Source organism: Streptomyces daghestanicus (assembly GCF_020521275.1).
GTDB lineage: Bacteria > Actinomycetota > Actinomycetes > Streptomycetales > Streptomycetaceae > Streptomyces > Streptomyces griseoviridis.
The window spans coordinates 111,851-169,521 of record NZ_BNDX01000013.1; the positions used below are offsets into that span (position 1 = coordinate 111,851).

Genomic DNA, 57,671 nt, shown 5'->3' on the forward strand with positions numbered 1-57,671 from the left:
GTCATGAGTGTCGTCCCCGCGCCCGCAGGGGTAGCTCCGGCTTCAGCAGGTAGTACCCCGACTTCCACGTGTCGTCCCCGCGCCCGCAGGGGTAGCTCCGGGGAGCGGTTGGCCGTCTCCCCCGGCACTTCGTCGTCCCCGCGCCCGCAGGGGTAGCTCGTCGTGGGACCTCGCGCGCCGGGTCGGGGTCGGGTCGTCCCCGCGCCCGCAGGGGTAGCTCGATCGTCGGCGGCCAGCCAGACGATGAGGTCGTCCCCGCGCCCGCAGGGGTAGCTCGCCTGCCGCCCGGGACGACCGGGGGATGTTCTGGTCGTCCCCGCGCCCGCAGGGGTAGCTCGCGCGGGCGGCGTCTTCGGCGGCCTGGGCCAGGGTCGTCCCCGCGCCCGCAGGGGTAGCTCGATGGCGGCGGCGGCCGAGGAGGGCGAGCCGTCGTCCCCGCGCCCGCAGGGGTAGCTCGTCGGCGGCGGGGGCCGGGTACTGGAGGCTGTAGTCGTCCCCGCGCCCGCAGGGGTAGCTCCATGGCGGTGCACGTGCTGGAGTCCGAGTCGAAGTCGCCCGCGCCCGCAGGGGTTGTTCGCTCGAGCTCGCCGGGAACGGCGCGATCGCGACATCGTCCCCGTCTCCGGAGGGGGGCAGTTCCGGTGCGCGTACAATGAGCAGCGTGAACGGCAGGTCATCCTCGCGCCCGCGGGGGTAGTTCGGAACTGTCCGACTCCGGCGTGATGTAGCTCGGTCGTCCCCGCGCCTGCGGGGGTAATTCCGGAGCGGCGACGGCGATGACGCCGAGCAGGGTGTCGGCTCCGCGCCTGCGGAGGTCGCTCCTATGTCTGGAGCGCGGAGGTTGTCGTCCCGAAGTCGCCTCCGCGCCCTCGGGGGTAGCTCCCGAGCGTGGTCGATTTCCGCGCCGCCTTCGACGTCGACCCCGCACACGCCAGGGGTAGCTCGTCCCTCTTCAGATCGACCGCCGGCTCCGGCCAGTCGTCCCTGAGCCCGCAAGGGTTGCTCGGTAAATGTGCGCTTAGCGCATGCGCGTGTGCCGTAAGCGAGTACGTAATTGCACAGGTCAGATGGCCTTCGGCAGATCGGGTGAACGAACTTTCCGATAGAAGACCATAGTTGGGGTTGATCCTCTATAGGCTGACCTTCGTGTGGAACCTCCGGTCCCTTCACGTCCCGCGGGCGTGGAGGACGACCGCTCCTCCCGCCCGGAGGAAAGGGAATGCCGGAGAACGAACCGCCGGACTACGGCCGGTGGGCCTTCTACGTCGCTTGCATGGATCTGGCCATCCAGCTCGCAAACTGGCTCACCTGGTAGCCCGGCGCTCGTCACAGGGCCGTTTCCGACGGGGAACGGCCCTCCACGTCAGGCGCTGCTTATGGAAGATGCACCGTCCTGGGGCGACCCCCGCGCTGGTGCGTCCCGAGATGCAATACCTGACGCTGCCAACATACCCATTTGTTCACGGCGCCGCCCAGTGAACCGTCGGGGCAATCCGCGTGGAGAGAAGAGTTCATATGCGCCATTCGTGAAGTCTGTCCGGGTATCGCGGCGCACCTACCGGCATTCGCGGAGCCGCTGGTCGGCGTAGTGCCGACTTCCCGGGCCCTGCTGGGATGGGTCCGCCAGTCACGCGGGGCTGGGCATCCTCGAGAGCCTGCGTCTCGGCCTCATCCAGCAGAAGGTACTGAACAGCCGCCCGAACGCGGAGCGTGATGAACTGCGCCCGCCGCTTGGGGACTCGGGACAGCGGGCCTGTATCGCCCAGCCGGCGTGGTCGCCGAGCTCCAAGCCTTCCAGCCTTCTTCAGGGTCCGGGTAAAGCAGGTAGGCGGCGAGCGGGATGAGGCAGGCATCCAGGACGGCGTGTGACAGTTCCTGCGGAACAGGCGGGGCCGACGCGGCGCCAGTAGTGCGGGTGCAGCGATCTGGCCCCAGTCCCGACCAACCCGTTCCGCCGTGTGCTGGGGGAGACGGGGTAAGAGCGCGATCGCCACCTCAACCTGGTGGGGGTGCTGTGCAAAGCGGAGATCAGCCTGGGCCAGACGCGGCGAAGCCGCAGGATGGCGGCCAGCGTCTTGTCGTCGGCGTGCACCAGGAGCTGGCCGCGCAGCCGCTTGACGGAGGTCCGGGTTAGCAGCGTGGGCATCGCTTCCTTGAGGGCTCTCTCCCGCCACCGGTCGGCCTGGGGGGGGGGAAGCCTCCGTCGTCATCGCCGGCGCGCACAAGGCCTCGATCACCGTCTTCAGGGCATCCTTGGGGAGATCCTTGCTCATCGCGAGGTCCCGCCACAGCGGGTACGTACGGGCGTTGACCATCCTCGGTCCCTCTCCCAAATCTGACCTGGTGTCACTGCCTGGCCGCCATCCGTGGAACGACCGTAGGCGCACCCGAGCCTGCGCGGGACGCGATCCCCGAAGTCGCCCCACCGCGCATCCGGGCCACGGCTCCTTTCGCCGCCCCGGAGCGAAGGACAGCCCTTGCGCTTTGCGCACACCGCGTGTCACGCTCAGGGTGTGCACAAAGCGCACACCACTTCTGGTGAGGGAGACAGGCCCATGTCCGTGACCGTGACCAAGACCGGCGGCCGCACCGTGACGATCACGTGGGAGCCCGGCGACGACCCCCGCGGCTACCTCGCCGCGGCTGTCGAGGGCGACCAGCTCGCCTACGCGCTGGAGTCGCTCGGGGAGAGTGGAGCCGGCCACGCCGGGCCGGCCGTGTCCGAGGGGCAGGCGCTGCTGGCCACCCGTCACACCAGTGACCTCGCCCGGCTCCTGGAGCGCCGGGCCGCCGTCCAGGTCGTGATGCTCAAGGATCGCTACGGGCTGTCCTGGCGGCGGATCGCCTCCGCGCTCTTCGACGACCCCGAGAAGCAGTCCTCCGTGCGGCGGATGTACGACTCCGGCCGCCGTCACCTCGGCGTCTGACGGGTGCCCGCTCCTGCCCGCACGGCTCGCCGGCCGGGCGGGGGCGGGGACCCGGGACAGACCCGGTCCGCACGAGACGAGGAGAACACCATGGCGAAGGACAGCGACTCCCGCGAGGCCTGGGTCCAGGCGCAGGCCGACGCGCTGTACGCCGACCTCAAGGCCAGGGAGGCGGCCGAGGAGGCCAGGGCCGCAGAGAGCACGACGGTCGTGGAGGGCAACCACTACGGCGTCACCGGCGGCGTGCACCACGGCGGCCGGACCTGGACCTTCTGACCGTGCCCGGGGCGGCCGACTCACTGCCAGGCGACCGGCCGCCCCGGCCCCCGGACCCCTGTCACAGAACCGGGAGAGGGCCATGGTCGCATCCCTCTCCTCTGCTGACGCAAACGAAGACCCGCATGTCCAGCACCTGCCAGACCACCACCGCCCCGCCCGTTTGAACACAGAGGAGGAACCATGTCCGAGGAGACGCCGCCCGAGGTCGCGGAAGCGCTGCGTCAGGCGCTCATCGCCCAGGAGGAAGCCGAGCGGCGACTGACCGAGGAGCTGGCCCGGCTCGCCGAGGAGAACAGGTAACCGCCGGATGGCGCTGAGGAGGGGGCGGGGCCGACAGACCCCGCCCCCTCCTCAGTCATCCCGCCGCCGAGACGAAAGGCAGCGGAGAACGCGGCCGCCCCGGACCAAGCGGGGCGGCTGTGTCAGTCGCCGGTCGCCGGCGGATAGCCGTCGTCCAGGACAATGCGGATGGTCTGGTCCTGCCCGGACGGCAACAAGGCCCGAGACCCGGAGCTCGCGATCGTCCTCGCCCGGTTCGACGACCTCCTCGCTGCGGCCGCGCCCGAACTCGTCGGGCGCGTCATGGCCGTGGGCTTCGACGCGGACACCGGCCGCCTGGACGTCGCCCCCGACGCGCCCGCGTACGGCACGCAGCTGCGCTGGAAAGCACCGAAGCTGATCGCGGCGGCCAACGAGAAGGTGTCCGGCGCGAACGTCCGTACCGTTCACGTCCTGGCGCCCGCGCCCGCGCAGGCAGGCCCCGCCACAGTGGTCGCCGCCCCGCCCCCGCAGCCGGCCGTGCCCGCCGTGCCGCCGGAGGGCTACCGCCGTGCGATCGAGGCGCACCGGCAGGCCGCCCGGCCGTCCTTGGCTGACCCGGCCATCGCGGAGGCGGAGCGGCTGCATCCCGAACCGCTCGACGGACCATGCGCGGACAACTACGGTGTGAACCTTTGTTCTATTCGATGAATTGTTCAGGATCGGTTACGAACACCGGCAGTCCCGGTCATCGCTTCCCGCAACGCGGCGGCGGAGGGCATCGTTGGGCAGCACACAGCAGGAGGGGACCAGTGAGCGACCGTAGTGCGATCGAGTGGACCGAGGCGACGTGGAACCCGACCACGGGGTGCGACCGTGTGTCGGAGGGCTGCGACAACTGCTACGCGCTGACGCTAGCCAAGCGCCTGAAGGCGATGGGCTCGCCGAAGTACCAGACGGACGGTGACCCGCGGACCTCCGGCCCCGGGTTCGGCCTGACGCTCCATCCGGACGCCCTGCGGGTGCCCTACGGGTGGAAGAGCCCGCGCACGGTGTTCGTGAACTCCATGAGCGACCTCTTCCACGCCCGGGTACCGCTCGACTACGTGCGCCGGGTCTTCGAGGTGATGGCCGACACCCCGCAGCACACCTACCAGGTCCTCACCAAGCGGGCGCGGCGCCTTCGCCAGGTCGCCGGCCGTTTGGAGTGGCCGGACAACCTGTGGATGGGCGTGTCGGTGGAGAGCGCGAAGGAACTGCCGCGCGTGGACGACCTGCGGCAGGTGCCGACGGCGGTGCGGTTCCTGTCGTGCGAGCCGCTGCTGGGGCCGCTGGACGGGCTTGAGCTGTCCGGGATCGACTGGGTGATCGCGGGCGGCGAGTCCGGGCGCGGGCACCGGCCGCTGGACGAGGCCTGGGTCGCGCAGATCCGGGACGTCTGCCAGCGGGCCGGTGTCGCCTTTTTTTTCAAGCAGTGGGGCGGGCGAACCCCGAAGGCCGGCGGCCGCGAGCTGGATGGCCGGACCTGGGACGAGATGCCGCAGCCCGCGGCGGTGTAGCGCGGCGGGCTGCCTGGCCGGGCGTTCACGGTCGAGCGGGTTGCACGACCAGTGCGCGGGTCTTGTCGCCGCCGACGCCCGTGGTGGGCGTCTTGCCCTGGCTGTGCAGGTACTTGACGGCCTTGCGGGCAGTCGGATCGGTGACCTGTCCGAAGTAGTCACCGAAGACGGCCAGGGTGTGGTCGACCAGCCGGACCGGGCGCCCGGCGCTCAGCAGCCTCTCCAGGTTGGCGGCCATCGCCGGAACGGCTTCCTTCTCCACGGTCGCGGGGTCGGGCCGCAGCACGGAGGCAGCGGAGAACAGGGCGTCCGGATCGTCCCGGGTCTCCTGCAGTTCCAGCGTCTTCCACCATTCCGCGCGGGCCCGGGCCACGGTGTCGCCGAACACCCACAGCCCGTACTGGCTGCGGGTGGCGAACACCAGCCGGTACACGGCGCGCTTGTGCGGTGCGTGCGAGACCGGCACCGACTGCACGAACATGCCGGTACGGCGGGCCAGGCGGCGGGCGTACTCGGCCGCCACCGCCTCGATGGCGTCCTCCGCGGCACCGGCCTGCGCGCCGGGGGCCGCCGCCTCGGCGAAGTACCCGCGCCACCAGGCGCCCCCGCAGACCTCGTCGAAGCGCCGCAGCGAGGTCTCGTTGCCCTTCGGCGAACGGACGTGCCCGCCCAGCCGCCACACCGCCATCATGCTGAAGTTCATCAACAGCTCGGTCGCCGGCTTCTTGTCCGGCCGCTGCCTGGCCAGCACGTCCACGAGCCGGTCCTGGGGCAGCACCAGCCCGCACGGGTCCAGGAAGAGGAACAGTGGCCTGCCCGCAGCCCGCTGGATGACGCTGTCCAGGACGCCGTCGACCTCACCCCGATGAGCGTGCGCGACGACTCCCTGGCGGCGGTAGCCCTCCACGACCTGCTGCAGCCGCTGGAACGACTTGGCCTGGGCCTCGGTGAAGAAGCCCTCCACCGTCACCCCGTGCCGGGAGCGGAAGTAGGAGGCGACCCGGAGCGCGAGCTCCGCGGAGGCCGGCTCGCCGGTCTCGTAACGGCCCTCGCCCGCATACCCGTCCAGGTAGACCACCCGCTTGTCGTGCGACTGGCCGCTCAGCATGCCACCGAACTGCGCCAGATAGCGCTTCAGCAGGTCATGCTTGAAGACGCTGGGCAGTGCTCTGTCTTTCCAGTAATCCCCGCTCGTTCCCGTCGACATGGCCCCCACCTCGTCACGGTCCGGACAACCGTCTGCTACGCATCGTCAGCCACATACCTGAGTCCGACAAGAGGCCCGCTGCTTCACCCCCGCAGTTCCGGCCCGGCTGCGCTGCTTGAGAGCGCACCGCGCCCGGGCGCGGTTGCAGGGGGTAACCCGTTCGAGTGAGAACTCCGCCGTGAAACGCTCAAGGCTCACCGAACCGGCCACGGTTTCGCAGGGAGCCGCGCTGCGCCGGACCCCGAGGTGCTCGTTCGGTGGGCTGCTGCTCCCCAAGGCCTGCTGGTTTCAGTCGCGAGGCCCTTGCTGGCGATCTCCCTGTCGGCGGGAACTGCTGCGCGCCGTCCCTCCACCCCGCAAGCCGACAGCCCTGTCCTGACACCGCCCAAAGCCGGGCTGCCAGCGACACCTGGCGTCCGCACCGTGACCGGCGCGTTGGTGATCTGGAGTGCACGCGCGCACCGTTGGCCCGGATCGATGGACGCCCACTGCCTTCTCCACGCAGGAGCCTCAGGGCGACATCGGGTTTGACGGGCAAGGACCTCATCGGCGGGGATCGACGCCTTACAGGCCGAAACTGATCGGGGGGCAGCTGACAGGGTGGCTGGCCTGGCTGGGACTGCCCCGTCTCTGGCGCTGTCGCGGTACCGCCGAACCCGTCCTCCTCGGACTCGCCGCGGCGCGACAGATCGGAGCCGCGCGTCGGCAAGGGAGAAGGCCGTCCCGAGCAGCACCAGCCGCGCGCCGAGGACTGCCCGAGCGAACCCGTCATCTTCGATTCGGCGCGCTGAGTCCCGGCGCCCCGGTCGCGGGTGCGCGGTCGGGGCTCAGACGGCTTTGCCGGCGTGGCGCCTCCCCCGGAAACTCCGGATGTTCCGGCCCAGCCGGCTGCTGCCCTTGGGCACTGTTCGCCAGCAGTACGGGGGCGGCTCCCTGACGTCTGCCCTGACGGGGCGTACGGCGGGCTCTTCGCCGTCCCGCGAAGATCCGCTCGATCAGGTGGCGTTCGCGCTGTGCCCGGGCGCGTTGCGGGCCGCCCACCGGACGGTGGGTCACGACCGCTGATCAACGGAAGGACCCGCGTGCTCCGCCACCTCGCCGCTGCCCTGGCTGCCCTCACGATCCTCGCACCCGCCGCTCAGGCAGCACCCGCTGCGGAGCCCGTCACCCTGCCGCTCGCCGAGGCGGTCGATCAGCTCCCAGAGAGCGCCGAGGATCGGACGGGCTACGACCGGGACCTGTTCAAGCACTGGAACGCGGGGCTGAAGCGGGACGGCTGCGACACCCGCAAGGAGATCCTCATCTCCGAGGCGGTCGAGGCGCCGACGGTGGGAGCCCGATGCAAGATCACGGGCGGTTCGTGGTGGTCGTACTACGACGAGCGGACACAGACGGACGTCGCGGACCTGGACATCGACCACATGGTGCCGCTCGCGGAGGCGTGGGACTCCGGGGCGTCGGGCTGGACGGCCGCCCGGCGGGAGGCGTACGCCAACGACCAGGGCGCGGAGGAGTCATTGATCGCGGTCACGGACCGGGTGAACCAGGCGAAGGGCGACCAGGACCCGGCGGAGTGGCTGCCGCCGGCGGAAGGCGCGCTGTGCCGGTACCTGTCCGAGTGGGTGGGGACGAAGCTCCGCTGGGAGCTGACGGCGGATGATGCGGAAACGGATACGCTGCGGGACCTGGTCGGTGAGTGCGCGAGGCAGACGGTGACGTACGAAGTCGCGGAGTAGCGGGCCGGGCCGGCCCCCGTTGCCTTCGGGCGGTGGTGGCCGTTTCGTCACACCCGGAGTGCGTCGAGCACCTGTGCAGTGTCAGCGAGCCCGTCCAGCACCAGCTCCGCGCCTGCGGCCTCCAGTTCGGCCGCTGGCGTCTTCCCGGTGGCGACCGCGACGACGCGGACACCCGCCTCGTGTCCGCCCGCGACGTCTGCAGGCGTGTCCCCCAGGAACACAGCCTCGGCCGCCTGTACGCCCGCGCGGTGCAGGGCGAGGCGAAGCAGCTCGGGGCGGCCCTCGCCGTCCTCCCCGCAGGCCCCGTCGTCCAGGCGCAGGTAGGCATCGAGGCCGAAGGTCGCCAGCTTCACCTCGGCGGCCGTGCGGACGTTGCCGGTGACCACCGACTGCCGCACGCCCCGCTCCTCCAGAGCAGCGAGAGCGGCGGCGGCCCCGGGCAGGGCGTGCCCGCGCTCGCGCAGCTCGGCCGTCCGCCGGATGTGCTCGGCACCGAGCGCGTCGGTGAACCGGGCGAACAGCTCGTCGTCGTACGTCACGCCGTGCAGGCGTGCGGTCTCCCGCAGGATCACTCGCTCCGTGGACCCCGTCACCGACGCCTGCTCCCGCAGACCGACCCCTGTCACCTGTTCGAAGGCGGCGGCCCACAACTCACGGCCGAGGCCGCGCGTCGCCATCAGCGTATGGTCGATGTCCCACAGCACCAGTTCCGGCACCGGCGTCTCCTTCCTCCACGGACACGGGGTCCCCACGCATCGGGCACCCTACGCTCAAAACCAGGAGCAAGGAGTGGCCATGGTTGCAGCAGACCTGCCCATCGGGGACCGCATCAAGCACTACCGCGGCGGACGCCGGCAGGACGCCGTCGCCGGCCTGGTCGGCATCTCGCCGGACTACCTGTCGCAGATCGAGCGCGGGATCAAGGTGCCGAGTCTGCCGATCCTGTACGCCCTGGCGCAGGAGTTGGGGTCCCCGCCGCCGCGCTGCTGTCCGAGCAGCCGCCCGCGGAGCGGGACCCCACGGACACGGCCGAGGCCGCTGTGGGCCGGGCGCTCCTCGGCTACGGCCCGGCCCGCAGCGCCCCCGCTGTCACTGCGGCCGTGCTCAGGGAGCGGGTCGAAGCCGCGTGGAGCAGTTGGCAGACGAGCGGCAATCGCTTCACCGAGGCCGCCGAGACGCTGCCCGGTCTTGTCGCCGACGTCGAGCACGCGGTGCGCGCCGCCCGCGGGGGCAACGATCCGGCCGAGCGGCGGGCCGTCCTGCGGGCGGCGGCCGACCTGTACTGCCTGCTCCGCTCGTACCTGCGGCGCACCGGACGCGTCGACCTCGCCACCCTCGCCGCCGGCCGGGCGATGCGCGCGGCCGAGGACGCGGACGACCCGCTGCGGATCGCGGCGGCCCAGTGGAACTTCGGTCACGTCCTACTCGCGGCCGGGCAGCCCGCAGAGGCCGAGGAGCTGGCGCTCCGCGCGGCCGAGCGGGTTGAAGCGGCGACGATGCCGCAGGTCAAGCGCGCGGCGATGGGCGGCGGCTTTCAGACGGCGCTGATCGGCGTCGGGTTCTCGGGGAGCTGCCAGCTGCCGCCGCGGTCCTCCTTCGAAAAGCGCGCGGCGAGATCGGGAACGTGCAGGAAGCAGGCCAGTGCGGTGGCGGCCTGGAAGACGTTGATCGCACGCTGGGTCATCGGCATGCCCAGGCGCAGGAGGCGCGGATTCACTTCGCCTTGGATCTTGTCGACGAAGGGACGCAGCACTCTGTCGTAGTTCGCCAGTGCGGTCGGCAGGTCGCCCGGGTGCCGGTTGATCTCGCCGGCCAGGACGTAGGCGCCCACCAGGCCGCCGGAGATGCCCATGCCGCTGTAAGGGGAAGCGCAGTGGGCGGCGTCGCCGACAAGGACCACGCGGCCCCTGGACCAGGTGTCGGTTCGGACCTGGACGATCTCCTGGGAGTAGAAGAAAGGGCTCGTCTGCATGCCGTTGATGAAGCGCGCGGTTTGCCAGCCGGCGTCGCGGAACCTGCTCGCCCAAAACTCGCGCTGGCGCTCGACGGGTTCCCGGTGGATCGCCGAGGCCTCCTCGGACTCCTCCCGCATGACGAAGTACACCTGGGTCTCGGTCGGGTTGTGGCTGCGGCGCATGATCTGACGGCCGCCCGGGACCATGTAGGTGTCCCGGACGTTGGTGTCGGACGCGATGCGCGGGATGAACCAGTAGGCCATGTGGATGCCGACCCGCCAGTACGGATCGAAGCCCGCCGGGAGGATCGCCTGCCGGATGCGCGATCCCTGCCCGTCCGCGCCGACCAGGAGGTCGAACTCGCCGGAAGACCCGTCGGAGAAGTGCGCGACGACCCTCCGTCCGTCCTGCTCGAAGCCGTCCATGCTCACGCCGAAGAGGTACTCGGTGTCGTCCTTCGACGCGTCGTGCAGGATGCGTACCAGGTCACCGCGCATGATCTCGTACTCGGACGTGAGGGTCTGCCGGCCCTGGCCGGAGGTGTTGGCCATGATCGTCGCCTTGGCCCTGCCGTGCGCGTCGACGAAGGCGACTCCCGCTTCGTCCACCAGCTTGCCGCGCACGGCGTCAAGAAGCCCCATCCGCTCGACGGCCTCGATGCCCTGCCCCCGGAGGTCGACCTGCGCCCCGGTGGCCCGCAGCGCCGGAAAGCGTTCGGCGACCGTCACCCTGTGTCCGCCGCGCGTGAGCCAGAAAGCCAGCGCCTGGCCTGTTATCCCGCCGCCGGCAACAAGGACCCGCAAGGGGCGCGCTCCCGATCCGTTGACCATGCCCATCACTCCAAAAATCTATCAGTGAATGATTCTTTTTCAGATTCATCTATCGGTGATAGATTTGTCAACGTGACCAAGGTGAACCGCGAGACCGTCGTCTCTGAAGCGCTCGACCTGCTCGATGAGGTCGGGCTGGACATGGTCAGTACGCGGCGGCTGGCGAAGCGGCTGGGTGTCGAACAGCCCTCGCTCTACTGGTACTTCCGCACCAAGAAGGACCTTCTCGCCGCCATGGCGGAGGCGGCCATGGCACCGCATGCGGCCACCCCGCTGCCGACACCGGACGACGACTGGCGCGACTGGTTCCTGGACAACACGCGAAGCTTCCGGCGCACCCTGCTGATGCGCCGGGACGGCGCACGCCTCCACGCAGGCAGCACCCCAACCAGCGACCTTGACCGGATCCGTCACAAGATGGATTTCCTGGTCGCCTCCGGAGTGCCTGAGCGGGATGCACAGATGGCGATGCTGGCCGCTGGCCGCTTCACGGTGGGCAGTGTCCTGGAAGAACAGGCGGACGCCGGCCCCGGCGACGGCTCAGATCCACCGGCGGACATGCCTGCGATCGACCACGAGTCGGCATTCGAGGCTGGCCTGACCCTGATCCTGGACGGCCTGGTGCACCGCACCGCGGCGCGGACCGCCTCCCTGTCGGCAAACGGTGGCACCCTCAAGTGATCAACACACCACCACAGATGATCGTGTGATCGTGGAGGCACAGGTGCGTGACTACGGGTTTTCGCCGGCTCAGCGGGACGAGATGTGAAGACGCTGGCGCGAGGGGCAGTCGTTCAGCTTGATCGGGCGGGCGCTCGGGGCGCCGATGCAGAGCGCCCGCCGTTTCCTGTACCAGAGCGGCGGCGTCCGCCTCACCCCGCAGATGCGGTCAGAGCGGCATCTGAGCGGCAGCGAGCGTGAGGAGATATCCCGCGGTATCGCCGTCGGGGAATCGGCCCGCCAGCTGGCCGAGCGGCTGGGCCGATCGCCTTCGACCGTTTCCCGCGAGATCGCCCGAAACGGCGGCCGGGACCGCTACCGAGCTGCCTCGGCCGATGCCGCCGCCTACCAGCGCGGACGCCGCCCCGCCGTGGCGGCCGACAAGACCGCTGTCGTCCGCACCGTGTACCTGGAAAGCCGGTCCATCGCCGCCCTCGCGCGCGACCACCACGTCAGCCGCGGCGCTATCCGCACGGCTCCCGCCGACCTTCTGCCCGAGCACACCGCCATCGAGGAAGACGCCCCCGCCCCGGAGCTGCCGGTCACCCTCGACACGCCGGGCAAGGTCGCCGACATCCCATTGAGCTGGAGCCCGCCGAGCGGGTCGCGCTCGACCAGGCTGTGACCCTACGGCGCGGACAGGGCTACACCCTGCGCGTCACCGCCGTCACCGCCGTGCCCCGCAGGCTTCTCGCCCGCTGCCCGCCGCTCGACGGCGGCCCAGACGTCCCGGCGGTCCCGGCCCAGCGCAAGGCCCGCCGCGAGTACGAGAACCGCGTCAACGCTCCTGTAGCCACAGCCGGATCACGACCTGGGTCAGCGGCTACCGCTGATTTCCGTTCGGATACTCCCCGAGTGTCCCTTGCTGCTGCACCACGCCACCGCCGGCCAGGAACTGGACTGGTGGGTCACTTTCTCCTCCGCCGTCTCACTGCTCGGCAACCCGGGACAGGGCGCCTACGCCGCCGCCAACGCCTGGTTCGACGAGTTCACCTCCTGGCGCCGAGCCCAGAACCTGTCGGCCACCTGCGTCAACTGGGGCCCGTGGGCGGAGCCGCCTGCACGCCCCTGGACCTGGCCCGCTGGCTGGATTCCTAACCCGGCGACCGGCCGCACCGCCTTCTTCGCCGAACTGGCCGCCCCGACGGCCGGCGCGGACCCGGCGGGCGGACGCAGCGCCCTGATCTCGGGGTAGATGCAGACGTAGCCGTCCGGGCAGGCGATCCCCGCCTCGGTGTGGGCTCGGTGGAGGCGGAGGCCGGGACGGTCAGCAGCGCGAGGGCGAGGGCGGCGACGGCCGCGGCCCGCGTCAGAGTCTTCAGCACGTCCTACAGATACTGTGAACCGGCCGCCCGGGCGGACCGGTTCGGGCGGGTTCACCCCGTCGAAGAGGCGGCTCCGGCGTAGCGGGGGCGAGTACGGGACCGTCCGCCGTAGCTCTGGCCGCCACCGCTTGCGGGCATTGTGAGGGGGCCGTGATTGCCGTGCTCGCATCGCATTTTGCCGTCGCACTCGCCGTTGCCGCTCAGCCTCAGGACGATCACGAAGGCTCCCGCTCCAGGGCACTTGCGAGGGCCTGCTCCTCTTTTCGTGCGTTGCCGGGCGGTCAGCAGGTCGTGCGGTAGGGGACGTCGGGGATGTGCTCCTGCCACTGCTCCTCGGTCAGGCCGCCGTCCGAGATGGCGCACAGTTCGTGGATGAGACGGGACCGGGCGACGGGGTGGGTACGGAATCCCTGGCCGTCCAGGGTGACGAGGGCGGAGCTGTCCGCGGTGAAGGTCATCAGCGTGAAGTTCCCCGTGGAACTTCCCAGGGCAGGGCCTACCTGTCGGCGGGCCAGCAGGTCCCAGATCTTGATCTCTTCGGTCCCGGGTGTCGCGTTCTGTTGGGCGACGGCGATCAGCCGGCCGTCCGGGGAGTGGGCCACGGGGGCGTCGGCCGAGACGGGAGCGCCGAGGTCGAGGGGCTGTCCCCGGGGGCGCAGGGTCTGCGGGTCGAGGAAGGTCAGGGTGCTGTGCACGTTGTCCGGGTCGGTGTAGGCGGTGGTGCCGTCGGGGCCGTATCCGTCGAGGCGTAGTCCCGTGGTGCCGGGGACGAGGACCTGGCCGGACGGGACGGCGACGGTGCCCAGCAGGGGGCTGACCGTCAGGGCTTTCCCGTCCGGCCGGAACGTCACCGTCGTGCCGAAGTCGAGGAGCGCTGTCTGCAGGGTGAAGGTCTTCTTCCGGATCAGCTTCATGGTCTTCAGGTCGTAGAACCGCAGCGCGTGCCGGTACCCCTTCGAGCCCGCGTTCCCCGCCCCGTCGTAGGTGGCGTACGTCGTGCCGTCCGGTGAGAACGCGACGGTGGTCGTGAAGCCGCCCAGGAAGCCGGGCAGGGTACCGAGCCTGGCGCGTTTCTCCGTGTCCCAGATCTGCACCTTGTCCAGCCCCTGCGGGATGGCCAGCAGTCCGCCGTCCGGGCTGAGCAGGATGCGGCCCGCCTGCGGGACGGGGATACGCGTCCGCTTCGCCAGCGGCGCGGTGGACCAGATCTGGATGCCGCTGTCGCCGGCCGTCTGGACCGCGACGGTCGAGCCGTCCTGGCTCGCGACCGACGCCGCCCCTGCCGCTCCCGTGACCGGCGCCTCGGTGCCGTGCGAGGTGAGGCGGGAGATGTCGAGGGAGCGGAATGTCCCGTCCTCGCCGACGCAGCGCAGCTCGGTGTCGTCGGGGGAGAACCGGAATGTGCCGGGGTCGCAGAAGCTGACGGGCGTGGGGTAGGTGAAGACGGGTTCGGCGCCCTTGGCGTAGGTGGCGTCCCAGAGGGTGAAGCCGACGGAGACGAGCGTGCCGTCGTGGCTGAAGCGCACGTCGTCGCCGTAAAGGTCCTGATCGGAGTTCTGCTCCGGGACGTGCTCGAACGTGCTGGTTCCGACTTCACCGTCGTCGTACAGGTCGGACACGCGCAGGCCGTTCTCGGTCAGCACGGCGGTCTGGTCGAGGTCGGGGCTGAACGCCAGGGGGCCGGGGAAGTCGGTGGGCTTGATGCCGAGATCCGGGACTGGCAGGTTCTTGCCGGTGGTGAGGTCGGCCCAGATGACGGTCGGTCCGGTCTCCTGGGAGCTCGTCAGCGACAGTCGCCGCTCGCCGGCGAAGAAGGAGGGGTTGAACGGCGACTCGCCGGTGCGCAGGAGGCGGACCTTCCCGGTGCGAGTGTGCCACACCGTGGCCGCGTAGCCGCCGCCTTTGCGTCCGACGACGGTGGCCAGGTACGTGCCCTTCGGGCTGAGGGAGAAGACGGCGGGTCCGGTCGGGTAGGGGCGCCCGCGCGGGCGCAGCCCGCGGGCCTCGAGGACGACGGTGGTCTCGTCGTCGGTGCTCACGGCCACGGTCTTGCCGTCGCCGGACAGACGCACGTTGCGTACCCGCTGAGCGGTCCGGTGGGAGCCGAGCTGTTCGCCGGTGTCGACATTCCAGGTGCCGACGTGTGTGCCGCCGCCGGCGACCAGGATGCGGCCGTCGTCGTCGAGGGACGATGTCGTCACGTCGAAGTCGGGCAGTCTGACCGCCCGCTTCTCCACCTGGTTGCGCACCGCCAGGAGGCCCGCCCATGCCTCGGGGGTGTCGCCGAGGCGGGCGGCTGCCACCGCCAGCCGACGGGCGAGTCCCGGGTCGGTGGCGCCGAGGGACTGGGCCAGGCCGGCGACCTGCGCGGAGGTGGCCCGGTCGCGCTGGTGGACGACGGTCTGCCGCTGGTCGACCGCGATCCCGGCGGCGATGCTGACGGCCAGCAGGAGGACCCCGAAGAGGGCGTACAGCATGCGGCGCCGCCGTGTGAGATACCGGCGGTGCGCGTGCCCCAGCTTGAGGTACTCCCGCTGCGCTGCGCCCAGTTCACCGCTGCGGGCGGGAAGCCACCGCCCGGCGGTGTCCAGGGCGACGGCGGTCGGCAGGAGTTCCTTGAGCCGTCCGGCCCTCTCCCAGCGGTCCATGTCGAACTGCAGGTTCTCGCGCCAGTCCAGGAAGACGCGGTCCTCCTTGACGCGCGCGCTGAGCCTGTCCCAGCTGGAGATGAGCGCCTCGTGGGCCAGCTCGATGGTCTCCTGGGCAGCCGGCGGCCGGCCAGCCCGGCCGGGTCCCGCCGCTGCGGTGTTCTCCCGGCTCCGTGCCCGGCTGATGACCAGCAGCCGGGCACCGGCCAGGCGCTGGGCGACCCTCCACTCCCCCTCGCTCAGCTCCGCCCGGGTGACAAGGCGCCTGAGGGGAGTGTCCGTCCCGACGGGGGTGCGGACGAGCCGGGTCAGCAGCCTCTCCGCGTCCTCGACCTGCCGGCGCCGCTCGACTGCGCGGTCCCCGTCCTCCTCCCCTTCGCCGTCCGCGTTCACCTCGTCGACATACTGCTCCCAGACCGTGTTGGCGTGGCTGCCCAGGGCACCTCGCACGCCCCCGAGCGTGTCGTAGGCGTCGTGTGTGAGCTGTCCGCCGCGCTGCTCCTCCCACAGCCGGGCGAGGGTGAAGCTGAGCAGGGGCAGGATGCCCGGCGCGTCACCGACGTCGGCCAGGATGCGGTGGACGAGCGCGTCCTCGTAGGAGACGGCCGGCAGGTCGGCGACGGGCTTGCTGATGACGTCCCGCAGCTGCTCCTGCCGCATCGGCTCCAGGGCCTCGATCCGTGCCTTGGCGAGCAGACCGAGGCGGGGATGGGCCAGGACGGGCCCGAGGAAGTCCGCGCGCAGGACGGCCAGCACACCGACCGTCGGGGGTGCCTTCGGGCCGAGGGCTTCGGCCAGGGCGTCGATGTCACCGGGGTCGAAGGACTCCTCGTCGAGGAGTTCCTCGAACTGGTCGATGATGATCAGCAGCCGGGTGGCGCGCTGGACCCGAAGGACGCGTGCGGCGATCTGACGCAGGCCGTTGACATCGATCTCGTCCGTCACCGCGGCGATCCGTGCGAACCGCTCCGCCTCCGGGCAGCCGGGCTCCAGCAGTTCCAGCAGGACGGCGGCCAGGCCTCCAAGGGCGGTGGAGTGGTGGGCGGGGCGGAGGATGGCCACGGTGTCCTGCAGGCCACGACGCCGTGGCGCCACTCCCGCCATCGCGAGGGAGGACTTGCCGCAGCCAGACGGTCCCACCAGCGTGGTCCACCGCTGCCGGCCCACGATCCGCGCAAGGTGGTCGCTGTCGGCGTCCCGGCCGAAGAACGCGGCGGCGTGCGCCTCCTCGAACGGTTCGAGGCTGCGAAACGGCGAGGCCGGGCGGGCCAGGGCGGCCAGCGGCGGCCAGGAAGCGATCAGCTGGCCGACCGGGATCATGAACCCGGCCGCCGGTTCGCCGCGTTCGGCCCTGACGGTCATTCCGACCACGGCGCCGAGGTCCCGGGACCACACCGGGCTGCCGCTGAAACCCGGGGTCACGCGGTAGCCGGCACCGACCCGGTCGAGCTGGACCTGGCCGTCGGCCTGCGGCCCGCGCAGCACGCCCTCGTGCCAGACACCCTGCCGTCGCCCGGCCGGGAACCCGATGACCTCGGCGGAGCACCCGCGTAGCTTCTCCGGTTCGATGTCGACGCACCGAGCCGGCCCGGCCCCGGGTACCTGCCGCTCCAGCCGCAGCACCGCGATGTCCGGGCCGCCGCCGTCAGAAGCCTGCGACGGACCCCATTGCACGATGCCGGCTGTGACGGTCTCGGCGCCCCCGCGCGGGCCCGTGGCCGGATCACCCACCGCGGAGCGCAGCGGCAGGTCCACGGACAGACGCGCGTCGCCGGGCGGTTCCCGGCCGTCCAGGCCGAGTGCTGAGGCGACGACGTGGGCGCATGTGATCGCGTGACGGTCGTCGACCAGGAAGCCCACGCCGAGCGCACCAATTTCAGCGCTGGGTTCCGGCGAGGACTTGAAGATCCGCACGACGGCGGGGTTGGGGAAAGCGGTCCCGTCGGCCGCGCCCGCCGGGCTCATGGGTGCCCGCCGCACGTCCCGGCGGCGGGAGAGGCCGGCGCGGCCGCCGCCTCAAAGAGCTCCGTCCGCCGCTGCCCGTCCCCGGCGCCGGGCCGTGGCTTCGCCGCGCGCTTCATCCGTCCCCCTGGCTGTCCCGCGTATCAGTCCGGTGCCCGCCGGGCCCGTCCGACCGGAATTCTCCGGATCGGTGGCCCCCGGAGTCCGCGCCTGCACAACGACTTCACACAGGAGGGGGGCGAAGTGTCCGGATTTCATCGGCCGGCGGCTCAATCCGAGCCGCTCGTGCGACGCGGCACCGGTGCGACCGCCGTCCCCAACCGGCGTCAGAGTGCGCCGTCGGAGGCCGCGCCGTCTTCGTCACGCGCGCCGGTGTCCGCCCCCGCTGGCTGGCCGGTTCGGTGCCAGGTCAGGGAAACGGAGAAGTTGGCGGCTGCGGACGTACTGGTGATGATGGCGTCGGCCTCGGCGTTCAGGCTGATGCCGAAGGAGACGTTGATTTCGTCCGGGGCTTGCGCAAGACGGGAGAAGCTGTCGACGAAGGAGTCGGCCACGGGCCGGACCGTGCGCAGCATCTCCTGGAGCGAGCGGGCGCCCCGTGCCACCACCTGTCCGGGCCGGGCGACGTCGACGAGCCCCTCGCCCGCCTCACGGACCTCGATCAGCAGTCGGTCGTCCGCCCCGCCGACCGGTACTTCCACCACGTACATGTGACCCCCCCGTGTTATCCGTGCACGTGCCCGTCACGCCAGGCCCACTATGAGGCACCGGGCCCGCGCGGCGCCCGTCTTTCGGACGCCCGTGTCACCCCGGATCGTCCCGAACGCACCGCCCGGCACCCCCCACTTCGGTGCGGCACGCCCGTAGGGCCGGCCGTACGGAACGGCGGCGGGAGCGGCAGGTCCCGCCACGGTCGCCTGTGGCCTTAGGGACGACGCGCTCGCCACCGCCGCTCTTCGCAGTCGGATGCGGGCGTCTACGAGGCGGGGCGGAGCAGCGGGCCGACGTCGCACAGCATCTGCTGCACCGGCGGCGCTGAGGGTGGCTGCTGGGGTCCGGGGTGGTCACGTGCGGGCGTGGTGGAGGAACTCGTCGACGCCTTCGGCGTGGTGGTAGGGCTGGAAGCGGAGGAGGAGGGCGGTGATGAGGTGGGTGCAGCGGGGTGCGCCGGTAGCGCGGGCGAGGAGCAGGGCCTGGGTGGCGGCGACCGCGGCGGGTTCGGGTTCGCCGGCGTCGAGGTGGCTGGTGGCGCGGTAGGCGAGGAAGATGCTGCGGGTCTTGTCCCGGGCGGCGGGCAGGAGGCGTTCGCCGTCGGTGATGAGCTTTCGGGCGCGGGCGGTGTCGCCGAGGTCGAGGAGGGCCTGGCCGGAGTCGACGGCGAGGTCGGCGTCGGAGAGCCACGCACACCAGGCGGGCCGGTCGCCACCGGCGCGGCCCAGGTGGTGTTCGGCGGCAGTCAGGGCGTGCAGGGCGGGCCGGTGTTCGTGGAGTGCGGCGTGGGTGCGGGCGAGGCGCAGGTGGAGGAGGCTGCGTGCGGCGGGGTGGCCGGCGCGAGTGAGGGCGTGGGTGAGCAGCTGGCGGGCGAGGAGGTGGTCGCCTTGCCAGGTGGCCTGGTAGGCGAGGTCGCTGAGCAGGCCGGCGCCGCGGTCGGTGGCGCCGGTGGCGCGGGTGTTGTGGAGGGCGGCGATCCAGTACTGGGCGGCGTGGGCGTGGTCGCCCTGGTCGAAGCGGCGCCAGGCCAGAGTGTGGGCGAAGTCCGCGGCCAGGGCGTGCAGGCGGTGCGTCACCGAGGCGGTGGCGTGGCCGTGTTGGAGGAGGTCGGTGACGGTCGCCAGGTGCTCGCGCAGCAGGCGGGTGGTGTGGGGGTGGTGGTCGGGGCCGGCGGCGGTGAGGTGCCGGACGGAGGCTTCCAGAACGTCGGCCAGGTCGCCGCCCGTGGAGGCCGGAGGGCTGGGAGCCGGCTTGATGGTGTCCGTGGACCAGTCGGAGGCGAGGGTGGTCAGGGCGGTGGAGGAGACGGTGAGGAAGGTGCGGCGGTCCACGGTTCGCAGGGCCTCTCTCAGGGCGGGCACGATGGCGTGGGGGCCGAGGGGGACGACGCCGGCGTCGGTCACGGGCAGCCAGCCGGGCCAGGGCCCGTCGATGATGTCGGCGGGCAGGCCGAGGGCTTCGGCGGGATCTGGGAGTCCTCGTCCGGGCGGACTCCGCGTTCCCATTTGCGGATCCGGGAGGCGCCGGTGTCCGAGCACAGCCTGCGGTGCCGAGTCTCATCTCGGCGATGTCCGGTCTGGTGCGTTGCGCTGCGGACCGAGCGTCCGGCTTCACCCGCCGGTGACGGCTGATGACAGGGTCTCGAACCGGTGGACCATGCGCTGGGAGCTGATGGTGCCGATGAGTCCTTCGGCCTGGCCGAGCAGTTCCCGTGCCTGGTCGCCGTCGCCGCACTGGTGGACGGTGTCGGTCAGGTCGAGCACGGCGTGGAGGTGGTCGCGCGGGTAGTCGGGGGTGGTCGCCTTGACGCGGCTGTGCAGGAAGGGGACGGCTCGTGCCGGCTGGTCGCAGGCGAGCCAGGCCCGGCCGGTGGTGGCGTCCACGGAGTCCTTCGTGAGCCAGGTCGCCCACCAGGGGGTGCGTTCGTCCGGGGAGCTGAGGTGGAGGAGTGCTTCGTCGCGGGACCGGAGGACCGCGTCAGGGTCGTGCCGTCGTCCTGCGGCGTAGATGCGCCGGTCGGCGATGACCGCGGCCGCTGCGGGCGGAAGGTCCGGTGTGCGGGCAGCGATGTCCAGGAGCGCGGCGGCGTCGTTGTGGGCCTTGACCCCTGATGTTGGACACACGAGACACTGGATCCTGAGGATCTGAGGACGGACATCTCGTGGTCATGAAGAACTATCCGCCGGAGTTCAAGGCGGACGCGGTCGCGCTGTACGAGTCGCGGCCGGAGGCGACGATCAGGTCGGTCGCCGCTGATCTGGGGATCAACCCGGAGACGCTGCGGAACTGGGTCCGGGCAGCCGGGGTGAGCCGTCCCCGGGGACGCAGGACGCCGGAACCGGCCCAGCCGCCGACCCCGCTGGAGGCGGAGAACGCGGCTCTGCGGAAGAAGGTCCGTGAGCTCGAGGAGGAACGCGAGATCCTGCGGAAGGCGGCGAAGTATTTCGCCGGGGAGACGCGCTGGTGAACCGCTTCCAGTGTGTCGCCGACCTCCAGCGCCGCCACGGCGTGAAGCGGCTCTGCAGCATCCTCGGCGTCGCCCGCTCCAGCTTCTACTACTGGCGCCGCACGGCTGCGGACCGGGCCGCCCGGCAGGCGGCCGACGCGAAGCTGGCCGTCCGGATACGGGCGGTCCATCAGGAAGCGGACGGCACCTACGGAGCCCCGAGGATCACCGCCGAGCTCCGCGAGGAGCACGGTGAGACGGTCAACCACAAACGCGTCGCAAGGATCATGCGGGCGTCCGGAATCAAAGGGATCCGGTTGCGCCGCCGTCACCGCACCACCGTCCCCGACCCGGCAGCGGCCAAGGCCCCGGACCTGATCGGCCGCGACTTCACCGCCCAGGCTCCGAACACGAAGTACGTCGGCGACATCACCTACCTGCCCATCGAGGGCGGGAAGTTCTGCTACCTGGCGACCGTCATCGACCTCGCATCGCGACGGCTGGCCGGCTGGGCATTCGCCGACCACATGCGCACGGATCTCGTCACCGATGCCCTGGCCGCGGCCGTCCGCACCCGCGGCAGCCTCGCCGGATCGATCATGCACACCGACCACGGAGCCCAGTACACCAGCAGGATTTTCGCCGAAGCCTGCAGATCAGCAGGGGTCCGACAAAGCATGAGCGCGGTCGGGTCCAGCGCGGACAACGCACTCGCGGAGTCCTTCAACGCGACCTTCAAACGCGAGACCCTGCAAGGGCGAAAGAGCTGGCCGACCGAGCGCGAGGCCCGACTCGACGCCTTCCGATGGCTCCACCGCTACAACACCCGACGCCGACACTCCCGCCTCGGACAACAATCACCGATCGCCTTTGAGAACACTCTCCAGCTCACACCAACTACGCTGACACCAGCCGCATAACCCGTGTCCAGGATTCGGGGTCAAGGCCCGAGCGCACCGCAGCCCTGGCAGACTTCCTGCACACCTACAACCACCACCGCTGCCACACCGCACTCGGCGGACACCCGCCCATCAGCCGCGTCAACAATGCTGCGGGTCAATACAGCTAGGGCGTGGACACCGCCGAGCCGGACGGCCGGGGAGTCGGAGCCGAGTTTGTCGACGGCCTGGGAGAAGCGCTCGGTGTGCAGCCGGGTGGCCTCCCGGTGGGCGCCAGCCTCGTCGACGCGCTGGCGGCGGTAGGCGACGACCAGGGCGACGAGCGCACCGGCCCCGGCGACCACCCCGAAGGAGAGCTTCACCAAGTCGAAGAGGGTTTTGGCGTCGAGTTTCTTGGCGGTGTCGATCTCCTGGAAGTCCAGCAGGTACACCAGGCCGTAGAAGACGCCGCCGGCCACCAGGACCGCGGCGGCGAAGGTGACGGACAGAGCCCGACCGACCTTCCAGAGCCGCAGCTCCCGGTCATCCGAGGTCGGTCGCGGCCGTCGGTTCACTGTCATGGGGAGGAAGACAAGGCACTGAGACCGCGTTTGAGATCTGGCGTGGGACGATCGGTCGGTGACTCGACTCGTGAACCGTGACCGCTCCCTGCAGGAGCTTGAGCGCGAACGTTGGTCGGCGCCATCAGGCGACGAAACCCGGCTGATGGCGACCGTGCGCGAGCTTCGGCGCATGCCGGGCTGCTTCGGCCGTCCCGGTTGACCAGCTCAGCCGGTCCCTCTGGTGACAACTCCTGAGCTTCGGCTCAAATCCGGCGGGCCGTCGCACAGCGCTCTGGCGGCGGCCCGCTGTCGAATCCGCACCACGAATACGAGGCCGATGATGACCACGCCCTGGCCGCCCCGGCGCACTGCGCGCCGTCCGCTCGCCCCGCGCGTCGCCGCGCCCCGGGAGCCGGTCGACCCCGCCCGCATCGGCCGCCGCGTCGTACGGCGACGGGCGAAGGGGATGGACGCCGGCGCCGTCGCGGCGGCCCTCGAGGACGCCCGCTTCGACGCACGGCAGGACTCCAGGCACGAGGACCTGGCGGACGACGTCCGTGGCCCGGCGGAGCTCGCGGAGTGGGAGCGCATCGCGCAGCTGCTCGCCGACGCGGCGCCGGGCACGGTGTACGACCCGGACACCGACGACGTCGTCCAGGCCGAGCTCGCCACCGAAGCCGCGGCCGCCGCCGCCCGGGAAGCCGAGCTGCGCGAAGCCGCCCGGGTCGCGGCCCGCGCCGACGAGCTCCAGTCGCTGCGCGAGCTCGGCACGCTGGAGCAGACCGAGCCCCGCGACGGAGACGAAGCCGTCCGCGACGAACTCACCCGGCGAGCCGGCGGGTACATCCAGGCCGACGTCGACGCCTGGCTCGCCCACGCCCTCGCCACGCACCTCGGGCACTACCGCGACCCGGCCGCACGCGAGGAAGCCGCCAGCCTGCTGACGCCACCGGTCCTCGCCCACGCCGCGCTGCTCGCCGAACTCGCCCGCCTGGTCCCCGGCGCGGACATGGGCCAGCTGGCGTTCGCGGGCCGCCTCGCCACTTCCGAGCCCGAAGCCGCCGGCGCTCTCGCCGCGTTCCTCGCCCGGCGTACGGCCTGGCAGAAGCAGGCCGACCCCACCACCGGCCGCCCTCCCGCAAGCCCAGATTCGGTGTCACGCTGACGGAGCGTGAGCGTGACACGAGCGTCACGCTGCCCCCGAAAACTGTCACGCCACCCCCGAATCACGCCCGTTGTGTCCGTTTCGCGGGGTCCGGAGGCTGCTGAGACCCCTCCAGGGCCCGAAAATCCGGGGTGGAGCGTGACAGTGCTGATCATGCTGCCGGGCGGGTGTGATCCGTACGGAACGTAACCGTCGGGATCGGTCCCGGGCGGGCCGGCGGGTGCGGATGCGGTGTCCGATCACCAACGGCCAGGCCCTGCCAGGCATCCCGGCCTGAACAGTCCACCCGACCTGTGTCATCTGTGTCATCAACCCCCCGTTTCCCCAGGTGGACAGGCTCATCTGTGTCACTGTTCAGCTGATCTGTGTCATCGGACAGCGGGCAGGGACCAGGACCCAGCAGCGCCCCCAGAACCTGGGTCCCTGGGTCCCGAGACCGGCGTTTTCCCTGGTGCACGTGGACCGGGCCGGAAGCTGGGTCCACCTGGGTCCTGGGTCCCGGCGCCCTCGTACGAGCCGGTTCGTCCGGAGTGGTCCCCAGGGCCCGGGGCGGCCGATACCGTGGAAGCAGACGCCAGTTCTGCCCTCTGGAGCCCTCGATGAGCGAACAGCCGGCCACCGCCGACCACGCCCGGCAGCAGCTGGAGCCCGCGGCCGCCGACGGGTTGCGCGCGTACGCGGCCCAGACCCGAGAGAAGGCCGACCAGTTCGCCGCCGTCCTCGAGGACATCGCGGCCAACGGTCTGCCCGCGGTGGAGGACTGCACGCCGTGGGAGGAGCTGCGCGAGGCCCACCTCGCCCGGCTCGCCGGACAGCGCCCGGCCGTCGCTTGATGGCCCCGCGGCACGGCCCGCGCCGCGCCCAGATCGCGTTCTCCGACTCCGCCGCCAAGCAGCTGGACGCCATCACCAGCGAAAACGAGCTGCACGCCCTGGACCGCGCCCTGGTCGTCATCTCCGTGGACCCCGAGGTCGGCGAGCCGCTCCCCAGCGGCAGCAGCGGGCCGCGGCTGCGCCAGCACGTCGACGACATCGAACGCGTCCGGCTTGTGTACTGGGTGACGGCGTTGAAGACCGTGGTGGTCGTGGCCTTCATCGAGGTGTAACAACCTCCCGCCGCCACTGGCTGCTCGCTCTCCTGGTCGTGCTGCCCAGATGCTGCATGGTGGTTGCGAAGGCAGCACGGCATTCGCACGGCGCGGTCGGCATGCGGGCGCAGCGCGGGCAGCCTCATCGCATAGCGGCCGCTGCCTGCCCGGCTGCTCTTGCTGCTGTTTGCGCCGCACCACCGAGACGCGAGCACGCTTGCAGCCTGCAGTCGAAGTACACGTCGGCGTTCACGCTGCGATCCAGCGGGCGGTTTCGTACGCGCTCCTCGCCGCCTCAAAGGCGGCCGGCACGTCCTTGTAAACCCCGGGGGCCAGGTCGAGGTAGTGGATGAACCGAAGTTGAGAATGAGATCGCGCTCCGCGTAGTCACGTGTCGGTGGGCCGCGCCTGCCGCTTCGAAGTACCGCAGATCGTCGTGCACGCCCACGGCTGTCCGTGACGTTCCCCGGGAACGGTGACGCTGTCGCGGGCGAAGGGGACCAGAAGCGACTGAAGCGACCAACGGACGGAGAAGGTTGCAAGGCCTCAGATGAACAGCCATACCTGTTGGAGGGAGAGTCGCTTCGGTCGCTCTGATCGTCTCGGTCGCTTCCGAGTGGCAGCCAGCGACTGAAGCGCGGCGATCGAGGGGGTCGTCGGTCGCTGCGCTCTGACGCTGCGAAACCGCAGCTCAGCAGAGCACTAGAGTGACTGAAGCGACCGAAGCGACTCAAGTTCACGGTATATGAAGCCATTCCTGTGCGCGCGTGTGCGTCATATATAGAAAGACTCGGTCGCTTCAGTCGCTGTACGTCGCCCTGTCTGCGCGCTGACCTGGTGTTTTACTGAAACAGGCGAGTCAGCGACTGAAGAGGCTCCAGTCGCTGACTCGCCCGGTGAGTCGCTCGTCGCCTCCGGCGCCAGACCGTTTATCGACACGGGCCCGAGTTCCTCATCGCCTCCCTGCTGCGTTCGCTAAGGTATGTCCGTCGTTGAGTCGCTTCGGTCGCTACCAGGGGGTGAGCATGTCCGCTGAGCTGCAGTTCTCTGCCAGCGACTCAGCATCCGCTGCCCTCCGTGCTTCAGTCGCTGGCCATTCGCTGGCTACAGCGCAGTGGTGCGCTCGCCTCGGCTGGCCGGTCCACCCACTCGCAGCAGGACGCAAAACACCAGCCTCGAACTGCCGGGACTGCCGGACCCCCGGGCACACCGCCGCAGGCTGTGCCTGTCTGTCTGCCGGCCGCTGGTGCCACGGATTCCACGCCGCCACCCTTGACCAGCGTCGCATCGACCACTGGTGGAGCAAGCACCCGGAGTTCGGCGTCGGTGTCGCCTGCGGCCCCGCAGGCCTGGTCGTCATCGACATTGACGCCCACGAAGCCCAGCCCCCCGCCCGGGACCGCCTCCTACCCGGCATCCCGATCGGCGACCACGTCGACCTGACCGGCATCTCCACGGGCTTCCACACCATCGCTGTCCTCGCCGCCCTGCGCGGCATGCCCAGCCCGGCCGAGGACACCACCACGCTGCGCGTCCGCACCCCTTCCGGCGGCATGCACGTGTGGTACCGGGCCGGTGACCCCCGGCGCTGGCAATGCTCCGCCGGCTCCAGCCAGGGCCGCGCTCTGGCCTGGCAAGTCGACGTGCGCGCCCACGGCGGCTACATCATTGCTCCCGGCACCACCACCAGTGCAGGCACCTACAAGGTCCTCGGCGAAGTCAGGCAGCCCGCCGTCCTGCCGGGCTGGCTGGCGCAGGAACTCGAACGAACCGGCCATCTGCCCGCCCCGAGCGTCCCCGCCCCCCGGCCGGTTCCGCCCCGCGCCAGACAGGCCGTCCTCGCCGCAGGCGGCGGCGCCGACACTGACCGGCTCCTCGCCGCCGTCCTTGCCCCGGTAGCCGCCTGCGCCCAGGTCTCCGAAGGCGCAGGGTTCTCCGACACCCTCAACCGCGCCGCCTACACCCTCGGCGGACTCGTCGCTGCCGGCCGCCTCACCCAGGAAAGCGCCGAACGCGCCCTGACCGAAACAGCGGCCACCGCCCGCCCCGGACAGGACCGCCGGGCCGAACAGATCATCCGCAGCGGCCTTGCCGCCGGGCTCAGGCGCCCCCTGAATCCCGGAAGCCGCCGATGACCTCCCCGGGCAATGACAACACTCTGTTCGACTTCGACGCCAAGGCCGTCGCCGAACAGATTCGCAGCCAACCCCAGATCCCGCTGCCCACCCAGCCCACGGCCCCCGCCGCATCCCTTCCGCAGGCCACCCCGGACGGACTGCTGCCCGACACCCTCACCGACCGCGGCAACGCCAAACTGTTCGTCAAGCTCTACGCCCAGGACTTCCGGCACGTCCCCGGCATCGGCTGGTACCGCTGGGACACCACCCGCTGGCAGATCGACGAGGACGACACCGTCCTGTGGGCTGCCGGCGACCTCGCCGAGAGCATCGCCACCCACGATCCCTACGGGCGCTTCACCACAACAGCCCTCGCCCGACACCGGCGCCGCGCCCTGTCCACCGCCGGCATCAACGCCATGCTCACCCAGGCCCGATCAGCCCCTGGCATGGTCCTCAACGCCACCCGCCTGGACGCCGATCCCTACGCCCTCTGCACTCCCGACGGCATCGTCGACCTGCGCAGCGGCCTGCTCAGAACCCCTGACCCCAACAAGGACTTCCATTCCCGCTCCACCACCGTCGGCCCCCGGCCCGCGCAGACCCCCCGCTGGAGCCGCTTCCTGACCGACACCTTCGGCACCGACGCCGAAGGCACCGAAATGATCGGCTACCTGCAGTTGGTGCTCGGGTACGCCGTGACAGGAGACGTCGGCGGCCAGGTTCTGCCCTTCCTTTTCGGCGCCGGGAAGAACGGCAAGTCCGTCCTCCTTGACGTCCTGATGAAACTCCTCGGCGACTACGCCGACGCCGCACCACCCGGCTTCCTGATGGCCCGCCCCTACGAAGGGCACCCCACCGACCTTGCCGAACTCCACGGCCGGCGCGTCATCGTGTGCAGCGAGGTCAACCCCGGCGACAAGTTCGACGAGGCCCGCGTCAAACTCCTCACCGGCGGCGACCGCATCAAAGCCCGCCGCATGCGCCAGGACTTCTTCAGCTTCACGCCCACCCACAAACTCCTCCTGGTCGGCAACCACCGCCCCGAAGTCGGCACCGGCGGCTTCGCGTTCTGGCGCCGCATGCGCCTGATCCCCTTCGAGAACACCGTCCCCGACCACCGCAAGATCGACAACCTGGCCGACATCCTCGTCACCGAGGAAGGCCCCGGCATCCTGGCCTGGCTCGTCGACGGCGCCCGACGCTACCTCGCCGGTGCCCGCGACCTCACCGGACCCGAACGCGTCCGCATCGCCACCACCGCCTACGCCGAGACCGAGGACCACACCGGCCGCTACTACGAGGAATGCTGCACCCTCGCCCCCGACCTGCGTGCCGAGCAGACCGGCCTCTACAGCCACTACAAGGCGTGGTGCCAGAATGAAGGGGCACCCGCCCTGTCCTCCCGCGCGTTCGCCGCCCGCACGCGGGAACTGGTGGGACTGGCCTCACCGAAGCAGATGATGACGTCCAACCAGCGCAAGTACTACCCAGGCATCGGCCTGCTCGCCGACCAGGAGAGGGAAGCAACCGCATGAGCTCCCTGATCACCGAGGACGAGATCAGCCACGAGACCGACCTGGTCTGGCTGGAGAACGTCGACAACCTCGACTACGTCCGCCAGAGCCTGGACCGCCTCCCGACCCGCAAGGGCAAGCCCGCCTACCACCGCGACGGCCGCATGGTCGGCTACGCCGTCCTCGGCAACACCGCCAAACCCTCCCGCGCCTCTGGCACCTTCCGCCGACGGGTGTTCTGGCTCCTGCCCCACGATCGCGACAGCGAGCCCGATGGCCTCTACACGACGGGCGCCCCCGCCGAAGCCGTCGACCCTCGCACCCTGGAGCCTCGGATCAAGGGTTACAAGACCGAACGCTCCGAGGGCGGCCCGCCCTCCGACGCCATGCAGGAACTCGGCATAACCCTGCCCCTCTAGCGCTCACCTAAAGCCCGTCATACCACCCCGAGCAGATCGCCCTTCAATTGGCCGAACCTGTCCCAAGCCGTCGCCACCGATGGTCAGCCAGTCCCAAAAGGCGGCTCCCAGAAACCTGCTCGACCGGCTCCAGGAGGCCAAGGAACAGGGATGGCTCGGCGAGGTCGCCGCAATCGAGGCCAGCCTCGCCGCCGCTGAGCAGAAGCTCGCCGCCATACGCGACCTCGCGGCCCGGCACACCACCGTCCACCTGGGCATGCCCGATCTCCGTGGCGTCGTCGCACGCGTCGACTCCGAGCAGCGAAACGAGGATGCGAAGGGGCAGTCCTGAGCACTACAACGAAGGGATGACCGTCTTCCTCTGTCCCAAGTGCGGCACTGCGATCACGCCGGAGTTGACCGAGCTTGCCGCTGTCCCTGACGTCTCAGACGACGAGCGCGACCGGGACACGGAGACACGCCGGGCGCCTTCCACCGTTCCGCGGGGCCACTACGCGATCGATCCCGAGCCCTGGCAACCTCCCTACGTCGTGCAGGACGGTCAGGAGGACCCGAAGCCAGCTCAGTCGCGCGGACCTGTGGTCTGCCGTGAAGAAGGCTTCGTCATCTCGGCCGGCAGCCGACACACAGTGCTGGTGCACCCTGACGACGCCTCCAGCCTTCAGCCACTGCCCAACTGGGAAAACAGCAGTGGGTGCTGCGGACCGACAGGCGAGGAGGGACTCAACCGGGCCTGCCCCTGCGGCGCTCCGGTCGCGACCCTCGTGGCCGACTGTTTCGGGCCTGTCGGCGTACAATTCGGGCCTGTCGGCGTACAAGTGGACGTGCACCACCTCGTACGGATGAGAGTGCACCAAAGTTGATGCGGTGAGGGGGTTGGGGTCCGGGAGTCTGCGCAAGGTCAAAGACCTCGCCACCCTCTCGTTCGTCGAGTCCAAGGCCAATGCGGCCCTGCTCGGGCCGCCCGGAGTGGGCAAGACCCATATCGCCGTCGCGTTGGCGGTCGCGGCCTGCCGGGCCGGATACTCGATCTACTTCACCAGCCTCGACGACATGGTCCGCAATCTCAAGGCCGCCGAAGCGGCGGGGCGGCTGACCAGCAAGCTCGGCAGTTATCTGCGGCCCGCTGTTCTCGTGCTGGACGAGGTGGGATACCAGCCCCTCAACCGCGACGAGGCCAACCTGGTCTTCCAGGTGATCTCCAAGCGCTACGAGCGGGGCTCGATCATCCTCACCTCGAACAAGGCATTCAGCGAGTGGGGCGAGTTCTTCGGCGACGAAGTCCTGGCCACCGCCATCCTCGACCGTCTCCTGCACCACTGTGGTGTCATCTCCATCAACGGCCCCAGCTACCGGCTCAAGAACCGGCTCGGCGCCATCGAACGAGAACAGGACGACGCGGCCTAATCGTTCATCTGGTCGACAATGAGGGCATGGACGTCCCTGAGCTGCTCGAATCAGCTTCCCTGCTGGTTCCGGAAGATACCGCCACCGAGAACGACATCACGGTGCGAGACATCTGGGACTACCTCGTCCATGACGAGTGGGAGATCGCCCTGGGTCTGCTGGAGGAACTCGGCGATGCTCGCTCGCTCCCGCTGACGTTCTGGGAGAAGCTCGCCGAAGCTGCTGAGCAACTCCGGATGGAGCGAAGCGCGGCCTGGTGCCATTGGCGGTGCTCCGAGATCCGCAACGGCGTGATCCGGGCGGATCTGACGCTCCGTGCTGCCGCCGAGGCACGACGCACGACACCAATCCACTCCGGTGTTCTGCGACCGATGTGGGACATCGGACACCTCTCACCCACCGGTGGACGTTCGGTCAGCATCGCCGCGCTCTGGGTTGAGAACATGCCCATTCTGGAGCCCGGCGGGCGAGCTACGGTTCGCCTCGTGCCTCTGACTCCCGCCCACTGGATGCACGTCCAGGCTGGCCAGCAGATCACCATGCACGAGGACCGAACCGTCGCTGGCACCGCTGTCATCCTGGAGGTTCAGCCTCCTGCCACTGTCATGCCCACGCGATGACGCGGCTGGCTCACAGCCTCTCTGCTGGTGCACGTATCTCCGTACTTGGTGGGGCACTCACAGGAGTACGCCGACAGGGCCCTTCGAGCTGCACCTCGACCCCGTCCGGACCTACTCGTTCTCTCAGTAGGACCGCAAAGCGCGCGCGGACGACGTGCACAACACTCCCGACGGAACCCGTCCACCCAACTTCTCCACGACTACTTTCCGCGGTGAACGACAGCTCATCGGCGGACCTGCCGCCGAGCTGGGCTAGTTCGGATAAGACCAGCTCGGCGCGCTCAGCCTGGTCCTTAACGCTCTCGTGCTGTTTGTGACGCGGTACACGGACGCCGCGGTGAACCAACTGCGCACGGACGGCTTCGACGTCGGCGACGAGGACGTGGCCCGCCTCTCACCGTTCGTGCGGCACCACATCAACATGCTCGGCCGCTACCCATTCCAGCTTCCCAACCTGCCCGGAGGCTTGCGACCACTGCGTGATCCGGATGGCTCAGACGGCGAGTGGCCGCCGATCATCGGGAGACGCCGACCAGCCCCTGCTGCTGGTCGGCGGGGCTGCGGTTGGGTTGCTTAGATGGTCATATCTGGCCGCTGCCGGGGCAGTTTGGCGTGCCGCACCGCGTCAGAGGCCAGGGCGATACATACGCCCAGGCTGGCGAAGATGCCGCAGGCGACGAACACCGGGCCGGCGCCCCAGGCTCCAATGGCGGCACCGACCAGCGGATAGCTGAGAGGGGCGAGACCGACCATGGTGAGCATGACCACGGAGGTGACCCGGCCCAGATAGGCCGGGTCCGCCGCAGTCTGTATGAGGGCGTTGTCCAGGCTGCCGAAGACGCCCGCACTCAGTCCGATGACCGCGGCCAGCACCGCGGCGACCCACAGGGTCGGTACCAAAGCGATCGTGGCCGCACCCGCGCAGCCCACGAGCAGTGTCCCGGCCATCATCAGGCCGGCCCGGGGGAGCCAGCCGGCGATGGTGAGCAGCGCGGCGCTGGCCGCAGCTCCTGCGCTGAAGCTGCTGACGATCCAGCCGTAGCCGGAAGGGCCCCAGCCGCGTTCGGCGTTGAGGAGCACCATGCCGACGTTGAGGGTGCCGGTGAGGCCGAGCTCGCAGACGGCGCCGGCGGCGACGAGCGGGCCGATGAGGCGGTGGTGGCGGATGTAGCGCAGGCCGTCGAGCAGGTCCTGCCGCGCGGTGCCGCGCTCCGTCCGCTCCGCGTCGGGCGCCGCGAGGGGGCGTATCCGTATCGTCAGCAGGAGCGGCAGGGACAGGGCGATGAGCATTCCGGCGGTGGTGAAGGCGGCTGCGTGTCCACCGAGTCCCATGGCCAGGCCGCCGATCGGCGGGCCCGCGATCTGGCTGAGGCGCGTCGACAGCGAGCGCATGCCGGTGACCCGGGCCAGCTGGTCGGGGGCGGTGATCCGGGGCGGAAGAGCTCCGACAGCGGGTACGAACAGTGCGTCGACGGCGCCGAAGACGAGCGCCACCGTGACCAGGATCCACAAGGCCGGAGCCGTCAGTGTGATACCGGCGGCCACCACCAGGATGAGGAGGCAGCGCAGTGTGTCACTGCCGAGAATCACCCGGCGGGGGTCGAACCGGTCGGCCACCACGCCCCCACCGAGCATGAGTAACGCTCGTGGTACTGCCCCGGCAGCCATGACGAGGCCGACTTCGGTAGAACCGGCGGCCTTCTGGGCGGACCAGGCCAGGGCGACGAAGTACACGCTGTCGCCCATGAGGGAGACCGTGTAGGCGGTGAGCCAGCGCAACACGTTGCCGTCGCGGTGGGCCGGTGTGGCGGCGTTTTTGGGCAGGACCGTCTCTGAGGTGGCCATGGTGGGCTCCAAGTACGCTGGGAATCCGGCTGAGTCAGGGCCGGAAGGGAAAGCCGTATAGGTGCACAGACACGTGCTCGCGGTCCTCGGTGTCGTCGGCCGCCTTGGCGGCCTTGCCGCGCTCCCGCCAGCGCCGGGCCAGAGCCTCGAGCTCGTCGCTCATCTCGGCGAGTTCGGCGGGGGTGAGGTCGAGCAGCCACTCGGAGCTGAAGGATGCGTCGGTCCACGCCTTCCCCCAGGCGGACTTCTGGTCGAGATACGTGCGGTACTGGGCGACGCGGGTGTCGAAGATCCCTCGGGTCACCGCGCCGACGGCGGCGGCTCCCTCGGGCGTGTCCGCGAAGTCCGAGTCACGGAAGCCCCAGCCCTCGCCGGATGCCACCTGCCACCAGCGCTCGCGGCCGTCGGTGCCCTGGGCACTCGCCTGGGTCACGAAGCCGTGCTCGGCCAGCTTGCGCAAGTGGTAGCTGACCAGCGAGGGCGTTTCGTCGACATGCTCGGCGAGCTGAGAGGCGGTCGCGGTGCCTGCGGCGTACAGCAGCCGGTACAGCTGCATCCGCAGCGGGTTCATGAACGCCCTCAACCGTGACAGGTCGGTGATCTGCTCGGGCTCGTCCTTCGGTCGCATGCGCTTACCGTAGGTATGAAGTGAAAATTTCGCAACAACTGCTTCAGAGTTGGATGTTCGAGCAGCCCGGCTCTATGTGCAGGGGACTGGAGACAGGCAGCTCGACTTGACGCTGACGAGGTCAGCGTCTGCTGTCTCCGGGCGCGAGGAGGCTGGTGACCTCGGCGATCGCCTCAGCCGAGGGCTGGAAGTAACGCCACACGTTCTTCGGCTTCTTGTGCCGCGTCTTCGCCATGAGCATCGGTAGCCTCGCACCTGCCTTACCGAGGTGCGTGAAGCAGGAGTGCCGGTACTCCTGCAGGTTCAAGCCCTTCCCGCCACGCTCCCGACAGCCGTGCGCGCGTCCAGGAGGGCGCGGGCCTGCCCGTACGACAGCCGGGCCAGCCCGGTGTCCGGGCACACGCCGCGCGGGCTGACACTTTCCCGGGGCCCGGTTTGCGGTGGGTGACGAACACCGGCCCCCGTATACGGCCCTTGACCAGCTGGGACAGCAGCCGGCGGTGCCGGCGTCCCAGTACACGGGCTCCATTACGTAGTCCTCGCGCGGGCGCCGCAGCGTCGGGTGCGAGGCTGCGGCGCCCTTGGCCTTCACTGGAACCCCTTCGGGCGGCGAGGTCCAACTCCTCGATGTGACGCCGAGGATCTCCTCCGCCCGTGCGACGGTCTCGTGGAGCATCCGCCACAGCGTCTTCTCCCGGACGTGGACTTCTCGTCGGGCGATCAGCCGGTCGACGGCCATCTTCGAGCGGGCGGGGTCTCCGCGTCCGGCGGCGGCATCCGCTTCATCCAGGCCGTGACAGCCGGGCCGTCGTACCCGCGCTCGGCGCACCAGCTCAGCCATGACAGCACCGACGCCCGCCGGGCGTTCCACGTGCTGACTGCGGCCTCGTCCCACGGATGTTCGAGGGCGCCGTCGATCTCGTCGTCCACGACGGTGGCGAGCGGGCGTGCCGCGCCGAGGTGTCCGGCAGTCGCGCCGACGCCAATCCCGGACGGCCGGAGCGTGTTCGCGTTGACGAGCGAGTTGAGGAACACGTCGGCCGCCGCGCGGACAGTCAGCCGCCCACCTGGGCCGACTGATCCTCAGCGCCGGTTTCGTTCGATGTTCCTCGACCCCCGAGAAGAAGTGCACCAACACGGAGCGGGACGTTAGGTCCGCGACACAACCTTCATCAACTGCTAACTCTGAACAGCGCAGTTGATGTCAGCCGAGCGGCTTCTGGGACGCGGGTCTGAGCGGAGGCGGAGACCGCGTACACAGTGCGCCACCGGACGCAGGAGGGAAGCGGAGCCAGATCTCACCGACTGGAGGCGTCCGGCGGGTGATTACGCCGTAATCACCCGCCGGACCATGTCGGGTGAAAACGGCCACAAGAGGTGGTCGAAACTAACGTGTCAAGTGAGAAGTGGATCACGGACGTTAGTATGGTGTCTCTCATGAGTTCGCCAACCACCTCCAACGACCGGGAGAAGGTCGTCTCCAAACTGCCGGCACGGCTCCGGCAGCAGGTGAAAATCAGAGCCGCTCAATACGGCATCGAAATGCAGAGCGCCGTTGAACAGGGCATCAGCGACTGGTGCGAACTGGCCTCGGCCACGGCCCCCGTCGACACCGCCGGCGCCGACTCCTTCGCCACCTTCCTGCCCCCCGGACAGTGGGAAGAGTTCAGGCAGTCCGCTGCCGACCGGCGCGTCTCACTGATCCAGGGACTCGCGCAATCCGTGCAGCTCTGGCTCGACACCCACCCGGAACCGGACATCGAACGCCCCGCCATCACCCGCCGGATCATCGTCTGCAACCAGAAAGGCGGCGTCGGCAAGACCGCCATCACCGCCGGACTGGGGGAAGCCCTGGCAGAAGACCCCAACACGCTGCACCCGGTGCGCGTGGCCAAGGCCCTCACCAAGGCCCTGCGCGCGAGCGAGGTCCACAGCGATGCAACCGAGCCCGACACCGACCCGCTCGACATCGAGAACCTCCCCGGCCCCGGACTGCGGGTGCTGCTTGTGGACTTCGACCCACAGTGCCACCTCACCAACCAGCTCGGCGCCGCTCCCCTGCCGATGAACGGTGACAGCCTCACCAACCACATGGCAGGCGAACCGAAGGGCGACCTGAACGACCTCATCGTCCCCATCGACGATGACACCTTCGGCGGCCGGCTGCACCTGCTCCCCGCCTGCAACGACGCCTTCCTCCTCGACGTACGCCTCTCCGCGGTACGCGCCCGGGAAGCCGCACTGGAACGCGCCCTCACCCCGCTCGAAGGCGATTACGACGTAATCATCGTCGACTGCCCGCCCAGCCTCGGTCTCAGCATGGACGCCGCCGTCTACTACGGCCGCCGACGCGACGGGGAAAACCCTGGACAGTCCGGTGCCCTCATCGTGGTCCAGGCCGAGGACAGCTCCGCCGACGCCTACGAGCTGCTCACCACACAGATCGACGACCTCCGCGGCGACCTCCAAGTCGACATCGACTACCTCGGCATCGTGGTCAACCTCTACGACTCCCGCCGCGGCTACATCGCCACCTCCTCACTCCAGGGATGGGTCGACATAAAGGACCCGCGGGTCGTCGGGCTCATCGGCGACCTCAAGGAACAGAAGGAAGCAGTCCGCGTGAAGAAACCCCTGCTGTCCTACGCCCCCAAATCCCAGCAGGCCGTCGGAATGCGCGCCCTGGCCAGGGAGGTGCTGTGAGCAAGGCCGATCAGCTCGGTGCCGGCCGGTTCGGCGGGGGAGTGCGCCCCGTCAGCGCGCGCCGCCAAGCCGTCGCCGCCGCAACAGGCGTGCCCACCGACGGCGTCGCCCCACCGGCAGAACTCCCCGTCGCCCGCATCAGCCTCAACCCCGACAACCCCCGCTCCAGCCTCGGAGACCTCACCGACCTCGCGGGCAGCCTGAAAACACACGGCCAGAAACAAGCGATCACGGTCATGGACCGCGACGCCTACCTCAAGGTCAACCCGGAACACGAAGCCGCCCTCGAACCGGACACCACCTACGTCGTCATCGACGGCAACAGCCGGCTCGCCGCCGCACGCGAGGCCGCCCTCACCACGATCAAGGTGATGGTCAGCAACGACCAGGGCGCCTCGTCGGAGGAACTCCTCGAATCCGCCCTCGTCGCCAACATCCACCGCCAAGACCTCGAAGAGATCGACGAAGCCCGCGCCCTCCACCGGCTGCTGGCCATCCACGGAAGCCAACGCGCTCTCGCCAGGCGCCTGCACCGCTCCCAAGGCTGGGTGTCGCAGCGACTCGCCCTCCTCAACCTCACCCCGGAACTGCAGGCACGCATCGGAACGGAACCCATCGACCTGCTGCGCGCCGTGGGCAACAGGCCAGCTGACCAGCAGGAAGCAGTCCTCGAGGAACTGAAAGCAGAAAGAGCGCGCAAAGACCGCAAATCACTGGGCTCCGTGGACAACGTCACAACCCCCGCACCACCGGTGCCAGCAGAGGCGGAAGAGCCTCCGGCGAGTGATTACGGCGTAATCACTCCGGCCCCCGACGAGGACGCACCGCACGAGAACACAGTGGCTTCGCCGCTCACACCGCACGCGGAGACAGTCTCCGCAGCGCAACCGCCAGCAGGGCCGAAGACCACGAAGGACGGGTCCCCTGCCAGGAGGCCGGGGGAGGAGGCCCCCACTGTCCCGGTACAGGCCGTTGCCGCTGAAACGGCAGCCGTCGCAGGAGGGCAGCAGCCGAAGCGCTTCCCGTATGACAACGGTGCGTACGCGGCACAGCACCTGATCCACAAGATGCCGCCTGCCGAGTTCAACAGAATGCTGGACCTGCTCATCAAGCACAGGGACAGCCAGACCGTTCCCGCTGACTGAGGGGTGCAGCGTCTGCCTGGTCGAGATGTGGTGGCGGGCGGCAGAGGACAGCTCGTCACGATGGAGGAGCGACGCCAAGTACCGGATCCTCATGACCGGTCGAGGGATCAGGGCCCGGCGAGGATGTCATGGCTGCCGATGCGCCGCCAGATGACGTGCGGGGTACCGGGGCGGCGTTCAGGACCGTACTCCCATGTAGCGCGCCCGACGGGGCCGGTGCCCGCAGACCAGGTGAGTTCGTAGATGCCGGGGGCGAGCCGGACCCGCTTGACGCGGAGGCCGGCGCGGAAGGTCCCGGTACGCAGGTCCTCGACGAAGGCCGTCACAGTCTGACGGAAGCGGCGGCGCTGTTCCGGGGTGAGACGGTTCAGGTCGCTGCTGAAACGGGGCAGGGTCTCGTAGGTCGGCACGTCGGTCCTCCAGGAACCACGAAGCCCCCGGGGGCACCGGCGGCGGTAGATGTCTCTCGCGGGGGCAAAGGGAGTCGGTGACGTCGCGGGGGCGGGGCGTCCTCGGCTGTTGTCCCGGGGGAGTGGTACGCGAAGGTGCACTAAAGACCATTGGATGCTGTTACATGGCGTTTCCGGTGCCTGTGAGGCGCGTGGGGCTGGTTGCCGCGCAGTACTTGCATGGCCCGGGAGATGCCCGCCGGGCGGGCACTACGTCGCCGCGGATGCCCGCCCGGCGGGACCCGCCGTGAAGGTCCGGTGAACCCTCCCGGCTTACGGCACCGGCCTTTTCCTCAGGCCAGAGCTGGTTTCCGCTGTCGGGATGATCAGGGTCGCGAAGGTGCAGAGACGCAATGCGTGGCGGTACTACACGCGCGGTGTCGCGTTTGGGGACGGCCGCCGCCCGGCCAGCCAGCCCCGGAGAGCGCCCGTCACAGGTCGGACCGTGCGCCCGCTGCCGTCACCCGTGTCACCGGTACGAGCACGGTGCGAGCACCCCGTGCGTGCTGTGCCAGCGGGACGTCGAGGCCGCCCGGTCGGGCGAAGGGAACGCCGGGAGGGGCCGGCGCCCTAGCCTCGAGTCGTGCTTCTTTCCGACAGAGACCTCCAGGTGGCAATAGCCGAGCAGCGCCTCGGCCTGGTGCCGTACGACGAGGCGATGGTGCAGCCCGCCAACATCGACGTCCGCCAGACCGCCCGTTTCGGGTGTTCGAGAACCACCGGCTCGCCTGCATCGACCCGTCGCGGGAGCAGGATGAGCTGACCAGGCTGGTGGAGATTCCGGCCGGGGAGGCGCCGGACACGCTGGCCGCCCGGTTGGAGGGGAAGTCGTCGCTGGGTCGCTTGGGGTTGATCACGCATTCGACGGCGGGGTTCATCGATCCGGGGTTCGAGAGGCACGTCACGCTGGAGCTGTCGTGTCTGGCGCCGTTGCCGATCAAGTTGTGGCCGGGGATGAAGGTCGGGCAGCTCGCGATGTTCGCGCTGTCGTCACCGGCGGAGTATCCGTACGGGAGCGCGGTGCGCGGGTCCCGGTATCAGGGGCAGCGCGGGCCGACCGCCTCCCGGTCCTGGCAGCACGGAGATTCCTGCCCGCGACTAGGCTGCGGGCATGTCGAACACGTGGGAGGCGGGGGCCACGCCGTGGCTGCGCCGTCATCAGCCCGAGACCACCTGGGCCAACGAACCGAACCCGGTGCAGTGCATGTTCTGCGGCGGTCAGACCGTGAAGCGGTCCGAGTCAGACCGCAGTCGCGATACGGGGCGTATCGAGCTGTACTGCGACAACGGGTCCTGTGACGCGCGGGAAATGGTTCTCCTGGTGCGACGGGACGGCGCGGACGCCTACGCGCGCGCGGACGTGCGAGCACTCAACCTGATCGATAACGGGACGCTCGATGTGCACGCTGCGTTCCCGCCGCAGGTGAAGTCCAGCACGATGGCTGACCTGATGGCGGACTATGGGAATGAGGTAGAGCGGCGGATGCGGAAGCCATCGCGATCCGCGGAGTGACCTGCGTGCGCTACCGTGCATGACGACGCCCCGGCCACTGATCCTGGCCGGGGCGTCGCTGGTGCTGGCGAAGGTGTCCTCACTTCGCGTTGGCGCGGAGCGTGGTCAGGGCCGCGCGGGCGTAGTCGGCAGGAGTCGTACCCGGCCCGTGAACCCGCGACATCGCCGACAGGAGCTGGAGGTACAGCGGGTCCGTGTCGGCCGGGTCCTCCAGCAGCTCGAACGCGGCGCTCCGGAGTCGGGACAGGGCTGCGCGGGTCTTCCGACCCGCCTGCCCGCCGTGGTCGTGTTCGACGACGAGTTCGGCGTGGGTGTCGGTGATGTGGGTGACGCGGAGGCGTCGGTCGCGGTCGATCATGTCGGGGGCGCGGTCGCGGTACAACTGGCCTTCGGCAACGGCAACGACGGTGCTCATGATCGGGTTCCTCACTTCTCGCGGTGGTAGCGGTTGACGTGGTTGTTGATGGACTCCCGTGCGCCCCGGTAGCCGCAGCCGCGCGGGCACTCCAGCCAGAGTCCCTTGTCGACGGCGGCCTTGGTGACGGACTTGTCGTCGTCGGGGCCGTAGCCGTGGGCGTGGAGCATCTGGGCGACGGAGGCGTCGTGGTGGATGGCGAGGAAGGCGGCTTCGGCGGTCTTGTCGTGGCCGGCGGCGAAGTACCGGCCGTAGCCGATCTCTTTGCCGCAGCCGCAGTAGCAGCGGCCAGTGGGCTGGGCGGTGTCGCTCACTTGTCCTCCGTGACCATCGTGACGGTGGCGTCGTACGGAGCCTCGGTCTCGATGTCGTTCTCGATGTCCGCCCTGATCTGCTCGCAGCTGACGCCGTCTTCGACTTTGAGGCTGATCGTGATGGTCTTCTTCGACATGGTCTCCCCTTTCTTCTTCTGATGTGCCCTCAGCTTACAGTCCTTGGGTAAGCTTGACAACCCAAGGATTCCAAGGAATCGGTCCAGAAGCTGGCCCGCAGAACAGCCGCCAGAACGCCCTAACTCGAAGCCGCCGGTATGAGCGGACGTCTGCACTGCTTACAGGCCGTCAGACGCCCGCACAGCAGATCCGGACAGAAGTGGGCCGTCCCGACTCGTGCAGCCGGGACGGCCCGTAAGCGTGAGGACAGGCACGACCATCCTCAGCCTCCTGTTGCACCGCCCGCCATGGTCGGACGGCCAACTCTGCGCGCGAGCCTACCGTTCCGCCCGTGCCCGAGGCGTCGAACGCGGAAGGCGGGCCGCTGATGAGGGATAAGCTCACTTCCCATGAATCCGGACCTTGCCGAGCAACTCGCCTAGTACGACCGTGCGGTGAGGCTCTCCCACGAGACCTACCGCCGCATGACCTCCGACGAGCGGACCGTCCGGGCCATCGCCGGGAAGGAACTCGCCGAACACGCCCCGAGCAACCGCACCGACCCGACGTGCACCGGATGCGACGGCGCGCCCTGGCCCTGCGCCATTGCCAAGGGAGCCATGAAGTACGTCGACCCCCGCTACAACTGACCCTCGGCCGGGCAACGATCCCGCTGGCTCCAGATAATCTCCCTACTACCGAGCTATCCACCGATCAGGGGGCGTCATGAGCACGCAGGCGGACGAGGAACCGCAGTACACCGCGCGCTACTGGCGCTATCACTCCCAGCAGGAGCAGGAGTTCGACACGCAGGACGAGGCAGTCGGGTTCCTCGCCGAGAGCTGGAACGCCGGCGACTGTCCGCCTGTCTCGGTCGTGGCCCCGGACGGGCGGACTGTCTTGGAGGGTGACGAGCTGATGCGAGAGGTGCACCGGTGCTTCCGGGCGGATGACCGCTCGGGCGCTCCCTCGCATGCGCATAACGTGTGCTTTGCGATCGCGGGCCGCCGCCAGACCGGTCCGCGCGCACGGCTTGAACCATGACCCTCGCCATGGTGTCGAGTTCAACAGGTCCAACCCGGCCCCGACCGCTTCCGCGAACGGGGCCTTCCCCTATCCAGGCAGCGTCAGGCCGGAACCCGCCGTACGGCGGGCTGCGGGAGGCCACCATGGCCCGTACCGCCCGTCGACCGCAGGAGGACGCCCGTGATCCGAAACCACCACCGGCTCAAGGGCGGCACCCCCAGCTCGGCGCCACCGGCGCCGGCCCGGCCGGACCGCTCGGCCGATGGCCCGCCGACGACCACCAGGACGACGACCAGAACCACGAGGCCGCCGATCGCGCGGGGGAGACGAGGAGCGCAGCGAGGACCGCGGCTCCGCCGGCCCGTACGTCGAGTACGACGGGCGCACCGTCCTGCGGCGCCTTGGAGGTGAAGCTGCCGTTGATCCACCCGTACGCTCCGGTGCAGGCCGGACGCTACGTCACGCCGGGTGGCGGCAGACTGACCATCCGGAAGGCCGAGGAGAACGCTACCTACCTGCGGATCACGCTGGATCACCTCGGCTGTCCTGCGCAGTGCACCCCAGAGAAGGACGCCGCGTTCCGGCGGCTCGCCCTGGCCGTCGAGGGCTACTGCGTCCACGCCGCGTGCCGTCGCAGTCCCGCGTTCTCGGACGGGGCGCTGCGCTGCTTCGAGCTGCGCAACGGCACGGTCACGCCTGCCGCCTTCGTACGCGCCGTGCTGGCCGTAGAACTGGGAGACCCCCTCGTCCCCGTCGGTCGGATCGCCGCGGAGTCCGAAGCGCGGTTCGAGCCCGTCCGCCCACCGGAAGACTCGGACGAGGAAGACCAGGGAGAGTTCCTTTGGCCCTACTGCACCTAACAGGTCTGACCGGTGGCCGAAGAGGACCCGAAGATCTGGCCTGCGCAGTCACGACTGCGGTGCTGCTGCCAGTCCACCGCCGAGCATCGCGTACCGCAGGCACGACTTTGCTGGCGGTGCCTCCGGTTAGGGTGGCTGGGGGCGGGCATCGCTGTGGTGCGCGTGAAGTGGCCTGAGTGGTGAGGGGGCACGGGGGATGGGCTACGTCCTGCCTGGCTGGATGGACGAGATCCTGGACTTCATCGGGATCAACTGGCCGAACGTCGACGAGGACGACTACCGCGAAATGGCTCATGCCATGCGGGAGTTCGCCGAGCAGTTCGAGGGCCACGGTGCACAGGCGCACGCGACGGTCAGCCGCATCCTGGCCTCCAGCGAGGGTGCTGCGGTCGATGCCCTGCAGGAGCACTGGGACCTGGTGAAGTCCGGGCATCTGGAGAAGGTGCCCGATATCGCCCGGCTGTTCTCGGACGCCTGTGATGTGGTCGCGGACATCATCTACGGGATGAAGACCAAGGCCGAGATCGAACTCGGGGTGATGGCGGCCTCGATGGGCATCAGCCTGGGGCTCGCGGTCGTCACCGGCGGCCTGTCCGCGATCATCGGGGCGGCGGAGACGGCCGCGATGCGGCAGCTGATCAAGCGGATCATCGACGAGGCGGCCGATCAGATCGTCGACGAGCTCCTGGCCCGGGTCACCGAGCCGATCACCGGCCGGCTGGAGCAGATGGTCGAGGATACCGTCCTGGACCTCACCGACAACCTCATCAAGCTCCCGCCCGCCGCTGGCGGCGGTGCAGGGGAAGGCGGTCACGGTACCAGCCACACCGGTATGACCCTTGCCTCTGCAGGCGGCCCTTCAGGGACCGGGGGTTCGGGTGGTGGCCGGGTCTTCATCGACCATGAGGAGTACGAGAACGGTGCGGGCAAGCTGTCCCGCCACGGTGAGGCCATGAGTACCGACTCGCTCGGTTCGCTGGGCCGGGCCAAGGGTGCCTTCGGCCGCACCAGGGGCCGTGATCCGTTCACCCAGGCGTTCGACTCCGTGCTGCACGGCGCGCTCAACGGTGCGGAGAAGGCGCTGAAGAAGGTCGGCAAGCACCTCACGGAGGACGTGCCCGGCGGGCTGCGCGCGGCCTCGCGCACCCACCGCCAGAACGACGGCGACATCTCCGACCGGCTCAAGGCGCTCACCAAGGGTGAGTCGGGCACTCCCAAGGTGTCCGGCGCCCGCAACAGCGGCGGGCGGGGTGGCAAGGGCCCAGATCCGCTGAACAGCGCCCGTGACGACGCGCGCCACCATGGTGTGGAGCTGGACAAGCGGGTCTGCCGCACTGACCCGGTCGACGTGGCCAGCGGCCAGATGCTGCTGCAGCAAACCGATCTGGACCTTCCCGGGGTGCTGCCGCTGACCCTCAAGCGCACGCACCTGTCCGACTACACCTTCGGAGTGTGGTTCGGCCGCTCGTGGGCCTCGACGCTGGACGAACGCGTCGAGGTCGACATCCGCAACCAGGCGATGTGGGCGCGTGAGGACGGAACCGTCCTTGTCTACGAGCAACTGCCCACTCCTCAGACACCTGAGGTGATGCCGCTGGAGGGTCCGCGGATCCCGCTGCGCCGTGTGTCCGAGATGGGCGCCCAGGACCTGGAGTTCGCGGCGACCGACCCGCGCAGTGGCTGGACGCGCTACTTCTCCAAGCCGGGCGGCAAGGGTTGGCAGCTGTGGCTGACCACGATAGAGGACCGCCACGGCAACCAGATCGACATCCACCGTGACGAGACCGGACGCCCCCATGACATCACCCACAAGGGTGGTTACGACATCAGCGTCACCGGCGACCGTGGCCGCGTTACCGCGTTCGCTCTGCGCGGCCGGGATGACAGCGAACCCGTCCCGCCTGTTGTCGAGTTCGGCTACGACGACCAGGGCGATCTCACCGACGTCATCAACTCCTCCGGCACACCGTTGCGCTTCACCTACGACATGCAGGGCCGCATCACGTCGTGGACGGACCGCAACGAATCCACCTACCACTACGTATACGACGCAGCCGGCCGGGTCGTGAAGACGCTGGGGCCCTCTGGAATACTCTCGTCCACATTCGCCTACGACAGCGCGAACCGGATCACGCGGTATACCGATTCAATGGGCGCCACTACCGTCTACCAGCTGGACGACCGGCAGCAGATCGTCGCGGAAACCCAGCCGCTGGGCCATACCACCCGCTACGTGTTCGATGCGCGGGACCGGATCCTGGAGCAGACCGACGCGCTGGGCCGTACTGTGCGCTTCGAGCGCGACGAGCGGGGCAATCTGGTCGGCTTCGTCGCACCCGATGGAGTCCGAACCACCGCGGTTTTCAATGACCGGGACCTTCCGGTGACCGTCACCGAACGTGGCGACCGCCAGCGGCACTTCGTCTACGACGAGCGGGGCAACCGCACCGCGGTCATCGACGTCGACGGGGCCCGTACTGATTACGAAGTCGACGAGCACGGTCACGTCACCGCGGTGCGCAACGCAGCCGGCGAGGTCACCCGGATACGCAACGACGCTGCAGGTCTGCCGGTGGAGATCACGGCCCCCGACGGGGCCCGAGTGAGCTTGACCCGCGACCGTTTCGGCCGGGTCACCGAGGTGACGGACGCCCTCGGCGGCACGATGCGCATGATCTGGACCATCGAGGGCCGGCCCCTTTGGCGGGAACTGCCCGACGGCACCTGCGAGCAGTGGACCTGGGACGGTGAGGGCAACCTGCTCTCCCACACCGACCGGGCCGGGCACACCACCACACACGCGGTCACCCACTTCGACCGGCGCACCGCCACCCGCACCACCGACGGAGCCGCCTACCAGTTCACCTACGACAGCGAACTGCGCCTGGCCACCGTGGTGAACGCCCAGGGGCGCGAATGGCACTACCAGTACGACCCCGCTGGCCGCCTCACAGCGGAGACGGACTTCGACGGCCGCACCCTGACCTACCAACACGACGCCCTGGGCCGCCTGACCCGCCGCACCAACGCCGCCGGACAGTCCCTGACCTACGAGCGTGACCTGCTGGGGCGGATCGTGCGCATGCAGCACGATGACGGCACCACCTCCACCTTCACCTACGACACAGCCGGTCATTTGGTGGAGGTCACCAACCCTCACGCCCAGATTCACCTCGAACGCGATCCGGCCGGACGCGTCGTCACCGAGAGCGTCAACGGCCGCGCCCTGGCCCGCGCCTACGACGTGCTGGGCCGGCGCACCCACCGGCGCACCCCGTCCGGCGCCACCAGCACCCTCACCTACGACCACCGGGGGCTCGCGGCCTACGCCGCGGGCGAGCAGACCTTCCGCTTCGAACGCGACGTGCTCGGCCGGGAAGTCAGCCGCACCCTCGACGACCAGCTCACGTTCACCCAGACGTGGGACCCCGTCGGGCGCATCGTGAGCCAGGCCTTCACCAGCCCGCACGACACCCTCTTCAAGCGCTCCTTCGCCTACACCCCCAACGGCACCCCGCACACCATCGAGGACAGTCGCACCGGCCGGCGCACCTACACGCTGGACGCAGCAAGCCGGATCATCGCCGTCACCGCCGAGGGCTGGAGCGAGCAGTACGCCTACAACACCGCCGGCGACCAGAGGCACGCCGCGCTGCCGCCGGGAACTCCAGGCCAGTACACCACTGGCGAACGCACCTACTCCGGTAGCCGGATCACCCAGGCTGGCCGAACCCGCTACACCTACGACGCCCAGGGCCGCCTCGCCCAAAAACGCGTCACCACGCTCAGCGGCAAGCACCTAACCTGGACCTTCTCCTGGGATGCCGAAGACCGGCTCACCCAGGTTCAAGCCCCCGGCGACGTGTCCTGGCGCTACTTCTACGATGCGCTGGGCCGCCGCACCGCCAAGCACCGGCTACGCGGGGACGGCCGCATCGAGGATGTGACGACCTACTGCTGGGATGGCGGACAACTCGCCGAGCAGCACACCAGCGGAGTCACCCTCGTCTGGGACTACACCGGCCTGCACCCCCTGGCACAACGCGAAGCCAAAACCCAGGCGCAAGGCGAGGCCGACCGCCGCTTCTTCGCCATCGTCACCGATCTCGCCGGAGCCCCCACCGACCTCATCGCCCCCGACAGCACCATCGCCTGGCACAGCCGCAGCACCGCCTGGGGCGCCACCCAGTCCCACCGCGATGCCACCGCCTACACGCCGCTGCGCTACCCCGGCCAGTACTTCGATGCGGAAACGGGCCTGCACTACAACCTCAACCGCTACTACGACCCCGACCTCGGCCGCTACACCACACCTGACCCCCTCGGGCTGGCCCCGGCCGTCAACCACTACACCTACGTCCCCAACCCCTTCATCCTCGCCGACCCGCTCGGCCTGGCCGGCTGCACGGCCGATCCGACCTGGGGCGGGCGGGTCACCTTCACCCGCGACGAGCACGGGCGCCCCTACGAGATGAACGCGGTCATTACCAGGGACATGCTCAACGAGGGCACCCACGCGCGCAGCTCGCTGGAGCCGCCCGGCTTCCTCGGCGGCGACTACAACCAGGCTCGCGGCCACATGCTGGCCCGGATGCTCGGCGGATCCGGCGACACCCTCGACAACCTCTTCACCATCACCCAGAACCCCACCAACAGCCCCGACATGCGCGACCATGAGCAGGACATCTACAACGCCGTCCAGCACAACGGAGAAGTCGTCACCTACAACGTCTACCTCGAATACAGCGACGACCTGCCGGACTCAGTCCCGAAGTACATTCAGCTCGAAGCCCACGGCACCAAGGGCTTCACCCTGGACCAGCTACTGGACAATCCCGCCCACGAGCAGCAACAGCGACACCGACGAGGACTCCTGTGAGCAGCTTCGACGACCTCACCCGCCTCTGCCCCCCACCCGCGGACCCACCCGTGGTCGACTGGACGGCCGCAGAAAGCACCCTCGGCCGCCGGCTGCCTCAGGACTACAAGAAACTCGCGGCGGCCTACGGGCCGGGCAGCTTCTGCAACTTCCTGTACATCTACCACCCCTCCGGCAGCCTCACCGGACCCCTGGCCTCAAGCGTCCAAGAGCAACTCCAGCGAGACCGGGACCAGAGCACCTTCCCCGTGCCCCACGACCCAAGGCACCTTCTCGTCGCAGGAGTCACCGACAACGGCAACTACCTCTTCTGGATCACCAAACCCGAGCCGGAGCCCGATGCCTGGCGTATCGCGATCAACGAAGCACGCGGCCACGACTGGTACACCTTCGACGGCACCCTCACCGACCTCCTCACCGCCGTCCTCAGCGGCGAACTGCACATCCCCCTCTTCCCCCCAGACGTACTCCACCAGGGCATCACCTTCACACCCTCCCGCCGAGACAACGCAACACCGCTCACGCCCCCCGCGAGCCGGTCAGCCGACACCAACACCATCCGCGAATGGGCCCGCGCCAACGGCTACGACGTCCCGGACCGCGGCCGCATCCCCGCAATGGTCCGCGAGGCCTGGCAGCGAGCCACAGAGGGACAGGGGTGAAGGCCGGCCGTTCCGCCTCTCATGTTGTCCAAACGCGTATGCCGCAGGATCGCAAACGCATTTGCGCCGGTTGAAAGGGAGCCGACCAGATACGCGCGACCTCGACGTCACAGGCAGGCCGCTCTCGTATCGCGAGCGCAGGCTCGATCCCTGGTCGAGGACGTGTGGCAAGGGCTCCTGGACGGGCTCGGCGCGGGTGCCTGCTCCCCATGGTGCCGCAGTTGCCGGTAGCGCATGCGCCGCTCCGCAAACTGATGTCCATCGCGATAGGCACGCCGTTAGTAGCCGGTGGCCTCGTGATGTTCGGACGAGCGCATCGTGAAACAGGTCAGCTGTCCGGCACCTCTGCGAACGACGCTTGAGACATCACCTGGACCCGAGCGTGCTCTCCAGCCAGTTAGCAACCGCGCCCCGGGAGATGTCGGGGACGGTCTGCGAAGACGTCGACCGGGACCTCGCCGACTTGATCCGCCCCGGCCTCACCCTGCCCAGACATCAGTTTTGACCACGGCGTCGTGTCCCTCCGCCTGCTCCCGCCACCGATCAGCAAATGCGTGCCCACCACCGGCGCGCCGCAGGTGCTCGCCGACGTCGTCAATCCCACCGGCGGGTTCTGTCCTGGCCGACGCGGTGGTGCGCGAACAGCTGCGTGCGCACCGCCACCGACGTGCGGGGCCGGGCGTACGACGACGTCGCCCATCAGCAGGCGGCGATGCCGGAGGAGTACCTGCAGGGCAGCACGATCGACCCAGCGACGTGGATGCGCACTTCCGAGAACCGGGAACGGCTTGCAGCTCGCACCCGCGCAGCCGACGCCCGCCGCCGCGCCGTCGAGAAGGAACAGCCGGCCCCGGCCACCGACCCGGCCGGTCCGGTCGGCCGGCGCCGCCAGGAGCACGAACAGCAGCGCCGGCAGCCCGGCCAAGGCCAGGGCCCTGGGCTTGAGCCGTGACGGGCCGCGTGGGCCCGTCAGGCGGGACGGGCGGCGCCGTCGCCGGGCCAGAGCCGGGATACCACCGGTCGCTTACCCCCGAGATCACCGGGAAGCGGGAGGATGCGGAGACCTGCCCTTCGAGTACGAAGGCCTCATGGGTGCCCGACCTTGCAGCGCCCGTCACCGGAGCAGCACGAGCTCCAGGAGCAGTTCGCCGCACGCAGCCCGACTGCGTGCGGCGCTGTTCCCGTAGCCGAAGCCGGTGCCCGCCCGGCGCCGCTCCCGCACCCGGCAGTACCCCGGCGGCCGGCCGAACAGTGACCCACCGCGCGGTGCCACCGCCGAGGATGAACGGACACGGTGAACTCCGTTGAGCCCGGCGCGCTGGCTTGTGCGCGGCTCGGGAGCGCCCTCTGGTCGCGGACTTGACGCGTACGTGCAGGTCGAAGACTTCCGGACAAGATGTCCCATGCAACTGGTAGGCGAAGTGTCGATTGCACCATCCAGCATGGGTGATCAAGGCCATGGTGCACCTTTCCTCCCCGTGAACCGGCGGGGCTGATTCCGGCCCGCATGAACACTGTGTTCTGGGGGACGCCGCGCCGCTTTGTGTGCCTCCTGTGACAACTTGTGTGCCGTTGGTGACCGATGGGGTCACCACGCTGACTTCCTGTGGGGGGAAGCTGATGCACCCGCGTGCCACAAGCGCGCCGTTTCGGCGTGCCCGGAGAACACCCAGAACCGCCCTCGTATCGGTGGTCACCACCGCCGCCTTGGTGATCGCGGCCGCTCCCGGCCTCGCCGCCGAACCGCAGCCCGAACTGCCCGCCCCTGAGAGTCCGTGGACGAAGCCGACCAAGGCAGAGGTTCCCGCCACGCCGGCCGGGACGACCAGGGCACCGGCCTCGCAGCCCGAGGCCGAGCCGTCGCCCGAGGTCGCCGCCTGGCGGGCCGCGGAGCAGGCCCGCATCACCGGCGAGCAACCCGCCAGGACATCCTCCGGAAGCCGGTCGGCAGCCGCAGCCGCTACCGATTACCTGCCCGAGGGCCAGGGCCAGGTGCCATGGCACCAGATCATCGACACCCGCCTCGACGACGCCCTGGTAGCCCGGGTGAACATCTCCGACGGCAACCTGATGCTCGCCGCCACCGATTTCGACATCGCAGGCGTCGGCCAGAAAATGCAGCTGACCCGCACCTACAACTCCCTGGAAGCCCCGTGGGGAAAGGTCTCACAGCGCTGGTGGCAGGCGTACGAACGCTACCTGCAGGTCAACGACGGCGAGGTGGACGTCTTCGACGCCACCGGCGACCTGCTGCGCTTCACCGCCGGGGCCGACGGCGGCTACACGACGCCGACGGGCTACTCGAAGGACCTGACGAAGCACGCGGACGGCACCTACACCCTCACCGACCGCAAGTCCGGAACCAAGGACACCTACGACGAGCACGGCACCCTCACCAAGGTCACCGACAAGAACAAGGGCACGATCACCGTCGACCAGCACGACGAGGGCGCCGAACACAAGGGCTTCAAACTGACCGAGACCCGCTCGGGCCGGTGGATCGACCTGGTCAAGACCTACCCGAACCAGTGGCAAGCCAAGGACCACACCGGCCGCACCGCCGTCCTCGACCTCGACCCGGCGGGCAACCTGACCACGGTCACCGACACCGACGGCAAAGCCACCGTCTACACGTACGACTCCTCACGCCGCGTGACGAAGGTGACCACCCCCGAAGGCACCGTCACGCTCTTCACCTACGACGGCCACAACCGCGTCACGTCCATGCAGCGAGCCACGAAGTCCACGTCCGACGGCCACACCGGCCCGACCTGGACGTACGACTACACAGCAGCCACCCCGGCGGACGCGGGCACCACCACGGTCACGGACCCGGACGGCGACACCACGAAATACCTTCACAACGCCGACGGCGAGGTCACCCGCGTCACCGACCCGCTGGATCACTCCCGCAACGCCACCTACAAGAACCACCTCACCCAGACGGCGATCGACGCCATGGGCACCGGCGCGGACGGCACCGGCGGCAACACCACCACCTACGGCTGGGACGGCCGCAACAACGCCCTCTCCCAGAAACTCCCGATGGGCGCGACGGCGTCGGTGACGGCGTACCAGACGATCGCGGGCACCGACCTGCCCAACGACTTCACCACCGCCGACGGCCGCAAGGACTCCTTCCGTTACGACGCCAACGGCAACACGATGTCGGTGACCACCTCGGGCACCGCGGGCGGCACCCGCGAGTACACCTACAACGAGGCCGACCCGAAGTGCGGCGGATTCCAGGGCCAGCGCTGCACGGCCAAGGACGGCAACGGCAAGGTCACGTCGTTCACCTACGACACCAAGGGCAACCTGTGGAAGGTGAAGCCGCCGGCCCCGCTGGGCGAGACCACGTACACCTACGACGCGCTCGGCCGCGTGGAGACGGCCAAGGACGGCCGGGGCATCACCACCGTCTACGTCTACGACAACCGTGACCGCGTCCGCGAGGTCTCCTCCACCAACTCCACCGTCACCTACTCCTACGACGGCGACGGCAACATCACGACCCGCACCGACGCCTCGGGCACCACCACCTGGGAGTACGACAAGCTCAACCGCGAGGAACGCCGCACCCTGCAGAACGGCGCCCAGACCGTCCTGGCCTACACCCCGGGCGGCGACCTCGATTACTACACCGACCCGACCGGCACCACCGACTACACCTGGGACAAAGCCGGCCGCCTCGACCACCTCACCGCGCCGGACGGCAAACAGACCGACTACGAGTACAACAACAACGACAAACGCACCAGAACCGTCTACCCCGGCGGCACCACCCAGGCCGTGACAATCGACAACAACGGCCGCCCGGAGAAAATCAGGACCACGTCCGGCAGCCAGACGTTCCTCGACCTCTCCTACAGCTACAAGAACACCGCGGGCAAGGACACCACCAAAATCCGCACCCGCACCGACAACCTCACCAGGAACACCACCACCTACGACTACGACTCCCAGGACCGGCTCTCCTACGCCCTGGAAGCCGACTCCGCCGGCGCGCGCAAAGCATCGTGGCTGTACTGCTGGGACAAGGCCGGCAACCTCACCAGCCAGGACAGCAGCAAGAACACCTGCCCCGGCGGCACGACGTACACCTACGACGACGCCTCCGAACTGACCGGCAAGAACGGCACCACCACCGGCTGGTCCTACGACAAACTCGGCAACGAAACCGCCGCCGCGAGCAGCACGCCCCGGACCGGCGAGACCTGGACCGACTACAGCCAGCTCGCCGGCATCACCGCGAACGGCACGACGTACGACCTGGTCCACGCCGGCACCACCAACACCGAACGCACCAAGCTCGGCTCCACCTGGTTCCACCACACAGCCCTCGGCCTCGCCTCCACTACCAGCAATGGCGTCGACACCGGATTCATCCGCGAACCGGCGGGCACGCTGAACTCCATGACAACTGGGGGGAAGTCCTACTACTACCTCACCGACGCCACCGGCAACGTCGTCGGCCTCGCCGACGCCACCGGCAAGCGCACCCACACCTACGCCTACGGTCCCACCGGCCTTCCGCGGACCACCCCCACCGAGGCCGTCCCCCAGCCCTACCGCTACGCCGGCGCCTACGCCGACCCGACCGGGCTCTACAAAATGGGCCACCGCTATTACGACCCCAGCCTCGGACGCTTCACCCAGCCCGACCCTTCCGGCAAAGAAGCCAACCCCTATCTCTACGCGGGCGGCGACCCCATCAACAACAGCGACCCGACCGGTCTCTTCAGCTTCCCTGACGTGTCAGGAGCTCTTGACTGGGCCTCCCTCACCCAAAAGATCATGAGTGGCGACAGCGAGGGTGCCTTTGCCGCGAAGGTCGGAATCCTCGTAGGAATCGGGACCGAGGCAGTCTGCGGCGCCGCGGCTGCTGCAGGTGCTGTGCCGACGCTCGGCGCGTCTATCGGAGCAGGTATTACTGGTTGCACGGTCCTGTCTGCCGGGCTCGCGGCCGGGGCTGCCGCAGGAACTGAAGCAGCACTCTGAGATTGGGGCCGGGGGGCTACAGAAGCCCCCCGCCCCACCGTATTTCAAATAGCTATCAAGTCAGAGGTGAAAATGACCAGAATCTTACTAGTGATCGCGGTGGTCGCAGCGATACTGCTTCTAATTCTGGGCTTCGCGGCGGCGTTTCAGGGGAAGGTTGCGGCAGGTGCAGTTCCTGCGATCTTCGGCATTCTACTCTTCGCCGCCTCCGTCTGGGTATCCCATAAAAACCGAACGAATGGGCGTTGAATGCTGACGGAATCGGGAGTGATCGTCTCTTCGCTTGACGCACCAGCAGAAATAGTCGTTGCGGCATTCGTTGTTGCGCTTGCCGTCATCTGCATCTACTACGTGATTCGGCGCAGATAGATTCGATGGAGCTGCGTACGGTTCGGATCCCGACCTGCGGAGCGTGTCGAGCAGGCCCAGCGCGATCCGCCATTTCTCCTGCTGGACGCTATCGTCGGGGACTCCCGCCCTACGGCAGCGGTCCGGCTCGTCCGTCCACTCAGCGGCAGACGCAATTGCCACCGCAACGGACATGACGCTCACCTAGAAGGCTGATGAAGATCTTGGTGAGGGTTGTCCGGCCGTCAGGCCGGACAACCCTCCGGTCATGTACCGGCTGGTGCGATGTGCCAGGTGCCACTGGTGTGGGTGAGTCCGAGGTTGATCAGTCGGCGGAGGTTGAGTGCGGCGGCTCGGGTGTGGAGCCAGGTGTCGTTCTTGATGGTGCCGCGGAAGCGCAGGCGCCGGTTGCCGTGGTGGACGAGCCAGGCGACGGCGCGTTCGACGGGGGGCCGCCAGCGGCGGTAGTCGGCCTGCCAGCCGGGATCGGTGGCGGCCTGATGGCGGGCGGCCGCTTGAAGGTCGTGGTGCGGGCGGATGGTCAGGATGCGTCCGGCCCTGGCTTTGGTGCAACGCTCGCGCAGGGGGCATCCGGTGCATAGGTTGCCGAAGGAGGCCTTGCGTTGACGGTGCTGTCCGCCCGGGTTGGACAGGGCCACGGTGTGTCCGGCCGGGCAGGTCACGATGGCGGCTGTGGTGTCGATGGTGAAGTCGTCGAGGGTGAAGCCGCCGGGGACGGCGGGCCGCAGCGGGGCGGGCTTGAGGAACAGCCGGTGTCCGGCCTGCTGCAGGGCTTGGCGCGCGTCGCCGGTGGAGTAGGCGGTGTCACCGAAGGCGTCCACCGGGGTGTCCTCGTCGGCGAGCAGATCCAGGCCGATGGCGGCCTCGTGGTGCTCAGGACCGGAGCCGGGCCGCAAGGCGACGGCGGTGTACAACCCGGTCTCGGGCTCGACGGCCAGGTGGGCCTTGAAGCCGTCCTGCTGGTGAGTGCGGGTCTTGTGCACGTGGCGGGCTTCGGGATCGACGGTGGACACGGTGCGGCCAGGGGCGGTGCCCCGGGTGATGCGCCAGCGGCCGTCACGGCCGTCGGAGTCCTCGGCGGGCTCGACGTCCTGCCCGGCGACCAGGGCCAGGATGCCCACCGCGTTGGCGGCCTTCTCGCCGAGTTGCCGGTCGGGCAGGTGGCCCAGCAGCCGCAGCGCATCTGTGACCAGCGCGTCGACCAGCTCGCCGCGGGCCTGCTCGTCGTTCCAGGCGATGCGGGGCTTGCCCGGGTCGCTGTAGTCGTGGGCAGTGCACTGCACCGCTGCTGCTTCGACAGCCCCGGGAACTTCGCGGAGCACCGCGCGGACGGCAGCGATGATCTGGGTGACGGTGTCCTGGGTGGCGACCGCGTCGTCCAGCACGGTGGAGTCCAGAGCCCGGCGGTGCCTGCCCTTGAGTACGCCGGTGGCCTTCACCACCTCGCGCACGGCCTCGAAGATCCGGTTCGGGCGGGCGGAACGGGCCAGCCGGCGGCGGAAGTAGGCCAGCAGCGACGGGTCGAACGCCATGTCGTGAAGGCCCAGTCCGCATCCGGCTTTCCACCGCAGGTCGCACCGCAGTTCCTGGACCGTCTCGAAGTCCGACAATCCGTGCAGGGCCTGCAAGGTGGTCGCGGCGGCCAGAATCTGCGGCGGCATGCTGGGCCGCCCGTTCGCCGACGGATACATGTCCGCGAACATCTCAGCCGGAAACAGCTGGCCACGATGCTCGGCCAGGAACGCGAACACGCTCCCCGCCGGAATCAGTTCCCGGCAGGTCTCCCACACATCCGGCCCGACGGTCTCGCCAACCCAGTCACCCATCGCCACATGACGAGTCTGGCCCTGCCGCTGACGCGGCAGGGCCAGAACCCAAGATCTTCATGAGTCTTCTAGTGCACGGTGCGGGAGAAGAGAACTCTCCCTTCCTGCACACGATGCGCCGTCACCGTCCGTAGGGGCGGTGCGGGGTGCGGAGGATGTTATGCATCGCCGCATTGCGGCGCGTTCCACCGTGTGGGAGGACGTCGCAGAGATATGGCAGAACCGCAACGACTTCAAGGCGCTGTTCTCGCAGGCAGTCGGTATCGCCGCCGGAGCCGTTTTCGGAGGCCTCTGCACCGCTGGGACCGCTGCCATGGCGACGGCCGCAGGGATGCTCTACCTCACACCGCTGACCACGGCAGGATGCGGTATCGCGGCCGACACCGTAAGCAACGTAACCGCAGGTGCGATGCAGGACTCGCTGTCCTAACAGGAGGATTCCCAATGACGTTGTCAAGCCAGGGTGGTGACGCTTTGTGACTACGTCATGCCGTTGCGGCAGCGGTTTGGGACGTGACCGCCTCGAAGGTCCGGTGGTCGCCAGCGCAGCGGTAACCTGCGCAGGCCCCGGCGCTACAGTCGGCGCCTCCTGCGGATGTTCTACCTTTCCGCCCAGACAGCAACCGTGTACTGCCCACAGTCCAAAACCTTCTACCAGCGCAAACGCGCCGAAGGAAAGTCTCACAAGCAGGCCGTCCTGACCTCGCCCGAATCGCGGGGGACAGGGGCGAGTCCGGCGACGCTGGCGAGTCGGTCGGGGCTGCCGAAGGCGGTCATGTCACCGCCGGTCGCGGCGATGAACTCCGCCCCGAGCATGTCTCCGATGCCGGGCATGCTGGTGATCACTTCGGCGTCGGGATGCTCGCGAAACCGGCCCTCGATGAGGGCGTTGGTCTGGACGATCTCATCGTCGAGGGCCATCACCTCCCTGGCCAGGGTGTGGACCATCTTCGCGGCGGTCTTCCCGCCAGGGACGACGGTGAACTGGGCCTCGGCGGCGGTGACTGCGGCGTCTGCGGCGCTCTTGGCGACGTTCAGGGCGCGCACGCCGTGGTTCTTGAGCCAGGTGGTCAGCCGGGCCCGGCCGATCCGGCGCAGGGCGGCTGGGATCTGGTATCCGGTCAGCAGGATGAGGGCGGTCTTGGAGGTGCTGTAGTCGAAGGCTCGTTCCAGTGCGGGGAAGTACTCCAGGATCTGCCCCGAAGCCGGTTGATCGCACGGGGGCGGTCGGCGGCCAGGTCCATGCGGCGGCCGGTCAGGATCTTGAGGTCAACCGCGATTTCGCTGGTCTCCTGGAGCGGCTGGAGGTCGCGGCGCATGCGGGCCTGGTCGGCGATGACGAAGGCGTCCTTGGCATCGCTCTTGCCGTCGCCGCGGTAGGAGCCCGAGGCGTGGTGCACGGTCCGGCCGGGGATGTAGAAGAGCCGCTGTCCGTGGTTGACCAGCAGCGCGATCCAGAGCGCGGCACCGCCCGAGTTGAGGTCGACCGCCCACGTGACGGGGCGCCGTCGGCCAGATCCAGGACGTCACCGAGCAGTTGCAGCAGCTCGTCCTCGTTGTTCGGCACCCGGTGCGAAAGCGTACGCTCGGATCGGACCTGGATCTCGGTGGCATCCAGCCGCAGCTCGATGCCCTCGGCCTGGGCGTAGGCGAACACGTCCGCCAGGGTCCGAAGCCGCAGGCCAGGACGGTCCGGGACCGCGCATCCGCGTTCGGCCAGGAGCCCGCGTATCTCTCCGATCGCGCGGGTGACGGTGGAACGGTCGACACCGGACAACAGGGCCAGGACCGAGTGCGGGAGATCGTGCCGCAGGTGGATCAGCGTGACGACCAGCCGGTCGACGAACACCAGCCGATGCCGGGCACCGGCCCCCGCCTCACGTTTCCTGGCCCCGCCGCGAGCATCGTGACGACGACCCTCGACCATGGCCTGCCCCGGGTCGGCCAACTCCTCGGCCAAGCAAGCAAGATGCTGCCGGGAGACACCGGTGAACAGCTGATGCGCGAGGATGTCCCGGTCGACCATGATCACCACGGACTGGATCATCCCACCCTCGCGCGATCCCTCTTCAACCGCAATCACGCACCAGCTCGTAAGGCGACGGCGTTCCGGGACAGTACTTGGACCCTGCTCGACGAGCAGGATGTAGCACTTGAGGTCGGTCATGGTCATGCCCGACAGGCGGCAAGCTCAATGCCTGTGCCGGTCCGAGGGGGGAGACGGCCTGACAGCGCCCAGTGCACGTCCCAGCGCCGACGTGTCGATGTTCGGAACGGGGCTGTGCCGCGGTGCAGGGTCGGGTGCCCGGTCTTCTTCAGCAAGGTGCGCGGTGAGCAGGGGGCCCCGGAGAGTTTTCTTGCTCAGCACGACTCCGGTGTGGTGGGTGATGGCCCGCAAGGCGAGCAGGAGCCCGGTGGCCCGCGGTGTGGTCTGACCGGCAGCATGGACAAGATCCCAGAAGTAATGGTTTCCTTGCGGCTTCCTGCCGGCAGTGCCGAGTTCGAAGGCTTCGCGGCACTGGCCGTCGCGCCAATGGGCCAGGCGGTTGGTTCCGTCCCCGCCGCGCAGGACAGACAGCGTCTGGGTGCCGCGTGAGAGCGCGGCCAGGGGTCCCGATCGCGAGCCGGCCTGCCCGATGTCCTCGTAGCCGAAAGCCCAGGCGCCGGCCGTGCCGACGCGCACCACTGTCCCGCCGCGCAGAGCACGGTCGTAAAGGTCGCTCGCCTCATCGTGGCCCAGCATCCGTGCCGTGCCCGGGTCGGCTCCGTAGCGTCGCAGCACCGCGTCGGGGGTCAGGTACTCGGTGAGGGTGATGCACCAGATGGGAAGGCCTGGATCGGTGAACCACTCCCATTTATGACCGTCTGCCACATCTTCTCCTTGTTCCTCTTACGTGGCGGGGGACCGCGGCCCGGTTAGGGCCGGGACCCCCCGCCTGGTGCGGGGTCTCAGTTGGTCACGTAAACGTTGTACTTCTCGGTGTCGAGAACCCGTCCCGTTGCACATACCGTCCCAGAGCCAGGCCGGCGTTACCGTTGCTGACGTGGCCGCGGACGCGGGGTTCCGTGCCCGTCACCGGCTTGTCGGTCCGGGCTTCGTAGATCATCCACTGACCGTTCTCCAGCAGCGGAACGATGTCGGCGCACGACGCGCCGTTGGTGCCACCCTCATAGGAGGTGGCGAACGGGAACTCATCACAGGAGTCGTTGGGCACCACGTCATCCATGTAGACGAAGGGATCACTGCTCTTGCTGCCGCAGGTGTACTCGCGTCGCGTGCTGGCCGTGGTTTCGCTCGAGTCCCGGCTCAGGGGTGCACCACCGCGCAGCGCGTTCTGCGCCCACCCGTACGTGGCTGCGGCTCCGCCGAACTCTGCCAGCGAGAACTCGAAGTTCGCCCGGATGTCGGGCACGACGCAGCCGGGGTTGGCTCCGACCTGACTGTCGCAACGAATTCTCCAGGGATTGTCCCAGTTGACGTTGGGCTGTGTCGGGATCGCGCCGGAGGCGACCACGTACATGTGGTGTTTGGACGTGACGTTGGCCAGCCCTCCGGCGGCCAGGGGGGTGCTGTAGGTGACCG

General features: G+C 69.3%; 47 protein-coding genes, 7 pseudogenes and 1 CRISPR repeat array (1 of these 55 cut by a window edge). Of the genes and pseudogenes, 32 read left to right on the forward strand and 22 right to left on the reverse strand.

Annotated elements, in window-relative coordinates; genetic code table 11:
* Nucleotides 1-9: 9 nt before the first annotated feature.
* Nucleotides 10-518: a CRISPR direct-repeat array (repeat unit 28 nt; unit sequence GTCGTCCCCGCGCCCGCAGGGGTAGCTC).
* Nucleotides 519-2,555: 2,037 nt separating this feature from the next.
* From Sdagh_RS24880 to Sdagh_RS24895, 4 genes are all read left to right on the forward strand, one after another.
* Entirely contained in the window at nt 2,556-2,927 is a 372-nt protein-coding gene (locus Sdagh_RS24880) for a hypothetical protein (RefSeq protein ID WP_190078327.1), read from the forward strand.
* A gap of 90 nt (nt 2,928-3,017) precedes the next feature.
* A complete protein-coding gene (locus tag Sdagh_RS24885) occupies nt 3,018-3,203 on the forward strand; it encodes a hypothetical protein (RefSeq protein WP_190078328.1) in 186 nt (61 codons plus the stop codon).
* 471 nt (nt 3,204-3,674) lie between these two features.
* Complete coding sequence (locus Sdagh_RS24890) at nt 3,675-4,175, forward strand: hypothetical protein (RefSeq protein ID WP_190078329.1); 501 nt, start codon at nt 3,675-3,677, stop codon at nt 4,173-4,175.
* Nucleotides 4,176-4,276: 101 nt separating this feature from the next.
* Entirely contained in the window at nt 4,277-5,023 is a 747-nt protein-coding gene (locus Sdagh_RS24895) for a DUF5131 family protein (protein WP_190078330.1), read from the forward strand.
* A 25-nt stretch (nt 5,024-5,048) separates the two neighbouring features.
* Here the strand turns inward: Sdagh_RS24895 and tcmP are convergent, their stop codons facing one another.
* Nucleotides 5,049-6,230 (reverse strand): three-Cys-motif partner protein TcmP, encoded by a 1,182-nt coding sequence (tcmP, locus tag Sdagh_RS24900; RefSeq protein WP_190078331.1) that lies wholly within the window; start codon nt 6,228-6,230, stop codon nt 5,049-5,051.
* A 1,082-nt stretch (nt 6,231-7,312) separates the two neighbouring features.
* On the opposite strand from tcmP, the gene Sdagh_RS24905 reads away from it, so the two are divergent.
* Nucleotides 7,313-7,966 (forward strand): HNH endonuclease family protein, encoded by a 654-nt coding sequence (locus Sdagh_RS24905; RefSeq protein ID WP_190078332.1) that lies wholly within the window; start codon nt 7,313-7,315, stop codon nt 7,964-7,966.
* A gap of 47 nt (nt 7,967-8,013) precedes the next feature.
* Here the strand turns inward: Sdagh_RS24905 and Sdagh_RS24910 are convergent, their stop codons facing one another.
* The gene (locus Sdagh_RS24910) at nt 8,014-8,682 is read right to left on the reverse strand and encodes an HAD family hydrolase (RefSeq protein WP_190078333.1); all 669 of its coding nucleotides are present in this window, start codon (nt 8,680-8,682) and stop codon (nt 8,014-8,016) included.
* 79 nt (nt 8,683-8,761) lie between these two features.
* Between Sdagh_RS24910 and Sdagh_RS24915 the strand changes: the two genes are divergently transcribed.
* Entirely contained in the window at nt 8,762-9,514 is a 753-nt protein-coding gene (locus tag Sdagh_RS24915) for a helix-turn-helix domain-containing protein (RefSeq protein ID WP_226535693.1), read from the forward strand.
* On the opposite strand, the gene Sdagh_RS24920 is transcribed toward Sdagh_RS24915, so the two are convergent.
* On the reverse strand, nt 9,501-10,757 hold the full coding sequence (locus Sdagh_RS24920; RefSeq protein WP_226535765.1) for an FAD-dependent monooxygenase: 1,257 nt from the start codon (nt 10,755-10,757) through the stop codon (nt 9,501-9,503). The genes Sdagh_RS24915 and Sdagh_RS24920 overlap by 14 nt on opposite strands.
* A 66-nt stretch (nt 10,758-10,823) precedes the next feature.
* Between Sdagh_RS24920 and Sdagh_RS24925 the strand changes: the two genes are divergently transcribed.
* The 3 genes and pseudogenes from Sdagh_RS24925 to Sdagh_RS36740 all read left to right on the forward strand — a co-directional run bounded on the left by Sdagh_RS24925 (nt 10,824) and on the right by Sdagh_RS36740 (nt 12,666).
* Nucleotides 10,824-11,432 (forward strand): TetR/AcrR family transcriptional regulator C-terminal domain-containing protein, encoded by a 609-nt coding sequence (locus Sdagh_RS24925; RefSeq protein WP_226535695.1) that lies wholly within the window; start codon nt 10,824-10,826, stop codon nt 11,430-11,432.
* Nucleotides 11,433-11,475: 43 nt separating this feature from the next.
* A pseudogene (locus Sdagh_RS37185) lies at nt 11,476-11,838 on the forward strand (helix-turn-helix domain-containing protein); the annotation flags it as partial.
* A 495-nt stretch (nt 11,839-12,333) separates the two neighbouring features.
* On the forward strand, nt 12,334-12,666 hold the full coding sequence (locus Sdagh_RS36740; protein WP_308288764.1) for a KR domain-containing protein: 333 nt from the start codon (nt 12,334-12,336) through the stop codon (nt 12,664-12,666).
* 411 nt (nt 12,667-13,077) lie between these two features.
* Here Sdagh_RS36740 and Sdagh_RS24940 read toward each other — a convergent pair whose 3' ends face one another.
* The 4 genes from Sdagh_RS24940 to Sdagh_RS24955 form a co-directional block, all read right to left on the reverse strand.
* Nucleotides 13,078-17,409 (reverse strand): nSTAND1 domain-containing NTPase, encoded by a 4,332-nt coding sequence (locus Sdagh_RS24940; protein ID WP_190078334.1) that lies wholly within the window; start codon nt 17,407-17,409, stop codon nt 13,078-13,080.
* Nucleotides 17,410-17,732: 323 nt separating this feature from the next.
* Entirely contained in the window at nt 17,733-18,116 is a 384-nt protein-coding gene (locus tag Sdagh_RS24945; RefSeq protein ID WP_190078335.1) for a CU044_2847 family protein, read from the reverse strand.
* Nucleotides 18,117-18,470: 354 nt separating this feature from the next.
* Nucleotides 18,471-19,622: an NsdA family TPR-like regulatory protein gene (locus tag Sdagh_RS24950; protein WP_190078336.1), complete on the reverse strand. Its 1,152-nt coding sequence runs from the start codon at nt 19,620-19,622 to the stop codon at nt 18,471-18,473.
* A 105-nt stretch (nt 19,623-19,727) separates the two neighbouring features.
* Nucleotides 19,728-20,240: a hypothetical protein gene (locus Sdagh_RS24955; RefSeq protein ID WP_190078337.1), complete on the reverse strand. Its 513-nt coding sequence runs from the start codon at nt 20,238-20,240 to the stop codon at nt 19,728-19,730.
* 38 nt (nt 20,241-20,278) lie between these two features.
* On the opposite strand from Sdagh_RS24955, the gene Sdagh_RS24960 reads away from it, so the two are divergent.
* Nucleotides 20,279-21,483 (forward strand): IS3 family transposase gene (locus tag Sdagh_RS24960; RefSeq protein ID WP_372478470.1). Its coding sequence is split into 2 segments (ribosomal slippage): nt 20,279-20,564 and nt 20,564-21,483, totalling 1,206 coding nucleotides; the frame shifts between segments, so codons are not numbered across the junction.
* A 137-nt stretch (nt 21,484-21,620) separates the two neighbouring features.
* On the opposite strand, the pseudogene Sdagh_RS24965 reads toward Sdagh_RS24960, so the two are convergent.
* Nucleotides 21,621-22,022: pseudogene (locus Sdagh_RS24965) on the reverse strand (pentapeptide repeat-containing protein); the annotation flags it as partial.
* A 322-nt stretch (nt 22,023-22,344) separates the two neighbouring features.
* Between Sdagh_RS24965 and Sdagh_RS24970 the strand changes: the two are divergent.
* From Sdagh_RS24970 to Sdagh_RS25015, 10 genes and pseudogenes are all read left to right on the forward strand, one after another.
* Entirely contained in the window at nt 22,345-23,169 is an 825-nt protein-coding gene (locus Sdagh_RS24970) for a hypothetical protein (RefSeq protein WP_226535699.1), read from the forward strand.
* 599 nt (nt 23,170-23,768) lie between these two features.
* Entirely contained in the window at nt 23,769-24,002 is a 234-nt protein-coding gene (locus Sdagh_RS24975; protein WP_190078339.1) for a hypothetical protein, read from the forward strand.
* A complete protein-coding gene (locus Sdagh_RS24980) occupies nt 24,002-24,274 on the forward strand; it encodes a hypothetical protein (protein ID WP_190078340.1) in 273 nt (90 codons plus the stop codon). The genes Sdagh_RS24975 and Sdagh_RS24980 overlap by 1 nt, the downstream gene beginning before the upstream one ends.
* 1,007 nt (nt 24,275-25,281) lie before the next feature.
* Nucleotides 25,282-26,391 (forward strand): bifunctional DNA primase/polymerase, encoded by a 1,110-nt coding sequence (locus tag Sdagh_RS24985; RefSeq protein ID WP_190078341.1) that lies wholly within the window; start codon nt 25,282-25,284, stop codon nt 26,389-26,391.
* Nucleotides 26,388-27,911 carry a DNA primase family protein gene (locus Sdagh_RS24990; protein WP_190078342.1) on the forward strand — a complete coding sequence of 508 codons (1,524 nt, stop codon included), beginning with the start codon at nt 26,388-26,390 and terminating at the stop codon, nt 27,909-27,911. The genes Sdagh_RS24985 and Sdagh_RS24990 overlap by 4 nt, the downstream gene beginning before the upstream one ends.
* Nucleotides 27,908-28,309, forward strand: coding sequence for a DUF6009 family protein (locus Sdagh_RS24995; RefSeq protein WP_190078343.1), 402 nt, complete (start codon nt 27,908-27,910; stop codon nt 28,307-28,309). Before Sdagh_RS24990 ends, Sdagh_RS24995 begins: the two co-directional genes overlap by 4 nt.
* Nucleotides 28,310-28,388: 79 nt before the next feature.
* Nucleotides 28,389-28,640 (forward strand): hypothetical protein, encoded by a 252-nt coding sequence (locus tag Sdagh_RS25000; RefSeq protein WP_226535701.1) that lies wholly within the window; start codon nt 28,389-28,391, stop codon nt 28,638-28,640.
* Nucleotides 28,641-29,203: 563 nt separating this feature from the next.
* A pseudogene (gene istB / locus Sdagh_RS25005) lies at nt 29,204-29,716 on the forward strand (IS21-like element helper ATPase IstB); the annotation flags it as partial.
* Nucleotides 29,717-29,742: 26 nt separating this feature from the next.
* Nucleotides 29,743-30,336, forward strand: a complete 594-nt coding sequence (locus Sdagh_RS25010) for a hypothetical protein (protein WP_190078344.1) — start codon at nt 29,743-29,745, stop codon at nt 30,334-30,336.
* Nucleotides 30,337-30,601: 265 nt separating this feature from the next.
* Nucleotides 30,602-30,823: pseudogene (locus tag Sdagh_RS25015) on the forward strand (Tn3 family transposase); the annotation flags it as partial.
* An 86-nt stretch (nt 30,824-30,909) separates the two neighbouring features.
* On the opposite strand, the gene Sdagh_RS25020 reads toward Sdagh_RS25015, so the two are convergent.
* The 3 genes and pseudogenes from Sdagh_RS25020 to Sdagh_RS25030 all read right to left on the reverse strand — a co-directional run bounded on the left by Sdagh_RS25020 (nt 30,910) and on the right by Sdagh_RS25030 (nt 33,868).
* The gene (locus tag Sdagh_RS25020; protein ID WP_190078345.1) at nt 30,910-32,181 is read right to left on the reverse strand and encodes an MFS transporter; all 1,272 of its coding nucleotides are present in this window, start codon (nt 32,179-32,181) and stop codon (nt 30,910-30,912) included.
* Nucleotides 32,182-32,215: 34 nt separating this feature from the next.
* Nucleotides 32,216-32,809 carry a winged helix-turn-helix domain-containing protein gene (locus tag Sdagh_RS25025; RefSeq protein ID WP_190078346.1) on the reverse strand — a complete coding sequence of 198 codons (594 nt, stop codon included), beginning with the start codon at nt 32,807-32,809 and terminating at the stop codon, nt 32,216-32,218.
* Between the two features lie 121 nt (nt 32,810-32,930).
* A pseudogene (locus tag Sdagh_RS25030) lies at nt 32,931-33,868 on the reverse strand (site-specific integrase).
* Nucleotides 33,869-34,246: 378 nt separating this feature from the next.
* Between Sdagh_RS25030 and Sdagh_RS25035 the strand changes: the two are divergent.
* Together Sdagh_RS25035 and Sdagh_RS25040 are read left to right on the forward strand one after the other, a co-directional pair.
* Complete coding sequence (locus Sdagh_RS25035) at nt 34,247-35,512, forward strand: ParA family protein (RefSeq protein ID WP_226535703.1); 1,266 nt, start codon at nt 34,247-34,249, stop codon at nt 35,510-35,512.
* Nucleotides 35,509-36,657, forward strand: coding sequence for a ParB/RepB/Spo0J family partition protein (locus Sdagh_RS25040; RefSeq protein WP_190078348.1), 1,149 nt, complete (start codon nt 35,509-35,511; stop codon nt 36,655-36,657). The genes Sdagh_RS25035 and Sdagh_RS25040 overlap by 4 nt, the downstream gene beginning before the upstream one ends.
* Nucleotides 36,658-36,764: 107 nt before the next feature.
* Here the strand turns inward: Sdagh_RS25040 and Sdagh_RS25045 are convergent, their stop codons facing one another.
* Entirely contained in the window at nt 36,765-37,067 is a 303-nt protein-coding gene (locus Sdagh_RS25045) for a hypothetical protein (protein ID WP_190078349.1), read from the reverse strand.
* Nucleotides 37,068-37,689: 622 nt separating this feature from the next.
* On the opposite strand from Sdagh_RS25045, the pseudogene dcd reads away from it, so the two are divergent.
* Nucleotides 37,690-38,186: pseudogene (gene dcd, locus Sdagh_RS25050) on the forward strand (dCTP deaminase); the annotation flags it as partial.
* A gap of 31 nt (nt 38,187-38,217) precedes the next feature.
* A complete protein-coding gene (locus tag Sdagh_RS25055; protein ID WP_226535705.1) occupies nt 38,218-38,619 on the forward strand; it encodes a hypothetical protein in 402 nt (133 codons plus the stop codon).
* Between the two features lie 79 nt (nt 38,620-38,698).
* On the opposite strand, the gene Sdagh_RS25060 is transcribed toward Sdagh_RS25055, so the two are convergent.
* The 3 genes from Sdagh_RS25060 to Sdagh_RS25070 are packed head-to-tail and all read right to left on the reverse strand — an operon-like array spanning nt 38,699 to nt 39,485.
* On the reverse strand, nt 38,699-39,034 hold the full coding sequence (locus Sdagh_RS25060; RefSeq protein WP_190078350.1) for a DUF6354 family protein: 336 nt from the start codon (nt 39,032-39,034) through the stop codon (nt 38,699-38,701).
* Between the two features lie 11 nt (nt 39,035-39,045).
* Nucleotides 39,046-39,348: a hypothetical protein gene (locus tag Sdagh_RS25065; RefSeq protein ID WP_190078367.1), complete on the reverse strand. Its 303-nt coding sequence runs from the start codon at nt 39,346-39,348 to the stop codon at nt 39,046-39,048.
* Entirely contained in the window at nt 39,345-39,485 is a 141-nt protein-coding gene (locus Sdagh_RS25070; protein WP_190078351.1) for a hypothetical protein, read from the reverse strand. The genes Sdagh_RS25065 and Sdagh_RS25070 overlap by 4 nt, the downstream gene beginning before the upstream one ends.
* 435 nt (nt 39,486-39,920) lie before the next feature.
* Between Sdagh_RS25070 and Sdagh_RS25075 the strand changes: the two genes are divergently transcribed.
* The 7 genes from Sdagh_RS25075 (at nt 39,921) to Sdagh_RS25105 (ending at nt 51,893) form a co-directional block, all read left to right on the forward strand.
* The gene (locus Sdagh_RS25075; RefSeq protein ID WP_190078352.1) at nt 39,921-40,115 is read left to right on the forward strand and encodes a hypothetical protein; all 195 of its coding nucleotides are present in this window, start codon (nt 39,921-39,923) and stop codon (nt 40,113-40,115) included.
* Nucleotides 40,116-40,191: 76 nt separating this feature from the next.
* Nucleotides 40,192-40,509 carry a hypothetical protein gene (locus Sdagh_RS25080; protein WP_190078353.1) on the forward strand — a complete coding sequence of 106 codons (318 nt, stop codon included), beginning with the start codon at nt 40,192-40,194 and terminating at the stop codon, nt 40,507-40,509.
* 125 nt (nt 40,510-40,634) lie between these two features.
* The gene (locus Sdagh_RS25085) at nt 40,635-41,351 is read left to right on the forward strand and encodes a DUF6420 family protein (RefSeq protein WP_190078354.1); all 717 of its coding nucleotides are present in this window, start codon (nt 40,635-40,637) and stop codon (nt 41,349-41,351) included.
* Nucleotides 41,352-41,571: 220 nt separating this feature from the next.
* Complete coding sequence (locus Sdagh_RS25090; RefSeq protein ID WP_226535707.1) at nt 41,572-46,230, forward strand: RHS repeat-associated core domain-containing protein; 4,659 nt, start codon at nt 41,572-41,574, stop codon at nt 46,228-46,230.
* On the forward strand, nt 46,227-46,892 hold the full coding sequence (locus tag Sdagh_RS25095; protein ID WP_190078356.1) for an Lsr2 family DNA-binding protein: 666 nt from the start codon (nt 46,227-46,229) through the stop codon (nt 46,890-46,892). Before Sdagh_RS25090 ends, Sdagh_RS25095 begins: the two co-directional genes overlap by 4 nt.
* A gap of 649 nt (nt 46,893-47,541) precedes the next feature.
* Nucleotides 47,542-47,844, forward strand: a complete 303-nt coding sequence (locus tag Sdagh_RS25100; protein WP_226535709.1) for a hypothetical protein — start codon at nt 47,542-47,544, stop codon at nt 47,842-47,844.
* Between the two features lie 668 nt (nt 47,845-48,512).
* On the forward strand, nt 48,513-51,893 hold the full coding sequence (locus tag Sdagh_RS25105) for an RHS repeat-associated core domain-containing protein (protein ID WP_226535711.1): 3,381 nt from the start codon (nt 48,513-48,515) through the stop codon (nt 51,891-51,893).
* Nucleotides 51,894-52,085: 192 nt separating this feature from the next.
* Here Sdagh_RS25105 and Sdagh_RS25110 read toward each other — a convergent pair whose 3' ends face one another.
* Both Sdagh_RS25110 and Sdagh_RS25115 read right to left on the reverse strand, forming a co-directional pair.
* A complete protein-coding gene (locus Sdagh_RS25110) occupies nt 52,086-52,436 on the reverse strand; it encodes a transposase (protein ID WP_226535713.1) in 351 nt (116 codons plus the stop codon).
* Between the two features lie 71 nt (nt 52,437-52,507).
* Complete coding sequence (locus tag Sdagh_RS25115) at nt 52,508-54,088, reverse strand: IS1182 family transposase (protein WP_190078357.1); 1,581 nt, start codon at nt 54,086-54,088, stop codon at nt 52,508-52,510.
* A 160-nt stretch (nt 54,089-54,248) separates the two neighbouring features.
* Here Sdagh_RS25115 and Sdagh_RS25120 point away from each other — a divergent pair, with 160 nt between their 5' ends.
* Entirely contained in the window at nt 54,249-54,518 is a 270-nt protein-coding gene (locus Sdagh_RS25120) for a hypothetical protein (RefSeq protein WP_190078358.1), read from the forward strand.
* Between the two features lie 251 nt (nt 54,519-54,769).
* On the opposite strand, the gene Sdagh_RS37225 is transcribed toward Sdagh_RS25120, so the two are convergent.
* The 5 genes and pseudogenes from Sdagh_RS37225 to Sdagh_RS25150 all read right to left on the reverse strand — a co-directional run.
* Nucleotides 54,770-55,135 (reverse strand): transposase, encoded by a 366-nt coding sequence (locus Sdagh_RS37225; RefSeq protein WP_190078359.1) that lies wholly within the window; start codon nt 55,133-55,135, stop codon nt 54,770-54,772.
* A 74-nt stretch (nt 55,136-55,209) separates the two neighbouring features.
* On the reverse strand, nt 55,210-55,542 hold the full coding sequence (locus tag Sdagh_RS37230; protein WP_226535769.1) for an IS110 family transposase: 333 nt from the start codon (nt 55,540-55,542) through the stop codon (nt 55,210-55,212).
* A gap of 260 nt (nt 55,543-55,802) precedes the next feature.
* A pseudogene (locus Sdagh_RS25140) lies at nt 55,803-56,261 on the reverse strand (helix-turn-helix domain-containing protein); the annotation flags it as partial.
* 18 nt (nt 56,262-56,279) lie between these two features.
* Nucleotides 56,280-56,960 carry a DUF6461 domain-containing protein gene (locus Sdagh_RS25145; protein ID WP_190078360.1) on the reverse strand — a complete coding sequence of 227 codons (681 nt, stop codon included), beginning with the start codon at nt 56,958-56,960 and terminating at the stop codon, nt 56,280-56,282.
* 85 nt (nt 56,961-57,045) lie between these two features.
* Nucleotides 57,046-57,671, reverse strand: partial view of a NucA/NucB deoxyribonuclease domain-containing protein gene (locus tag Sdagh_RS25150; RefSeq protein WP_190078361.1) — the 3' portion only. The gene runs 136 nt beyond the window's last position; only the last 626 of its 762 coding nucleotides appear in the window; its start codon lies beyond the right edge, outside the window; it ends in the stop codon at nt 57,046-57,048.

Bases quoted from the DNA above. Each gene is read 5' to 3' on its own strand.
- Sdagh_RS24970 (WP_226535699.1), top strand. From the start codon at position 22,345: ATGACCACGCCCTGGCCGCCCCGGCGCACTGCGCGCCGTCCGCTCGCC.
- Sdagh_RS24915 (WP_226535693.1), top strand. From the start codon at position 8,762: ATGGTTGCAGCAGACCTGCCCATCGGGGACCGCATCAAGCACTACCGC.
- Sdagh_RS24945 (WP_190078335.1), bottom strand. From the start codon at position 18,116: ATGTACGTGGTGGAAGTACCGGTCGGCGGGGCGGACGACCGACTGCTG.
- Sdagh_RS25090 (WP_226535707.1), top strand. From the start codon at position 41,572: ATGGACGAGATCCTGGACTTCATCGGGATCAACTGGCCGAACGTCGAC.
- Sdagh_RS25110 (WP_226535713.1), bottom strand. From the start codon at position 52,436: ATGTCCGTTGCGGTGGCAATTGCGTCTGCCGCTGAGTGGACGGACGAG.
- Sdagh_RS25035 (WP_226535703.1), top strand. From the start codon at position 34,247: ATGAGTTCGCCAACCACCTCCAACGACCGGGAGAAGGTCGTCTCCAAA.
- Sdagh_RS24890 (WP_190078329.1), top strand. From the start codon at position 3,675: ATGGTCTGGTCCTGCCCGGACGGCAACAAGGCCCGAGACCCGGAGCTC.
- Sdagh_RS25105 (WP_226535711.1), top strand. From the start codon at position 48,513: ATGCACCCGCGTGCCACAAGCGCGCCGTTTCGGCGTGCCCGGAGAACA.
- Sdagh_RS25080 (WP_190078353.1), top strand. From the start codon at position 40,192: ATGAGCACGCAGGCGGACGAGGAACCGCAGTACACCGCGCGCTACTGG.
- Sdagh_RS25085 (WP_190078354.1), top strand. From the start codon at position 40,635: ATGGCCCGTACCGCCCGTCGACCGCAGGAGGACGCCCGTGATCCGAAA.
- Sdagh_RS24985 (WP_190078341.1), top strand. From the start codon at position 25,282: ATGTCCGCTGAGCTGCAGTTCTCTGCCAGCGACTCAGCATCCGCTGCC.
- Sdagh_RS24885 (WP_190078328.1), top strand. From the start codon at position 3,018: ATGGCGAAGGACAGCGACTCCCGCGAGGCCTGGGTCCAGGCGCAGGCC.
- Sdagh_RS25025 (WP_190078346.1), bottom strand. From the start codon at position 32,809: ATGCGACCGAAGGACGAGCCCGAGCAGATCACCGACCTGTCACGGTTG.
- Sdagh_RS24980 (WP_190078340.1), top strand. From the start codon at position 24,002: ATGGCCCCGCGGCACGGCCCGCGCCGCGCCCAGATCGCGTTCTCCGAC.
- Sdagh_RS25055 (WP_226535705.1), top strand. From the start codon at position 38,218: ATGTCGAACACGTGGGAGGCGGGGGCCACGCCGTGGCTGCGCCGTCAT.
- Sdagh_RS24975 (WP_190078339.1), top strand. From the start codon at position 23,769: ATGAGCGAACAGCCGGCCACCGCCGACCACGCCCGGCAGCAGCTGGAG.
- Sdagh_RS25000 (WP_226535701.1), top strand. From the start codon at position 28,389: ATGGTCAGCCAGTCCCAAAAGGCGGCTCCCAGAAACCTGCTCGACCGG.
- tcmP (WP_190078331.1), bottom strand. From the start codon at position 6,230: ATGTCGACGGGAACGAGCGGGGATTACTGGAAAGACAGAGCACTGCCC.
- Sdagh_RS25120 (WP_190078358.1), top strand. From the start codon at position 54,249: ATGCATCGCCGCATTGCGGCGCGTTCCACCGTGTGGGAGGACGTCGCA.
- Sdagh_RS24880 (WP_190078327.1), top strand. From the start codon at position 2,556: ATGTCCGTGACCGTGACCAAGACCGGCGGCCGCACCGTGACGATCACG.
- Sdagh_RS25070 (WP_190078351.1), bottom strand. From the start codon at position 39,485: ATGTCGAAGAAGACCATCACGATCAGCCTCAAAGTCGAAGACGGCGTC.
- Sdagh_RS24990 (WP_190078342.1), top strand. From the start codon at position 26,388: ATGACCTCCCCGGGCAATGACAACACTCTGTTCGACTTCGACGCCAAG.
- Sdagh_RS25020 (WP_190078345.1), bottom strand. From the start codon at position 32,181: ATGGCCACCTCAGAGACGGTCCTGCCCAAAAACGCCGCCACACCGGCC.
- Sdagh_RS25115 (WP_190078357.1), bottom strand. From the start codon at position 54,088: ATGGGTGACTGGGTTGGCGAGACCGTCGGGCCGGATGTGTGGGAGACC.
- Sdagh_RS24940 (WP_190078334.1), bottom strand. From the start codon at position 17,409: ATGAGCCCGGCGGGCGCGGCCGACGGGACCGCTTTCCCCAACCCCGCC.
- Sdagh_RS24920 (WP_226535765.1), bottom strand. From the start codon at position 10,757: ATGGGCATGGTCAACGGATCGGGAGCGCGCCCCTTGCGGGTCCTTGTT.
- Sdagh_RS25060 (WP_190078350.1), bottom strand. From the start codon at position 39,034: ATGAGCACCGTCGTTGCCGTTGCCGAAGGCCAGTTGTACCGCGACCGC.
- Sdagh_RS25010 (WP_190078344.1), top strand. From the start codon at position 29,743: ATGGACGTCCCTGAGCTGCTCGAATCAGCTTCCCTGCTGGTTCCGGAA.
- Sdagh_RS24950 (WP_190078336.1), bottom strand. From the start codon at position 19,622: ATGGGAACGCGGAGTCCGCCCGGACGAGGACTCCCAGATCCCGCCGAA.
- Sdagh_RS24995 (WP_190078343.1), top strand. From the start codon at position 27,908: ATGAGCTCCCTGATCACCGAGGACGAGATCAGCCACGAGACCGACCTG.